We start from the raw sequence: 57,671 nt of genomic DNA, 5'->3' as shown, positions 1-57,671 counted from the left end.
TTTGTAAATGTAGAGAATAATTCATCTTTATCACTTTCAAATTCTGTAGATAATGTTTATGGTGCTAATGGCATAGCCTTTGATAATGGAAAATTATATGTTGCAACAAGCGGATTTATGGGAGCAGAAAATACAGGTTATGTCTACTCTTTTAATGCTGACGGCAGCGGTTTAGAAAAATGGAAAGATGATATAATAGGAAGCGGCGGATTAGACGGAATAGCTGTTTATAATAATAAATTATATGTCTCTGATTGGGGAGAAAATGGTACTAATGCATGCATATATGTATTTGATTTAAATACAAAAGAACAATTAGAAAAAATTGAAGGAAACTTGAAAGGTGCTGCTGATATAGATGTAAATGAAAATAATACTATATATATACCAGAATTATCTACAGGATTAATAAAAAAGGTACAATTATAAATTTTTCATAAAAAATCCTCCTATGAAAATAAATCAAAGGAGGAAAATCACAATGAAAAATTTTTTTTAATTAAGTTTTTTATTTTTTATTTAGCTAATTTCAATTTTTATAAGAATACTTATATTAGGTATTTCATATATTAAAAATATAATAAAATACTAGAATAATTTAAGAATTTTTTATAAAATAATTAAAAAAAATCATCGAATTTTATATATATGCTATTACTATTAAATTAAATAATTTTTTATTACATACATTTTAACCTAATTGAAATAATAGACTTATTTTAAAACTAAATAAATACTTATGCTGTTTTATATTTTAGTATTTTTACAATTGTGAATAAGTACATTTAAACTCATTTAATATATAGTAAGTTCTGATAATTTTACACGAACAAGCATACTAAATAGATATACAGTTAAATGAATTCATATTTATTATAGTGTTATTAAGTTTTTTAAAAAACATATTTTTAAGCTTTTTTATGTCATATTAGTAAAAGCTGAAAAGATACTAGTAATTAGATTAAAAAATTTATTTTAATCCCCACCCCATAAGTTTAACATTTAAACCTGTAATAAAAATTCTATTAATACTTGATATTTTATTTCAAAAAGCAAACCCGCCCAAGCTATTTTTTTATTTGTGAACTTTAACAGCACGCGGTAAATAGATTTAAGTTTATAGTAGGAATTATAAACTATGACTAGCTATCTTCTTATAATTAGTTTAACGCGTGTATATAAAGGACTAAATTATAAAAAATAAAATGATGCCTGCAAAAACATAAATATTAATTTAGTTTTTTAATGAATATAGTTCCATTAAAAAATATTTAACTTTATATTTATTAATTTGTTTTTATATCTTGTATTTAAGAAATTGTATAGTACAAACTAAATAAATATTTATTGACTAATAATAAAAAAATATTGATTTTTTTATTTATTATTTATAAAATATATTTAGACTTATTCATTAAAAGGAGGAAACTATAATGAAAAAGTTTATAAGTTTTTTATTTTTATTCATTTTATTATTTTCATCAATATCTTATGCCCGTATTCATGTAGTACATAAAAAACCACCTTGGTGGCCTTCTTATTCTCAGGAAGAAGAAAATCAAACTGTTCAATTATGGAAAGAATGGGGCATAATGAAATAAGAATATTAATTAATGAATAATAAAACATATAAAGGGTTATTGCAGTTTATACTGCAGTAACTCTTTTTTATGCCATTAATTTCAAAACTTTCTAATATAGCTAAATAATTATAATAAAAAAATCATTAATAATGTTTACGCTTTTTAACAAATTAACATAATATTTATTATATAAACTAAAGTAATAATGAGTGCTTATATCAATATGTTCACAGTTAATTACTTAAAGCAAATTATAATTATGAAATATTAGAATTAGTTAAAGAAAATAAGGAAACTTAAAAGGTGCTGCTGATATAGATTTGGTTAATGATGTTATTTATATTCCTGAACTTTCCACAGGCTTAATTAAAAAAGTACAGTTAGCCAATTAATAAATTATATGGACTTACAAAATATAAAAGATGTAAAAAAATATATATGAGAGCATATAAGTATTTTATAATATGAATAAAAATTAGTAATTTTTTTTAATTAAAACAAATTTCTACTTTTACATTTATTTTTTACAGCAATATTATCATTTGGTTTTATATTATATATATTTGTTAATAAATATATATTGACTTTTTATTTATTATTAATAAAATATATATTATAAATATAATTATTCATTATAAGGAGAAAAAGAATGAAAAAATTTATAATTTTCTTGTTTCTATTTGTTTTATTATTCTCATTATTCTGTTATGGTCAGGCTTCATATAATACACCAAATGAAAAAGAGTATGCTAGTGTTAAAGATATAGTAGAAGCCATAAAGGAGATTCTAAATCAATATAAGCAAGGTAGACGTGCTTATTTCTTAGAAAATAATGCCCAATTATTTGCTTCTAAAGATGATGCACTGTTTAATAATTTAAAAAACAATCCTGAATTATTCACAGTTCTTGAAAATAACCCTGAGCTATTTAATTTTATTGATAAAAATCCGCAATTATTTGTTAATATCTTATCAGATGAGCAAAAATTACAAGAATTTATTTTTAGTCCTTTTACATTCTGGAAAGATCACGAATGGGGTTATGGAGACGGAAGAGCTTCTATAAATATTAATAATGAGTCTTTATTTAATTCATCTTCTCAGAAAGAAGAAAATTACACTGTTCAATTATGGAAAGAATGGGGTATAATGAAATAAGAATATTAATTGATGAATAATAAAACATATAAAGGGTTATTGCAGTTTATACTGCAGTAACTCTTTTTTATGCCATTAATTTCAAAACTTTCTAATATAGCTAAATAATTATAATAAAAAAATCATTAATAATGTTTACGCTTTTTAATAGATTAACATAATATTTATTATATAAACTAAAGTAATAATGAGTGCTTATATCAATATGTTCACAGTTAATTACTTAAAGCAAATTATAATTATGAAATATTAGAATTAGTTAAAGAAAATAAGGAAACTTAAAAGGTACTGCTGATATAGATTTGGTTAATGATGTTATTTATATTCCTGAACTTTCCACAGGCTTAATTAAAAAAGTACAGTTAGCCAATTAATAAATTATATGGACTTACAAAATATAAAAGATGTAAAAAAATATATATGAGAGCATATAAATATTTTATAATATGAATAAAAATTACTAAATTTATTTTTTTCATTAAGTACAATTTGTATTTTTACAAACATATTATCATTTGGTTTGGTATTATATATATTTATTAATAAATATATATTGACTTTTTATTTATTATTAATAAAATATATATTATAAATATAATTATTCATTATAAGGAGAAAAAGAATGAAAAAATTTATAATTTTCTTGTTTCTATTTGTTTTATTATTCTCATTATTCTGTTATGCTCAGACTTCATATGATACACCAAATGAAAAAGAGTATTATAGTGGTAAGGATCTGGAGGATATAGTAAGAGCCCTGGAGGATATAATTAAATATGAGGAAGCTATACGTGCTTATTTCTTAGAAAATAATGCCCAATTATTTGCTTCTAAAGATGATGCACTGTTTAATAATTTAAAAAACAATCCTGAATTATTCACAGTTCTTGAAAATAACCCTGAGCTATTTAATTTTATTGATAAAAATCCGCAATTATTTGTTAATATCTTATCAGATGAGCAAAAATTACAAGAATTTATTTTTAGTCCTTTTACATTCTGGAAAGATCACGAATGGGGTTATGGAGACGGAAGAGCTTCTATAAATATTAATAATGAGTCTTTATTTAATTCATCTTCTCAGAAAGAAGAAAATTACACTGTTCAATTATGGAAAGAATGGGGTATAATGAAATAAGAATATTAATTAATGAATAATAAAACATATAAAGGGTTATTGTAGTTTATACTGCAGTAACTCTTTTTTATGCCATTAATTTCAAAACTTCCTAATTATAGCTAAATCATTATAATAAAAAATCATTAATAATGTTTACAGCTTTTCCGACAAATTCACATAATATTTTACAATATAAATGGAGATCAAAAATGAGTGCTGATATCAAAATGTTTACTGTTAATTACTTACCTAGCAATTATAATTATGAAATGTTAGGATTAGTTAAAGGTAATGTATCTTTAGCTAAACATGTTGGAAAAGATTTACTTGCAGGACTTAAAAATATTGTAGGCGGTGAAGTTGAAAGTTACACTGAAATGCTTAATGAAGCTAGAGAAATAGCAACTAAAAGAATGATAGAAGAAGCTAAAAAATTAGGTGCTAATGCTATAATAGGAATTAATTTTTCTTCATCTTCTGTACTTCCTGGAACTGTAGAAGTTGTTGCTTATGGTACTGCTATTGTATTGAAATAATTTATGAGGAGTAAAAATGGATAACGATATAAAATTATTTACAGCTGATTATTTACCCAACGGATATAATTATGAATTATTAGGTTTGGTTAAAGGAAATATAGCTCAGGCTAAACATATAGGAAAAGATTTGCTTGCAGGTCTTAAAAATATTGTAGGCGGTGAAGTTGAAGGCTACACTGAGATGATTAATGAAGCTAGAGAAGCAGCAACTAAAAGAATGATAGAAGAAGCTAAAAAATTAGGTGCTAATGCTATAATAGGAATACATTATTCATCTTCATCTGTAATGGAAGGAACTACAGAAGTTATTGCTTATGGTACTGCTGTAATAATAAAATAATAATAAAAGGCGGGAATTTTTTCATGAAAAGAGAGACTTACGAATTACAGAATTCTGATATGCCTAATGAATCTTGGCGTATATTTAGAATAATGGGAGAATTTGTAGAAGGATTTGAAACTATGTCCTACTATAAAAATGCTGTTTCTATATTTGGAAGTGCAAGAACTTCAGAAGATCACCCCCATTATAAATTAGCTTATGAAACTGCTAAATTACTAGGTGAAAATAAATACGATATAATAACAGGAGGCGGTCCAGGAATAATGGAAGCTGGAAACAGGGGAGCTTTCGATTCCAATGCAGGTTCTATAGGTTTATGTATAGAATTGCCTTTTGAACAGAAAACTAATCCTTATGTTAAAGAAGAATTAAAATTTAGATACTTCTTTGCTAGAAAAGTAATGTTCTTAAAATATGCAAAAGCTGTTATAATATTTCCCGGCGGTTTTGGTACTATGGACGAGATGTTTGAAACTCTCACTCTAATACAGACAAGAGTTCTTGATAGAATGCCTCTTATAGTTATGAATTATAGTTATTACACTGATTTAATAGAATGGATAAAAAAATATATGATAGGAGAAAATTATATAGATCTTGAGGATTTGAACTTAATAAAATATGCTGAAACTCCTCAGGAAACTTTAGATATAATTAATTCTTTTTATCAGAATAAACAAAAATGAAATATATAATAGTAATTTTATTAATCAATATAAATATAGTATTCGCCCAATTACCGGAGCTTTTTGACTTAAATGGTTATAAAGATTTAAAATTTGGAATGAGCATTGAAGAAGTTGATAATAAAATTACTAATTATAATGTAAACTTATATGCTGATTTTTTTGAATCATTTGAATTAAAAAATAATACTATTCTTAATATATATAAAAATGACACAGAAAAATTAGCATATTATCTATATTTCTACAATAATGAGCTTTACAGAATAGAAATATGCAATCATATAGGTGATATTTATAATAACCCTTCCTTTTATAATCCTGTAACTATGGCTGATATTAACAATATAAAAGAAGAGCTTACTTTCAAATATGGGCAAATAACAAAAACGGATGTAAAACATTATTCATTTTATAAAAAACCTTTTGAAGAGTATATAATATGGTGGTCATCTGAGCTTGCAAGCGTATCATTGTATATAAAACCAGATTTAGATACTTTAGACAATGTTATGAAGCATTATTCATATAGAATTTCTTTTTATGATGAGATTAAAATAAAAAAAATATATTCATCAAAATAACACTAACTCCCCACCCTTTTTTCTTTATTGATTTTATATAAAATTTTAACTTTTACTTTTTTAAAGCCTATACAGAAACTATATCCCCCACCCTAGTTTTTTATAGAAATGAATACCTGTTCAACGCACGATAAGCAAAATAAAAAATAAAGATAAATTAATAATACAATTTAAATTATATTTATAGCTAAACTAACCGTGCGTTAAATAAATTTTTAAACTAATACCAACTTGGGAGAGTGCTGAAATTTCTAATGGAGTAATAAACATAATTTAAATTATAAATACAAATTTAGCTATAAAATCTAAAGGGCGGGGTATGTAAATAAAATTTTATTATTATAAGTTTTAATAATTTATAATATATAGTATAATTTAAAAAGATTGTTATAATCATTTGGAGTATATGCAGATGCAAAAAAGAGAAAAACTAGGCAGCAGATTCGGATTTATATTAGTATCTGCCGGCTGTGCGGTTGGAATGGGTAATGTTTGGAGATTTCCATATATAACAGGACAATATGGAGGCGGTGCTTTTGTAATATTGTATATTATATCAATAATTATATTAGGTGTAGCTCCTATGGTAATGGAATTCGCTGTAGGAAGAGCCGGCGGACATGATATAGCTACATCATTTGAAAAACTTGAGAAGAAAGGTCATAATTGGCATAAAATAGGTTATATACAAATATTGGGTAATGTTATTCTTATGCTGTTTTATACAACTATATGCGGCTGGTGTTTATCTTATTTTTACTTTATGCTTTCAGGACAATTTGAAGGACTCAATGCAAATGAAGTTGGAAATTTCTTTAACGGTGTTTTGGGAAGCTCTTCTACATTAACATTATGGATGGGTATAAGTTTATTAATTGGTATAATAATATGCTCTTTCGGACTAGAGAAAGGAGTAGAAAGAGCAAGTAAATTTATGATGATTTCATTATTTGCTCTTTTAATACTTCTTATAATCAGAGCATTAACTTTAAAAGGTGCGGTAGAAGGATTAAAATTTTATTTAGTACCGGATTTAAATAAATTATTTGGAAACGGACTTACAGGATTTATAGGAATATTTTATGCAGCTATAGGTCAGGCATTCTTTTCTTTGAGTGTAGGTCAGGGAGGAATGGCTATATTCGGAAGCTATATAGATAAAAAACAATCTCTTACAGGAGAAGCATTAATAATAATAGCATTGGATACTATGGTAGCTTTGTTTGCCGGACTTGTAGTATTTCCAGCCTGCTTTGCTTTCGGTGTAAATCCGGGAGAAGGTGCCGGACTTGCATTCGTAACATTGCCAAATATATTTAATTCTATGCCATTAGGAAGATTATGGGGAGCGTTATTTTTCTTATTTTTAGCAATGGCAGCACTTACTACTATAATAGGAGTATTAGAAAATATATATTCATTTATCATGGATAAATTCAAACTTACAAGAAAAAAAACTTCTATTATACTATTTATAATATTATTCATACTTAGTTTGCCTACAACTTTAGGATTTAATGTATTATCTAATATAAAGCCGTTGGGAGAAGGCACTGTTATAATGGACTTACTTGACTTTATAGTATCAAATAATATACTTCCTTTAGGTGCTTTGGTAACTCTATTCTTCTGTACAAGAGATTTCGGATGGGGATTCGATAACTTCATAAAAGAAGCTAATACAGGAGAAGGTATAAAATTTCCTCGAAGATTAAGATTCTATATTAGTTATATACTTCCTTTTATAGTATTGGCAATATTTTTATATGAATATGTAAATAGATTTTTTTTGAAATAATTGTTTAGATTATTATGCATATATTTTATGGATTTTATAAACAATTAATGAGATGTATGCTTTATTGTTATTTATAAAAATATCTGCAGTTTTTAAACTAAACTATTTAGAAAAGTTAGCAAGTATAGTAGTGGCAAGCAATAAATATATAGCAGTACCGCTAATATCACATATAGAAGTAACAAGAGGTACGCTGCTGGTAGTAGGATCCTTCTTAAACTTAACAAATAAAAACGGCAGGCATAAACCTATCAAACTTCCTATAATAACAACTAATATCATAGAAAGTGATACAACTAATGCTATAATTAAACCTCCCCTGAAAACAGCAATTAATGATACAGCTACGCTCATAGTAAGTCCAAGAGTAGTGGAAACAAGTATCTCTTTTCCAAGCATAAAAAGCCAATCGCTTTTCTTAACATCTCCTACAGATAAACTCCTTATTATGAGAGTTGATGACTGAGCACCTGCATTTCCTGCACTGTCTATAAGTAGTGGTAAGAAAAATATCAAAGAAACATACCTGCTTATAGTCTCTTCAAACATTCCTATAACATATCCTGATACAATATTAACAAATACTAAAACAAAAAGCCAAAATATTCTTCTTTTATAAAGTACAATAGGATTAGCCTGTTTTATATTACTGTCAAAATCATCATCTATACTAATAGCACCTAATTTATGAAAATCCTCTGTATCCTCTTCTTCTGCTATATCAAATATATCATCTATAGTAACAATACCTATCAAAGCATTTTTAGAATCTACAACAGGTATATAGAGTAAATCATATTTTCTCCCTACCCTAACAGCCTCTTCCTGATCCGAATATACCGACAAATATATTATATCTGTATGCATAAGATCTTCTATTTTTTCGTTCTGAGAAGCAAATAATAAATCTTTTAATAAAATATATCCTATTAAAGTATCATCTTTTTGAACAACATATATAACTTCAAAAGTTTCAGAATCTTTACCGTATTTTCTAATATATTCTAAAGTCTGTTTAACAGTATAATCCGGCAGAACATCTATATATTCAGGCGTCATTATACGTCCTATACTGTCTTCAGGATATCCTAATAACTGCCTTGTAACATTAAGGTCTTTTTCCCCCATTAAAGAAAATATCTTTTTTGTAATGTCTGCTGGAAGTTCCTCAAAAAGTGAGGTTCTGTCATCAGGACTCATATCATGCATAAGTTCTTTAAGCTCATTATCACTCATAGAAACTATGATTTTTTCCTGTTCTTCTGTATCAAGCTCAGAAAATACATATGCTGCATTTTCTCTTGATAAAAGTCTAAAAACCATACTTCTATTTTTATCATTATCAAGTATACGTATAATATCCACTACTTCAGCAGCATGCATATTAGAAAGCAAATATTTAAGTTTATCCCATCTCTGATTTTCTATAATATTAATAATTTCTGTATATTCTTTGTTTTCTGTCATAATTTTTTTTATATTTTGTATATCAATTCTTTTATTATTATTATATAATATATAACATTATATAATATAATAAAAAAAATCCAATATATACTTGAATATTATGAAAAAATAAAGGAGTTATTGTAATATGTCTGATATAAAAAAAATTGGTGTATTAACAAGCGGAGGAGATGCCTCTGGAATGAATCCTGCTATAAGAAGTGTTGTAAGAACAGCAATAGCCAATGGTTTGGAAGTAATGGGAATTAAAGAGGGCTATCAAGGACTTATGTATAATGATGTATACCCAATGACAGCTGGAAGTGTTGGAGGCATCATTAATCATGGAGGAACTATATTATTTTCTGCAAGATCACCTGAATTTCAAACAGAAGACGGTATGAAAAAAGCCGCTGATAATATGAGATATCATGGTATGGACGCCTTAATAGTAATAGGCGGAGACGGAACTTATAAAGGGGCTTTGGATTTTTATAATCATCACCCTGATTTTCCTATAGTAGCAATACCGGGTACTATTGACAATGATATTTTTGGTACTGATTATACTATAGGTTATGATACGGCTGTTAATGTAGCAATGGACGCTATTGATAAATTAAGAGATACTGCTACAAGCCATGGAAGATGCTTTGTCGTAGAAGTTATGGGAAGACATGCAGGATATATTGCATTAGAGGTTGGAATAGCTTCAGGAGCTGAGGATATTTTAATACCTGAAACTACAACTGATATGGACAAAATAGTAGAAGAATTACAAATTGCCAAAAAAAGAGGTAAAAAATCTTCTATTATTGTAGTAGCAGAAGGCGATGAATCAGGCGGAGCTATGGAAGTAGCTAAACAAATTGAGGGTAAAACAGGTTTCGATACACGCGTTACTATATTAGGACACATGCAAAGAGGTGGTTCACCTACTTCAAGAGAGCGTTTGATGGCGGCAAGATTTGGTTATATTGCTGTTAAAGCTTTATTGGAAGGAAAGAAAAATGTTGCTGTAGGAATTTGGAAAGGTGAATATACTTACACTCCTTTAACTGATGCTGTAAAAAAAGTTCCTAAAATAGATCCTATAGACTTGGCATTATGCAGAACCCTTGCTATATAATAATAACAAATAAAGGCTATAATTTATTATGATACAGAATAAATCCATTTTAGGAATAAGAATCGACAGTTTCCAAGTTAGTCTTGAAGAAATACTTGACTACCTTAAATATGGAAAAAATATACTCATAATATCTCTGGATGTGCATAAATTACTAAAAATAAGATATAATAAAAAATTAAAAGAGATTATAAATAATTCTTCTTTAGTGATTGCTGCACATCCTTCTATAGCCAAAGCTTATAAATTTATTCATAAAGAAGAAATAAATTATATTAATGAATTCATTTTATTTTCAAAAGTACTAGATTATATAGAACAAAAAAAGATGTCTATGTTTTTATTCGGAGATGAAGAAAAATACTTCTTTACTATATCTGAAAAAATTAAAAAGATTTATCCGGGTATTTATATGCTTGGTAATTATCAAAATACTAAAGATAAAGAAGAATTGGATAAAGCATTTATCGGTTTTAAAAAGATAGAACCTGATGTATTTTTAATGTATATGGAATTCAAGAAATCTTTATATTGGTTTAATAATAATAAACAAAATTTAGATATGAAATTTTTTATTCCATTCAAAAGACCATTGGATAGTTTTGCCGGAAAAATAAAACCTCCTAGTATGGAAATATTAAATAAAAATAAATATGAATCATTCTACGCCAAAAAAAATGTATTTAGAGTATTCTTATATATTGATTATATAAGATTTTGGATATTAGTTTTCTTTGAAAAACTTACAACTAAAAAAGATAAAAAAAATACCGTTTCAAACAACTAATCTATGCAAATAATTATATCTATAATATATGATTTTATAATACTTTATAAATTCGTAAAAATAGCAAAATTGCATTTCTAATTAATAGCAAGCAAAGTTTCCTGCAAAGCCTGCATATATTCTCTTGCCCTTGAAACATTAGGATTAGCCGGATATTCTGATATAAAAGTATCCAAAACCTTATAAGAATCAGAGTATCTTCCTACTTTGAAATATGATAAGCCTATATAAAGTAAAGCCTCAGCATCTAAAGTATATACATTATTAAGTCTTACTCTATTATAATACTCTAATGCTCTGTTATAATTCTTTTCATTATAGTATGACTGAGCTATTCTAAATAAAGCTTCTTCTGCATATTCAGTTCTAGGGAATAATTCTGCTATTTTTGTATAATACATTCTTGATTTTATATAATTAGTTTCAACAAAAGTTTTATGAGCCATAGCAGGTACCTGTATCAAATATGTTCTTACAACTTCATCATAATATATACTTGTTTTATTATATTTAAGAAAATCCTCATAAGTTTCAAATGCTCTGTCATATTCATTCATATTGAAATAAACTCTTGCCCTTCCAAGTACTGCCAATTCTCCATCATTTCTTAGGAAATAGCTTAATGCCTCACCGTATTTCTTTTGAAGGAATAATTGATAACCATATTGTACATTTATTTTTGATGCTAAATTTGAATCGCCTACTTTTAAATTTTCCTGCAGTTTTGACATTATATATGGATCTGCATTATTTTCTAATCTTGCTATATCGGCATAAGCTAAAACTGCATTTGTAGAGTATTGAACAAAGTCCGGATTATTTATTATATTAGCAAGTCTTTCTTTTGCCAAAGAATATTTTTTTAATCTTTTTAAAGAATCTGCCACCATAAAATATGATTCTGCTATATTATTTATCGGTCTTGATTTACTATCTATGGATAAATATTCATTTAAATTATTAATAGCCTCCTGATAATTTTCTATCTCATAGCTTCTTTTTCCCTTTTGAAAATATCTTTCAGGAGACGATAATGCTGATACTTTGGTAATGAATACTCCGCCTAATATTGCTACTATAGTTATAACAGATGCCAAAACTGCTGCATAAGTTTTCATAAATCATATACTCCAATTATAAATCGCTTAAAACCTGATTTATCCAAAAATTAACTTCCTGACTGTTATAAGATTTTATACGATTAAAAACATCTAATGAATTTTTCTTTCTGCCCAAATACTTATAACATTTGCCAAGAAGAAGATTAATATCATAATATAAATTTCTATTTATATTTCTGCTAGATACAGGCTCCAATATAGAAGCTGCCTGTAAATAATTTTTTAATTTAAACTGTGCTAATGCTCTGTCATATTCTGTTTTATACCTGCTGTACTCATTTTGAGCAGAATTATTAATACTTCTGCTAGATGATGATGATGGTACAGAATTAGTAATATTATTTGTCAATGTAACAGTATTTGTAAAAGTAACTGTATTCGTTAATAAAATATTATTTGTAAATATAACATTGTTAGTAACAGTCACAGTATTGGTAATAATATTATTATTAATATTTGTATTGTATTTTAAATTGTTATTTAAAACATTATTTGTTGTTATTCCATTAAATGACAAAGTTAATGTATCAATATTTTCTTCAGCATTATAGAAAACTGAATCATTTATATATGAAACTACAGCATAATAGTATGTAGAAGTTATTATAGGGCTATCTGATACAATATATGTTCTTGAATCATTAGTTGCTTTTACATAATCAACTACTGTAGAATCAGAAAAAGAAGACTTACCTATTATAGGGTTTTTGCTTCTATAAACATAATATATTAAATTATTATCTGTTATTCCTTCCCACTCTATCAATACTATATTACTATTAGTATCTGAAGCAGAAATCTTTAGATTAGATACAAATCTTTCAGCATTAGGTAAATTATTTATTAAAGTTTCATCATAATAAGCAGAAGTTTGTGTATATAAAACATTTATTGATATATAAAAGAATATTATGCTTATAAACCCAAATAATAAATAAATACCATTTTTTTTATTTCTATTTTTATTCATATAATTATCCTATAAATGCTGTTTCAATTTTCGGAAATGAAATATATAAAATTTAATCAAAGCTTATGAATGATAAAATTATGAGTTAAAATAAAAAATCCGGAAAATTAACTTTCCGGCTTATAATGATATTTTATTAATTATATTTTTTCCATACCTATAGCAACCAAGAAACCGACACACATAGAAATAACTGTGGAAGTGAGCATAGGAAGACTCATAGATGTAATATTAGGCCATAAACTTAAAAATGATACTATTATAATACCAAGAACAAATCCGAATAAAGTAGATTTATATTTCTGAAGAAGTATAGTTACAAGTTTTGATATGCCGAATATTCCTATAACAACACCTAAACCTAAAAATATTAAAGGAATTAAGAGGCTGAAATTAAAAGTATCTACAAATGAGGATATAAAATATGATATATTTTCATATTCTCCTAATATAAGTAAAAGCAAAGAGCCTGATATTCCGGGTATAACCATAGCAACAGCAGCAGCTATACCGCATAAAAACAATTTAATACCATAAATTAGTGAAAAATTTCCAGCATAAGTGGTTTCACCTACAGGCTTATTTATATCGAAATATACAAACACCGCCATAATAAAAGCACCTATAAAAAATGCTATAAAGACTTTAAAATTAAATTCTTCCACTGTTTTTGTTATAAATGGAAAAGAACCTAATATAAGTCCTACAAAAAATATTCTAGTCGGTATAGGATAATAAGTAAATGTATAATTTATAAGTTTTAAAAATAATACTATAGAAATACCAGCCCCTAATACAACAGGAATCAAAACTTTTAAGCTTTCTTTTATTTCTTCCCATTTTAATTTTATTAATGCATTAGGTAAAATTGATATAGCATAAGTTAATTTTTCATATATTCCTAATACAAAAGCAATAGTACCTCCCGATACGCCCGGTATGGCATTGGCAATACCTATAGCCATTCCTTTAATAAAATATGATATATAGTTTCTCATGATTTCCTCTTTAAGATTTATTATTTATTTATAATAAGATAAGTAAAATGTTTGAATAAATATATAAAATAAAAGTTATAAAAAAATAACCATGAATATATGCATACTCATGGCTATTATTAATAATAATCAGTTTATAACAGCAATTATCTCAACTTCTACCAAAGCATCTTTAGGCAAAGCTTTTATAGCAACAGTGCTTCTTGCAGGAGGATTTTCTGGGAAATAAGTTGCATATACTTCATTAAAAGCTGCAAAATTCCCCATATCTGTTAAGAAACAAGTAGTTTTAATAATATTAGCCATAGTTAAATTTTCTGATTCTAAAAGACCTTTAATATTTTCCATAACTCTTTCAGTTTGTTTTTTTATATCATTTTCGGCCATATTGCCGCTTACAGGGTCCAAAGGTATTTGACCTGATGCAAAAATAAAATTTCCGCTTTTTACTGCTTGAGAATAAGGACCTATTGCTTGAGGTGCTTTGTGTGTTTTAATGATTTTTTTATCCATGTATCGATTCTCCTTTATATGTATTTTTTAATTTTTTTCATCTTTTTTATTATGTTAATTATAATTATTTTTTTATAAAATATCAAGTAACTTATATACTATTTTTTTTTATTTATATAATTATTAGTATTTGACAATAATAAAAATTATATTATTATCTATGATAATACTTATAAAAATAATAAGGCTTTAAATATGCAAGTAAATGCTGAAACTATACTAACAGGACTATTCGCATCACCTTCAAAGCATAGCATATCACCTATTATGCATAATGAAGGATTTAATAAACTTAATCTTAATTATATATATTTAGCTTTTGAGGTTGATAAAAACAATTTAAAAGATGCTGTAACTTCTATAAGAATGCTTAATATGAGAGGCGTTAATTTATCTATGCCTAATAAAAAAGAAGTAATAAAATATTTAGACAATATATCAGAAGCTGCAGAACTTTCACAAAGTGTAAATACTATAGTAAATAATAACGGAATACTCACAGGATACAGTACGGACGGTGAAGGATTTATAAAATCCTTAGAAGAAGAACAAGTATTTATAAAAAATAAAAATATTACTATATTGGGAACAGGAGGAGCTTCTATTGCTATAATATCTCAGGCAGCATTATATGGAGTTAAAGAAATATATGTATTTAAAAGAGATACGAATTGGAATGAGCAGAAAAAGATTATAGATAATATTGCCGGTAAAACTAACTGTTCTATAAGCCTGTATTCTTTAGAAGATAAAAATATATTAAAATCAAAGATAGAAAATAGTTATGTATTAATAAATGCCACAAGTGTCGGTATGAAAGAAGATGTTTCTCTTATAGAAGATTCATCTTTCTTCAGAAATGATTTAGTAGTAAGCGACTGCATATACCATCCTGCGAAAACTAAATTATTAAAAATAGCAGAAAAAGAAGGATGCAAAATAATAAATGGAATGGGTATGTTATTATATCAAGGTGCTTTAGCTTTTGAGCTTTGGACTAATAAGAAAATGCCTGTAGAATATATTAAAAATATTATATTTAAATAAATATTACAATTAATCTAAATACGAGTGAGGATGCGGAAATGGAGAATATAGTAAAAATAAAAAATGTTAAATTGGGAGACGGTATTCCAAAAATATGCATACCTGTAGTTGAAAAAAATGGAAAGGATATCACTAAATATATAAAAGAAATAAGCAAACTTCCTGTTGATATTATAGAATGGAGGGCTGATTTTTTCATAGATGATATATCTGAATATAATAATGATTTTGATGATATAATCTCATTTGCAAAAGAAATAAAAAAATCAAGCAGCAAACCTATACTATTTACTTTAAGGAGCAATAAAGAAGGAGGAAATATTAAATATGACAAATATGAAAGCATTATAAATTTATATGATAATATAATAAAAAATAAATGCTTTGAATTGATAGATTTAGAATTATTAAATTTAAAAGAAAATGATATAAAAAAATTAATCAAATCAGCTTCTTCAAATAACATAAAAACTATAATATCAAATCATGACTTTAATAAAACACCTTCAAAAAAAGAAATAATATCAAGAATCAATAAAATGATAAAATTAAAATGCGATATAGCAAAAGTTGCTTATATGCCTAAAAATAAAAAAGATGTTATTACATTGTTGGATGCATCAAGCGATATAAAAAATTTCCCTATAATAGCTATCTCTATGGGAAATATTGGAATTATAAGCAGAATATTCGGCTCTGTACTCACTTTTGCATCCGCAAAACGCTCATCTGCCCCGGGACAAATAGAATCTATGAAATTAAAATATATATTAGATACAGTTTACGAAAAAATTTAATTTTATTTTTTTAATGACAAAATCTGTCGCAGTTATCTCCTATTATTATAATATAAAAAATAATAGGAGAATAACAAATGGAAAATATAGACAAAAAAATAGAAGATAAATTAAATAGTATATATGATTTTTTAAAAAAGAATAATATAAATAAATATATTAATTACAGCAGAAAAAAATTATTGAATATTAAAAAGTTAGATTTAAGCTCTTTAAAATTAAATTATATTCCAAAAGAAATCAATATATTAACAAATCTTGAAACTTTGGATATATGCAATAACCTAATAGAAGAAATACCTGAAAGTATATCTGAATTAGTAAATTTAAAATATATTGATGCCAGCTTCAATAAATTAACAAAATTACCAAAAAAAATATCTTTACTTCAGAATATTGAAGAAATAGATATATCTAATAACATGTTTAAATCTTTTCCTAAAGAGATATACAATTTAAAACAATTAAAAGCTATTAATGTTTCTGGATATTATTTAAATGAAATACCAAAAGAAATTTTTAGCTTAGTAAAATTAGAAAGATTGGATTTATCTAATAATAATATAGAAAATATCCCTAATGATATTGCTAAATTAAAAAATTTAGAAAAACTTTGTTTAAATAATAATAATATAAACAAAATACCTAAAAACATAGAAAAACTTTCCAAATTAAAAATTCTGTCTTTAAAAAATAATAATTTGGAGGATATTAACGAATATATAGGAAAATTAGAAAATCTTGAGGAGTTTTATTTCAGCAGCAAACATACAATTAAAGCAGCAGAAAATTTTTATTCTCTAGCAAACTTAAAAAAACTATATATAGAGGGGGATTTTTCATATATAAAAAATAATATACATAGATTAAAAAATATTGAACATTTATATTTAGCAAATAATTATCAATAATAAACTATTAAAAAAGTGCATACTATTATAACAGATATAATAATATGCACTTTTTAATGTATAAATTTTACAGTTATTTTAAAAATATATCTTTAGCAAACCATTTCTGAGATATTTCAGTAGCTTTACCATCAGCTCTCATCTCATCTAATATTCTGTCTACCTCTGCCAAAAGTTTTTCATCACTTTTTCTAAATCCTACACCATATAATTCTTCTGTCAAAGGACTGTTATCAACAACTACAAATGGAGCTTTTTTCTCAGATATATAATACTGAGCTGCAACTTCATCTATAACAACAGCATCTATTCTTTTAGCCTGCAAATCCAAAAATGCATTTACATTAACATCATATCTTCGTATTTCTTTAGCATATTTACTTGCAGGATCAGCTGTTAATGCTTCATCATTGCTTCCAACCTGAACACCTAATACTTTTCCTGACAAATCATCTTTAGAATTAATAGTGTTGTCATCAATAGCTTTTACTATAACAAGTCTGTTATTAAGATAAGGTTTAGAAAAATTAATCTGCTGTTTTCTAGCTTCATTAATAGTAACTCCATTCCAAAGTACATCTACATCGCCTTTATTAAGACTCAATATAGAACTAGACCATTCTATAGGCTTTATTTCCAATTCTACTCCAAGTCTTGAAGCAACTTCTTTAGCTAAGTCTATATCAAAACCTACTACTTCTCCATTTTCATCTCTGAATCCCATTGGAGCAAAAGTGTCATCCAAGCCCAACACTAATTTTCCGGCATCCTTTACTTTTTGTAATGAATTATCTTCTGATGCTGCAGTATTTTCTGCTGTATTATCAGAAGCAGCTTTATCACCGCCGCCGCAGCTTACAATAAAGGCAAAAATAATAAATAATAAAATACTTGATATACGCTTCATAGTTTTTCTCCTAAATTTTATGATTTTTATAATATGATAAATTAATTTTATTAGATTTTTTATTAATGTTTGAATGTAACATGAAGTTGACATAAAAAAGAATTATTAAAGAAACAATTCAAAAAAAGACTATTCATAATAGAAACTCCCTAACACACTTTTTATTAGTACATACTATAATAATATTTACAAAAATGTCAATATAGAAATTAGATATAATAACAGTTTATTCAGCCTTATTTTATAAATAATCATTTATGAAATATTTTATTCAAAAACTCTTTAATCCTATCATTACTCTGATTATTAAAGAAATTGGAAGAAGTATCCATAGCAATAATTTTTCCGCCGTCCATAAAAGCAATATTTGTAGAGAGTTCTCTTACAAAACTTATTTCATGGCTTACAACAATCATAGTCATTTTCTCTTTAGCAAGCTCTTTTAATACCGATAAAACTTCACCTATAAGCTCCGGATCTAAGGCTGATGTAGGCTCATCGCAAAGAAGTATCTCCGGTTTCATAGCCAAAGCTCTCGCAATAGCAACTCTCTGTTTTTGTCCGCCTGATAATTCATTCGGATAACTGTCTTTTTTATGTTTAAGCCCTACACTGTCTAAAAGTTTTAACGCCTCTTCAATTGCTTCATCTTTATTCTGCTTCTTTACCACAATAGGAGCTTCTATTATATTTTCTAATGCCGTTTTATGAGGAAATAAATTAAAATGCTGAAATATCATACCTATTTTTTCCTTACGCTTCATAAAATCCGCATGCGTAATATTTAATGCCTTCTCACCTTCCCTCTTACAAAATAAAACTTCATTATCTATATAAACCTCTCCGTAATCAGGTTCTTCTATCTGTATAATATTTCTTAATAGCGAACTCTTTCCGGCTCCTGAAGGTCCTATAATAGAAAGTATATCACCTTTATTAACTGTAAATGATACTCCGTTTATAGCTGGAGTGTCTTTATAATGTTTTTTTATATTTACAACTTTCAAATTAGTTTCTGATGACATATTTCTTCTCCAATTGTCTGAATACAAGAACCAAAATAGAAGTAAAAATCAAATATATAATAGCTGCTATAAAAAATGGGAGCAATTTATAATCTCTTGTAAGTATCTGTCTTGCATGAAGCATTAAATCGCCTATACCCAATACTATAACCAAAGCAGTATCTTTTATCAAGTTAATAGCCTCATTAGAAAGCGGAGGTAGAACTCTTCTCACAGCCTGCGGAAGTATTATTCTAGTCATAATCTGTCTGTAGCTTAAATTAAGTGCAAAACCAGCCTCATACTGACCTTTCTCTATACTTTCAATACCAGCTCTGAATATCTCCATAAGATAGGCGGAATAATTAAGTATAAAAGTTACCGCAGCTGATGTAAAAGCTGGAAAAGCTATCATATTATTGGTCATAAGAGGAAGTCCGTAATAAAAGAATATAAGCTGCAGTATTAAAGGAGTGCCTCTAAATATCCAAGCATATATATCAAAAATATATCTTACAAACTTTGGAGCACTAAACTGCAATGCGGCAAAAAGCATAGATAAGGGAAGAGAAATTATAGCAGTTACAAAGTAAAGACATAAAGTAGTATATGTTCCTTTTAATAGGTACAAAGTAGTAGATATTACATAATCCATAAATAAAGCCAATAAATAATATAAAAGTTAATTGAAATACCATTATAATACTATTTGTAAAAATATCAATAATAAAAGATAATTCAGAATATATATTTTATTATTTAAATATTAAAACATTTATTTATTCATATTATTGTATATAATGTTAACTAAAAATGAATAATTAGGAGTTTTATAATGGCAAATAAAGTTTGTATAATAACAGGTGCATCAAACGGAATAGGAAAAGAAATTGCATTATTATTTGCAAAAAACAACTGCGATATAGCATTTATTGATAAGGACAATGAAAACGGATTAAAGCTATATAAACAAATAAAAGATATCGGCAGAGAATGCTTATTTATAAATGATAATATTGATAATGAAAAATCTATAAAATCATTTACAGACAAAGTAATAGAAAAATTTGAAAATATAGATTATTTAATAAACAATGCATGCTATTCAAATAAAGGACTTTTAAGTAACTGCAGTTATGATGACTTTTTAGAGATTTTTAAAATCGGTGCTGCTGCCCCTTATGAAATAACAAAAAATTTAATGAATCACTTCAATGAAAAATCCTGCATAATAAATATTGCTTCTACAAGGGCTTTTATGTCGCAAAAAGACAGTGAAAGCTACAGTGCTGCTAAAGGAGCTATTATCTCTTTAACACATGCTATGGCAGTAAGTTTATCTCATAAAGTAAGAGTTAATTCTATTAGTCCGGGTTGGATTAATACTATTGATGATGCTTCATTCAGCAAGGAAGATATACTTCAGCATCCTAGTGCCAAAGTTGGAAAAACTTCTGATATAGCTAGTACTGCTTGGTTTCTTTGTAATAATGATTTTATAAATGGAGAAAATATTATTGTAGACGGTGGTATGACAAAACTTATGATATATCATAATGATGAGGGTTGGAAATTGGAAATTTAATTAAACGCACGGTTAATTAAATTTCATATATAAATAACATGTTATTATTAATGAACCTAGATATATAATTTCATTTTTCGTGCGGTGTATTCATTCTAAATTTAAAAAACTCTTGGGTGGACATCTAAAATTACAGAAAAAATTTTTAAAATAATATATAACAAAAATAACAGATAAATTCAAAAAGCCTATAGGGTGGGAATCAAAATAGGCAAAAAATCTATTTACATACCCCGCCCTTTATTCTTTGATGCCTATTTTTTAAATTCTAATTTTAATTAACTTCATAACTTACTTTGAAAAAGCATCCCCGCCCAAGTGATATTTAAATTTAGAAATTTATTTTAGATAATTAGACAATATAAGATATGCCCCATATTCAAATCTTTCATTAGCATTTTTAAATTTTATTTTAATACTGATTTCATCTGTAGTACTAGAACCATAATAAAGATTTGAAGTTTCTATAACAACAACAGCTTTATTATAGTAATCATATAAATAATAAAAATTTATAAATCCTCCCTCATCTGATTTATCCATACCTAATTTTAATGCAGCATTCTTAATACTTCCTGCAGTTACTTTGTCAGGTATTCTCTCAATTAAATCTTCTTTAGTTTCTGAAGATAATTGATTAAAAGGCTGAATTATATCATAATCTAAAAGCTGATTTTTCCATTTTTCTATTAATTCTTTATTAACTTCCATAGGACTCAATAAAGTTATTAAAGCATTATCTTCTATATTCATTTCTTCATCATCAGCATTGTTAAATGAACCGTCCTCCATATATCTAAAAGTGCTTAATAAATTATTATCTTTATCATATACACCCCAAATAAGCTTAACAGCAAATGCTCTCATAAAAGGATTATCAAAAAATATTTCTTTCCACTCATTTAATGTCCATTTTCTGCCGTCCATTAATACTAACAGCAAACGATCAGTTTGAGTTTTAAGCATTTTATTTATTTCACTTTTTAATTTTGTTAATTCTTTTTTAGGAGTTTGAGGAAAATCTTTCGGTAATGTTTTGTATTCTTTATTTTTTATTTCATCGAATATTGATATAGTAAAATCAGGCTTCAATGTTATTTTAAATTTTTTATTATCGCTTTCTATAATTCTAATCCCATTTCTATCAAAATCGAAATCCGGTATAATCCTATCAGCAAATTCCTCTTTACTTATACCCAATTTTTTAGTTATATCCTCTATAATAAATGAACATGTATTTTTGACACTAGCCTGCTTGAATTTCCTAGAAGCTTCATATACTAATGCTAAACCTTTTTTTGTACCGCTTAAAGCAATAGCCTCAAGCATAGAGCATGCCAATTTGAATCTTCCGCTTGCAATAGATACTGCCCTTTTGTATAAATTATCAAGCTGTATATTGTTTGCAAATATGCAGTAAGGATAAAGTATTGATTTCTTTTTATTATCCTCATTCCATAATTTATATACTTTTTCAAGAGCCTCATTTAAACTTTCACTATCTAAAGAATTACCTATCATATCAGCATTTCTTAATCTGTAAGCCTCTTTTATATCTAAGTATTCTCCTAAAATATATCTTATTACCTTACTTGTAACTTTACTGCTTTTATCTTTTATAAGTACATTTGATATTATAGAATCATCTATAAATGAAGTAGTTTTATCAAATTTTTTATTATAATTTTTTTCTACTATGTTATTAATCTCTTCTAATGAAAGCACTATAATAAACCTTTAAAATATTTTCATACAAAATATACTATTTATAAAATAAAATCAATAATCAAATTTTAATCTATTATCCTCTTTGAATTTTTTTCTTGACGGATTTCCTTCTGCTATATATACTTTTTTGTTTTTTATTGAATATATTGCCGACCAAACAGTATCAAAATTGAGTTTTCTATCATATTGGCATAAAAATCCATACTCTCCTGAAATAAGTTTTTTTGCAAAATTTAAATCATAATCATAATTTTTGAATGCATCTTCCATAGTTATATATCTTTCATTAGAATAAATATCATCTTCAATATTAGTATTATATTCTTTCATAGACTTGCTTACAAAATGATTTGATATAAACACATAATCATTTTTAATTATTTCTACTTTTTTGCAATTACATTCTATTAATGCAATACTTCCTTTTCTATCTGCCAATATTATATTCTGTGCAGATGAAATTGGAATATTTTTTAAAAACTCTAAAGCCTCATCAACAGTAGAGCATTTCTCTAAAATATATCTTATTATCATTCCGGCATTGAATCCGTAATCTATTTTTGTGGGATACACAAAAGTTAATGCTGCTGCAAGTCCTTTTTCATTTATACCATCTTCAATTTCTATAAATGCTGTAGTATTGCCAATAAATAAATAAGAACTATTTATTTTATAATACATACTGTCGCAATAATTTTTTATATCTTTTAAAAAATCACTGTTTTTGACAAGTATTATATCATTATCTGTTTTGAAAGCAAAAGAGGAACATTTATTATCAAAAGTAAAAGCATATATTGTAAATAAAAATTCGCATATATTTTTATAATCTATTTTTATATTATCATTTGTATTTAGTCCGTCGGATATTCCTTTTATTTCTTCTATTATTTCAGGAAAAAATTGATTGTATATTGGCATGCATTTATTAGCAAAATATTTTCTATCATTTGATATTTTAATTTTTTCTAATGGGTTAATATTATTTTTAGAAAGCAATTTACCATATTTAAATCCAGCTTCATAATGACTGCCCTTAAATCTTGAATGATACATTTTATATCTCCAATATAATTATAATATTTATACAAAGGCTAGCATAATAAAAATTTTAAGTAAATATGAATAAAAAATTTTTTTAAGTATTAAAAAATATAGTAAGGGGGCGGGTGGGCGGGCAGAATAAAACTATAAAAATATATAGATGCTTTTTTATTTAAACAAAAAAAGAGGAAGCTATTTTTTAACTCCCTCTCTTTGTTGGTATTTTTCAATAAATAATTAGTATCTTAGTATAAACAATCTTCAATATTTGTATTTAATCAGTATTTATCAGTCATCAAATTTCTGTCCCATTAACTGTCCGTTAGCAGAGATAAATAATTCCATAAAGTTATTTAATTTTACTTTGTAATTACCCCATTCTTTTTCTACATCTATAACAGCAGCCTGAGGATAAGTGTTTCTTATAGTGCTGGCTATATTAGCAGGTAAAGCAGAGAAAGGTACAGCATTATACTCACCGTCTATGCTATGCCAATCGCCATTGTATAAGAAATCTATTTTAGCACCATTAGATAATTTTACCTCAAATTTTCCGTCATCTCTTTCTACTTTCCATATTTGTACATTTGGATAAATTTGCTGTATGAAACTTCTAGCCCTCTGAGGAAGTGAAGAAGCTGGTACTACCAAATCAGCAAAAGCACTTGAAGTAGAAATTATAGTTAAAGTTATTAATAAAGCGAATAATTTTTTAGTCATAGTAAATCTCCTTTTGTTTTTATTTTTTATTGTTTTGCTATATGTAAATTATCTTTACAATTATAAGTATAGCCTAAATCGTATATTTGTCAATATAGTTTACATATAATTTACAAAAAATTTACTTAAAATATATATTTTATAGATTTTATAATACAAATACAACATATATACTTTTATAATCTGAATAAAGTAAAAAAAATTTACTTTTATAGATAATTAAATATAATATAAGCTTTTAAAAAACATTATTTAAATAAAATATTTGAATTTTCCATTGTATAGTATATATTCTATTAATATAAAAATTAATTTATAGGTGCTTATTATGTCAAATATTACAAATAATACGGAAGAAACAAAAGAACAAATAGAATTATTATCATGTGCTTTGGAGGGAGGCTGTTCTGCCAAAATTCCGCCTGATTTACTAGAAAAAACGCTTGCTCCTTTAATGCAGATAAAAACAGATTCAAATTTGCTTTCAGATGTTGATATAGGAGATGATGCAGGAGTTTATAAAATTTCAGATGATAATGCTTTAATATTTACAGTGGATTATTTTCCCCCTGTAATAGCAGATCCTTACGGATTTGGACAAATAGCTGCATGCAACTCTATAAGCGATATTTATGCTATGGGAGGAGAACCTAAATTAGCTTTAAATATTACTATGTTTCCAAAAGATGATTCTTTAAATATATTAGCTAATATGCTTAAGGGCGGACAGGATAAAGCAACAGAAGCCGGAGTATTAGTCGTAGGCGGGCATACAATAACAGATACAACAGTAAAATATGGAATGGCTGTTATTGGTTTTGCTAATCCAAATAAAATAACTACAAATTCAGCAGCTAAAGACGGAGATATTATAATATTTACTAAACCTCTTGGAACAGGGGCTTGCTTAGCTGCTATGAGACAAGGTCTTATCAAGGAATCTTATATAGAAGATGTTTTTGATTCTATGAAGACATTAAATAAAAAAGCCTGCTCTGTTATGAATAAATATAATGTTAAATGTGCTACTGATATTACAGGATTCGGACTCATAGGACATGCATACAAAATGGCTAAAGCAAGCAATGTAACTATAGAGCTTCAATCATCAGCATTGCCTATGTTTAATAAAAGCTATGAAGTACTTGATATGGGTTGTATACCGGGAGCTGCTTTTACTAATATGCGTTATGTAGGAGACAATATAAAAGTAGATGATAATGTTGATTATAATTTAAAAATGCTTTCTTTCGATCCTCAAACATCTGGCGGGCTATTTATATGTGCTGATAAAGATAATGCAGAAAATATATTAGCTGATTTATGGCGTGAAGGAATTGACTGTGCATGCATTATAGGAAAAGTGAAAAATAAAGAAAAAGAATATATACATCTAATAAAATAATTAGAATAATATTAATTAATAATTTTCATCATGATAAAAAAATAAATTTGTTTTTATTAATTATTATAGGCACAATATACATTAATAATAAAAAATAGGGCTTAACTTTATATATAAAGCCAAGCCCTTTCAAAATTCATTTATATAAATATTTTATCTATTATTTTTTTCTTCCTGAAGTTTTCTTAGCAGGTGTTTTTTTAGCTGCAGTTTTTTTAGAAGCTGTTACTTTAGAAGCTGTTTTTTTAGCAGATGCAGTTTTACTATCTGTTTTTTTCACAGTTGTTTTTTTACTATCTGCTTTTTTAGCAGCTGGTTTCTTAGCAGCAGCTTTTTTAGCTGGTTTATAGCTTATTATTCCCTGAGCAGCAGCAAGTCTAGCTATAGGAACTCTATAAGGCGAACAGCTTACATAGTTAAGACCTATACTATAACAGAACATAACTGTAGCAGGATCTCCTCCATGTTCACCGCATATACCAACAATAAGTTTTTTATTAGCAGCTCTTCCTTTAGTAACACCAATTCTCAAAAGCTCTCCTATACCTTCCTGATCCAATGATTGGAAAGGATCTTTTTCGTATATTTCTTTATTAACATAGTCTTTTAAGAATTTACCGGCATCATCTCTTGAGAAACCGCCTCCCATTTGAGTTAAGTCATTAGTACCGAATGAGAAGAACTCTGCTTCTGTAGCTATTTTATCAGCAACTAAGGCAGCTCTAGGAACTTCTATCATAGTACCAACTTTATAATCAACTTTAGAACCTTCTTTTTCAAATACTTCATCTGCTATTTTAATGATTCTGTCTTTAATGATTTTTAATTCTTTTAAAGTACCTACAAGAGGAATCATTATTTCAGGATGAACATCTACGCCATTTTTCTTAACTTTTACAGCAGCTTCAAGAATAGCCCTAGCCTGCATATCATAGATTTCAGGATAAGTAATACCAAGACGACAGCCTCTATGTCCAAGCATAGGGTTAAATTCATGTAAAGAATCTCTTATGGCTTTAAGTTTATCAAAAGGAACATTCATTTCACTAGAAAGCTCCTGCAATTGAGAATCTTCATGAGGAATGAATTCATGCAAAGGCGGATCAAGAAGTCTTATTGTTACAGGATATCCATTCATAGCGGTAAATATTCCGATAAAGTCTTCTCTTTGCATAGGAAGAATATTATCTAAAGCCTCATCATAAAGTTTTCTAGGCTCTCTGTATAAAGGCTCAAGTTCTTCTATAGTTTTCTTATCGCCAATTTTTTCAGCAGCTTCTAATTTTTCTTTTAACTGCTTAACTTCTTCTGCAACAAGTATAAGCTGTCTTACACTCTTAATTCTGTCAGCATTGAAGAACATATGCTCAGTTCTGCAAAGTCCGATACCTTCAGCACCGAATTTTCTAGCAATTTGTGCATCATTAGGAGTATCAGCATTAGTATGAACTTCAAATTTATTTTTTATTCTTATGTCATCAGCCCATTGCATAAGTTTTTTGAAGTCCTCTGACATTTCTGAATCTTTAGTAGCAACCTGTCCTAACATAACTTCGCCTGTAGAACCATCTATAGAAATATAATCGCCTTCATTAATTATATCATCACCTACTTTCATACATTTATTAGCGTAGTCTATTTCCAAAGCACTGCAGCCTGCAACACAGCATTTACCCATACCGCGTGCAACAACAGCAGCATGTGAAGTAGAACCGCCTCTAGCAGTTAATATACCTTCAGCAGCATTCATTCCCTTAATATCTTCAGGGCTAGTTTCTATACGAACAAGTACAACCTGTTCTCCTGCTTCTTTCATAGCTTCAGCTCTGTCAGCAGCAAATACTACTTTACCAACAGCAGCACCAGGAGAAGCATTTAAGCCTTTAGCAAGAACTTTGGCACCTTTCTTAGCAGCAGGATCGAACATTGGGTGAAGCAATTGATCCAAATCAGAAGGATTTACTCTCATTATAGCTTCTTCTTTAGATATTATTTTAGCCTCAGCAAGTTCAACCGCTATTCTTACAGCAGCAGCAGCAGTTCTTTTACCATTACGAGTTTGAAGCATATAAAGCTTGCCTTCCTGAATAGTAAATTCCATATCCTGCATATCACTGTAATATTTTTCTAATTGATTTTTATAGCTTACTAATTGTTTGTATACATTAGGCATAACTTCTTCAAGAGAAGGATACTTAGATTTTCTTTCTTCTTCGCTTATTGAGTTATTTTTAGCCCATTCTAAACTGCCTTCCAATGTAATTTCCTGAGGAGTTCTAATACCTGCAACAACATCTTCACCTTGAGCATTGATTAAGAACTCACCATAGAATTTATTTTCACCTGTAGAAGGATTACGAGAGAAACATACGCCTGTAGCGGAAGTATTTCCCATATTACCAAATACCATAGCCTGTACATTTACAGCAGTACCTAAAAGACCTCTTATGTCATTTAATTTTCTGTATGCTTCAGCTCTAGGGTTATTCCAACTCCTAAATACTGCATTAATAGCATGCCATAATTGCACTTTAGGATCTTCTGGGAATTCTTCTCCTTTATCCTCTTTATACATAGCTTTATATTTTTCTACTACTACTTTTAAATCTTCAACATCTAAATCTGTATCTTTAACATCTTTTTCAGCTTTTCCAACTTTAGGTGCTATATCTCTTTTTCTCTCATCTAATATCTCTTCAAACTTATCATGATCAACACCCATAGCAACATCACCGAACATCTGTATAAATCTTCTATAAGCATCCCAAGCAAATCTAGGATTATTAGTTTTTTCTACAAGACCTTCTACTACTTTTTCATTAATACCTAGATTAAGTATAGTATCCATCATACCAGGCATAGATATAGCAGCTCCTGAGCGAACTGAAACCAAAAGCGGCTGTTTTGGATTTCCGAACTGCATACCCATTGCTTTTTCCAGCTTCTTGATGTTTTCATCAACTATTTTTTCTAAGCCTTTAGGATATGACTTATTTTTTGAATAGTAATCACAAACTTCTGTAGTAATTGTAAAACCAGCAGGTACAGGTACTTTACTTTCTGTCATTTGTGCAAGTCCTAAACCTTTTCCGCCTAAAAGAGCTTTTGTTTCTTTAGCGCCTTCAGATTTACCATTACCAAAGAAGTAAACCATCTTTTTTGATGCCATAATAAACTCTCCTCTAAAATAAAATATTCATATAAATTTTAAGTCATTACTTATTATATAGTATAATGTTATTTTTCTTATTGTCAATTTTATTGTAAAAAATTCATCAATTTTTTTATATTTAACTTATTTTTAAAATAAATTAGGCTTTGCATTTATATAATTTTTTATTTCTGCATTTTTATACGATAACAAAAAAATATTTAAATTTTTTTTATATATTGTATAATGACTTCAAGTAAAAAAGGAAAGTTAAAATATGTTAAAGAAAATAAATATACTCTTTGCAGCATTATTAATAGCTATCAATGCTTACGGAGCAATAGTAATATCAACTTATAGAAAACCAAGAGAAATAAAATATAAATATAAAATGACTGAAAGAGGAAAAGTATTAATAGTACCTAAAAATATACTGTTTCAATTTAACAGCGGAGAATTAGATTTAAAAAAATACTTAAATACTGTTAAATATGTCGGAGATGTAAGCACAAGCACTAATATTATGATGATTATTGTAGAAGGTCATACAAGCACTGATGAATATAAAAAAATTACAAATGGATATGATAAAACAGATATATTATTCCTATATAATAGAAAAAATATTGATGATTTATCATATAATAGGTCTTATAATGTATATTTAGCGGTAACAAACGGCATTTTAAATAAATTTACTAATTACGGACTTCAGGATTTACTAAGCGAATATCAAAAAATTGAAGAAAATAGAAGAGTAGAATTTATTTTAATAGAAAACAGCAATGATATGAATGTATATACCAATTATATAAATAACTTGATAATGTCAAAATAATAACATTTTTTATAGGTGTAAATTATGCATGATAATAATAATAGAGAAAAACTTTCCAGCAGATTAGGTTTTTTATTAGTTTCGGCAGGATGTGCTATAGGACTTGGTAATGTATGGAGATTTCCCTATATCACAGGAAAGTACGGAGGGGCACTTTTTGTACTGCTTTATTTAATTTCACTTGTGATATTAGGACTTCCTATACTTGTAATGGAATTCGCTGTAGGAAGAGCCGGAAAAAGAGATTTAGCCGGTTCTTATAGAGCCTTACAAAAAAAAGGATGTAAATGGCATATAGTAGGATATATACAAATATTCGGATGTGTACTTCTTATGATGTTTTATACTACTGTGGCAGGCTGGTGTTTATCATACTGCTATTTTATGGCTATGGGAAAACTTCAGGGGCTTAATCCTCAGCAGGTAGTAGATTTTTTTAATTCAGTTCTTGCTTCTCCTTCTACTTTGATATTTTGGATGACTGTAACTGTTATAATAGCAACTTTCGTATGTATGAAGGGACTTGAAAATGGTGTTGAAAAGGTTACAAAAGTCATGATGACTCTTCTTCTTCTTGTTCTTTTTGTACTTATAATAAGAGCCGTTACGCTTCCTAATGCTAAAGAAGGACTGAAATTTTATTTACTTCCTGATACAAATAAAATGTTCAGCGGAGGTATAAAAGGATTCTTCTCTGTAGCTTATGCCGCTATAGGTCAGTCATTCTTTACTTTGAGTTTAGGAATAGGAGCTATGACTATATTCGGAAGCTATATTGATAAAGATTATTCCTTAACAGGTGAATCCGTTATGGTTATGGGGCTTGATACTTTAATAGCATTTCTTTCAGGACTTGTTATATTTCCTACAACATTTTCTTTCGGAATCAATCCCGGAGAAGGTGCAGGACTAGTATTTTTAACTTTACCTAATATATTTAATTCTATGGTTTTGGGAAGATTATGGGGAGCTTTATTCTTTTTATTCTTATCTATGGCAGCATTAACAACTATTATAGCCGTATTTGAAAACCTAATTGCATTTACCATGTCTGAAACTAAAATGCCTCGTAAAAAAACTACTATAATAGTGTCAGTTACTATATTTATATTGAGTCTGCCTACAGCTTTAGGATTTAATTTATTATCATTTATAAATCCGCTTGGTGAAGGAAGCACTATAGCTGACGGGCTTGATTTTCTTGTGAGCAACAATTTTCTTCCTTTAGGCGGTATAATAATACTAATATTCTGTACTAGAAATTTCGGCTGGGGCTGGGATAATTTTATAAAAGAAGCTGATACAGGCAAAGGAATCAAATTTCCTAAATGGGCTAGATTCTATGTATCATATATTCTGCCTTTTATAGTGCTTGCTATATTTGTGATAGATTATGTAAATAGATTTTTTATTTAAAAATTAAAATACATAAAAATAGTTTACTTATTCTCACAACGCACGTGAAGCCGGCTATAATAAAAAAGTCTGTTATAAATTCTAAACTTATCAATAAATAAAATTTTATTCACCGTGCGTTAAATTAAATTCTAAAATTTAATTTAATCTTGGGCGGGTGTGCTTTTACAGTTTAGGTTTTAAATATAAATAAAATTAACATTACAAATATGATTATAAAATTAAAAGGGCGGGGAATTATAATAAGCTATTTTGTCTAAGTTTTATAACTTATTTTAAAATTTTAATATATATTTTTGATATTTTATTATTAAACATATAAAAAATTGATAATTTATCATATAAAAATACCCATCTATATATTCTTGTATACAGATGAGTATTTTTTATATTAATTTTTTGATATATTTAATATTTTTGTTTTAAGTTCATTTTCTATATTTCTTAATTCTGCTTCAGCTGCTTTTCTTTTATCTCTGCCCTCTGTTTGTATTTTCATAACTTCATCTAAAGTAGATATAAGCTGCTGATTTGTATGTTTTAAGGTTTCAATATCAACTATTCCTCTCTCTGCTTCCTTAGCAGTTTCTATTGTAGAAGTTTTAAGCATTTCAGCATTCTTTCTCAATAATTCATTTGTAGTATCAGTAACAGCTCTTTGTGCTTTTGCAGCCTCATTAGAATGATGAAGTCCTATAGCCAAAACCATTTGATTCTTCCAAAGAGGTATTGTATTTGTTATTGTAGATTGAATTTTTTCTGTCATTATAACATTATTATTCTGCACCAAACGAATTTGCGGTATTGTTTGTATAGAAATTGTTTTTGTAAGCTCTAAATCATGTATTCTTTTTTCAAATCTATTAGCTAAATCTTTTACATCTCTAGCCATTTGTGCATCTTCAGTGGAATTGCTTGCCATAGCCTTTGCTTCTAAAGCAGGTATTTCATTAGTTGTTAATTGATTGAGTTTCTGTTTTCCTGCTTCTATATATATTTCTAATTCTTTTAAGTATTCTAAATTATAATTATACATTTGATCTAAAATACTTATATCTTTTAATAGATTTCTCTGATGTGCTTCTAAAGTTTTTACTATATTATCAATATTAGTTTCTACATTAGTATATTTAGTTTTTAATTTAGTAAGATTATTTGTAGCTTTCTTAAAAAATCCAAATATACCTTTTCCTTTAGTTTCATTTTCTATATCAAAACTTTTAAGCTCTGTTATAACATCAGTAATTGCATCTCCTACCTCGCCTAAATCTTTATTCATAACATTGCTTAAAGTATTTTCAGAAAATTGTACCATCTTATTTTGTGCCGCTGAACCATAAGACATTATAGAAACAGAATCCTTCAAATTAATATTATTTGACACTTCATTTATTTTTGCTAACTCTTCAGGAGTAAATTGCTTGCTTGAAATACTGTTCATATCATTAAGAACTTGCTGTGCTGCATTCTGAGTATTATAATTTTGAGTATTAATAGTATTCTGCATATTAGTAGGCATTGTATTTTGTACTAAAGGCTGAACATTAGGCTGAGTAAAATTCTGACCTTGCTCAATAGGCTGATTATTTACTGTATTTTGTCCTTGAATATTACTAAACTGTGAATTATTTAATTGATTTTCATTATTTTCCATAAAACTTTTCCTTATTATATATATTTTTTTTACTTTTTATTATAAACCATCTTTTTCAAGCATGTTTTTTAATACATCTATATCGCTATTTATATCAATTAATTTATTCTGATTCATCTCTACAAGCATTTTCTTCAATGCTTCATTTAATTTTATTATAACATCTTCTATTTCCTGTGCCGTTTTTTGCATATTTTCATTTTTTACAGGAAAATTACAGAAATCTATATATGAATCAAGCATTTTTATGGCTGTTGGAAGATGATATTCATTTATTTTTTCTAGTTTTTTTTCACCTTCTTTATTTACCTTAGAATAATCAGCCATTTCTTTTAATATACCTATCATTTCTTTCAATGCAGGAGTAAGTTCCGGATCATCTATTTTTTGAGCGAAATTGGCGATTTTATCTATATTTCTTTGAGTTTCTAAAATTATTAAACTGTCTTCATTTGAGTAGCTATCTTTTCTATGATTATTCTGATTATAATTATTTGGGTTATAACTATTTACATCATCTTCTCTGGGAAAATTCCTCTGTATATTTTGTCTCAATCTCTGAAAAATAAAATCATCTTCATCTCTTGCCATATATATCCTCTCAAATAAACTAAATTAATAAAACTATAATATATAATATAAAGTAAAATATATTTACGACCCTTTAGTATATATTATAATGAATAAACATAATATTGCAAGATATTGATTATTTTATTTCACTATAACATAATGAAGATATTCAAATGTTTTTGAATCTGAATTATATCTTTTATTATCTGCTTTAAACCTGCTGTATTCTTTTTTAAATACTCCATATTCGCCTTTAGCAGACATTATTTTTTTTATATCTTCCAATGACAATAAACCTTCATTATTATAGCTTAAAAATATGTATTTAGCATTAGATTTATTTATTAACTCTTCAAATGCATTATAAACATCATTTTTACTGCAGTATAATGATTTTATTCTGTCATCTCTAAGTCCTGTTTTTCCTTTTATTGCAGGATTATCATATTTAGCTATAGTTTCAAGTATATGATAATTATCAGAATATTGTCTTCTATTATACGGCGGATCTAAATACAAAATATCAGTTTTAATATTTTCCATTAATTTGTTGGCGTCTTCATTATACACTTTATGTTCTGTACCGCTTACAACAAACTCTGCAGGATAATAATAAAAAGTCTTTAAAGCTGTTTTTTTTATATCTTTTAAAAATGCTCCGTAAACTGAAGCCGTATTCGCACATTTATCTATGTTTTCCAATAAACTAGCAAGAAGAAAATAATATTCATTTTCATTGATTTTTTTATTACTGAACCATACTCCTATTTTCATTCTTACAGCATCACATTTAATAGCGTTTTCATCTGAAAAGTATATCCTTTCAAACTCCTTGCCTTTAGTTCCGCCCAAAGAATAATTATTGTAAATAAAACCCTCTTCATAATTTTTATAATCTATATTATTCAAATATTCGCATACAATTAAATACTTTTCCTCGACAGATACTTCTTTTAACTCCTTTATTTCTTCTTTTAAACCATCAAAATTTAAATATTTATTATTCTCTATATAATGTTTATTTAAAACATAACTGTAATACTGAATATCATTAGCTATTACAGAAAAATTTTTTGATTTAAAATACCTTCCGACAATGCCCGTACCTGCAAACAAATCGCAAAATAAAGAACAGTTATCATCTATTATTGAAAATATGCTTTCATATAAAAAATCTAATAATGATAATTTGCTTCCTATATAGTTCATCAGTTATACCCTTATATCCATTAACAATATACAAAACTTTAACATAAAAACTGTAATTTATAAATATAAAAAAATCTTGGGTGGGCATGCTTTTTTAAAATAAATTAAGAAAATAAAAAAGTTTCAATGTTTAATAAAAGTAAAAAATATAAAGGGCGGGGCATGTAAACAATTTTTTAAACTTATTATAACTTTATTTTATACATTATAATTTTTGATAATTAAAATATAAATTTTAGTATTCTAACAATTTTAATTTTTCAATATTTATTATATAATAGTTTTAGAATATTAAATAACTGAATATAAAAATACCTATAATACTATAACATTATATAGTATTTTACTGAACAAATTTTATTATAAGTAATAATAAAAAATAATTTTAAGGAGTGATGTTTATATGAATGAAGATATCTTATTTACAAGAAGAAGCATAAGAAAATATATTAAAGGCAAACAGGTTGAAGATGAAAAAATAGAATATATGCTAAGAGCAGCTATGTATGCCCCTTCTGCTAACAATAGAAGAAATTGGGAGTTTATAGTAGTAAAAAATAGGGAAACACTAGATAAAATTATGAACTTTCACCCTTATGCTAAAATGCTTGATACAGCTACTTTAGCTATAGTTGTATGCGGGGATTTATCCGATGAATCTGGTAAACTTTATTGGCAGCAAAACTGTTCTGCAGCTTTAGAAAATCTAATGCTTGCAGCAAAGGCTAAAGATTTAGGAAGTGTATGGATAGGCATTGCACCTCGCGAAGAGAGAATGAATGAAATTATAAACCTTTTTAATCTGCCTGAACATATAAAGCCTTTAGGACTTGTTGTTATAGGATATCCAGATGGAGAGCCTCAAATGCCTGATAGATTTGAACCAAATAAAATACATTATGAAAAGTATTGATTATTAATAATTAAAAATCAATTAATATAATATGATAAAAAATAAAAAAAATTAATTATTAGGAGATTATTTATGAAAAAACTTTTTATTATATTATTTATGATTTTTACTGTATCATACATCAATGAAAATTATGCTCAGAACAATACTAAAAAAGTTAATATAAGTTTTGACTATACAAAAAGACCTGGATTTGCAAGTAATCAAATAGCTGTTTGGGCTGAAGATAATAACGGTAATTATATAGCCACAATATATATTACAGATTTTACAGGCAGAAGAGAAGGCTGGAAAAAAAGACCTTTATCATTAAATAATTGGCAAAAAAAAGCTAATGCATCAAGAATAGATAAAAAAATAGTTGATGCAGTATCTAAATCCACACCTAAACAGGGAAAAGTTAATATAGTTTGGGATTGCAAAGATAATCAAGGAAATATTGTAAAAGATGGTGCTTATAGAATAGTTGTTGAAGCTACTATATATCAGGATAATAATGTGCTTTATACTTCTGTGATTAATATAGGAAATCAAGCTAATTCACAAAAAGCATCATCAAAATATTCAAAGCCTGAAGCTAAAAATATGGATATAATAAAAAATGTGAATGTAAGTTTTATACCTTAAATACTAGTTTATTATTTTATTGACATATATGTTACTATAGTATATATTAGTTTGGTTCCAAAACTATTTATAATTACGGAGACTAGGTATATTGTATTAGATTCTTTTTCGTAGGCATCTGAAAGGACTGCATATTTACATAATAGAAATAATAAGCTATACAATATATAAAACATTATTTTATAATTGATAATTACTAAATTTTTTATATATAATCTTGTCAAAGAATTTTGAAAAAAGTCTATTATTAATTGGAGATTTATGAAAATGAAAAAAACTATTAGCAGAATAATTATACATTTTAGTTTATTAATAATATCATCTTTATTTTTATACTCTTTATACTCAGAGGAATATGATACTAATTTCTATAAAAAACTTTTTGATGCAATGTTTACAAATAAAGATGAATTAAAAGAAATGGCAAAAGACCCTAAAGAATATATGGAAAACTTGCTAAAAAAGGAAGAAGAAAAAGCATTAAAAGAGAAAATGGAACTTTATAAAAAATATAATGTTATAGAAATAGATAGTTTAGAAGATGAATATCAAAGTACTGCAGAAGGTTATGGTGATTTAGAAGATGTTAAGAAGTTTATACAAAAATATGATATAAACGGAGTATATGACGGCTATACTTTGCTTTATACTTATTCAGGATATAGGGGCGAAACTGATATAATAGAGTTCTTAATTGAAAATAATGCTGATATTTATAAAAAATCTATTAATGGTAAAACGCCTCTTTACAGTGCTGTAGACGATTATTTTTATGATGCTGCTGAAGTTATTTTGAAACATTATAAAGACAATGATGATGTAAATGATGAGTTTTTGTTAGCTGTTAATAATGAAAATGAGTTTATATTAAAAAGTCTATTAAAAAAGAAATTTTTATTCTTTGGAAATAAATTCAAAATGAATTTAGACAAAGGGCTTGAAATAGCACTTGATAAAGGCAATAAAGATATAGCGGCTGAATTAGTTTTAAGCGGTGCTAAAACTGATAATTTTTTATATTATTTTAAATTGGTATTTGGTAAATATTTAATTCTTATAGCTATTATGATTGCTTTATTTGCTTCTTTTATTTATGTATATAAAAGAAGATATATTCCTAATATTTATGAAGAGAGTACAATGTTTATAACTTTTAAAGATAAAGTAAACAATATGTATATTTACTGTTATACTTATTATTCTTTCGGACTATTATCTACAATGCTGGGTTTTTTTGGAAATATATTTATAAATAATAATAAGCTAAAAGGATATTATAATATAAACAGTAGTTTAACGGGGAATTATATTGCTATTTATGATTTGTATGATAATAAAAAAAATGATAAGGAATATTTTAGCTGGTATGATGTTGACATAGAAGCAAATGAAAAAGCTATAATAAAATTCGATTGTTCTCTTTATGATTTTATAAAGAGTGATAAAAATGAAATTGAGTATATTGCGGAAATAGCTGACTCTAAAATTATGAATGGAGTTTTTGAAGTAAATAGAAATACTAATGTTAATGTAGAATATTCTAGATTAATGTTTAAAAAGGTTTCAAAAGGTAATCGTTTTATAGGAATGCTTTCCTATTTCTTTAATCTATATCATTTCAATATAAAGAATAAAGATAAAATTAATGCATATATAAACGGAGATAATAAATCGTATTCTGATGAAAAAAATGAATTGGAGATAAATGTTGAACAGATTTTAAAGAAACATGAGAGTATGTCATTAAACGATATTAAAACTAAATATTATGATAGACTTAAAGATTTTTATAATGTTAATAATATAGTATATTTAGATGATAAGACAATATGTGTATATAAAAGATTTGCTAAAATAGAAACTAATAATAATCTTACAGTAAATAATATATCTCTCATAATTGATTTAGATAATGAAAAATTAATAAGTCCTTATTTTAAAGATTTTGTTAATAATGCTGATGAGATATTAAAAAGATATAATAGTAATTTTTCTAATAATATAGGCAATTTAATTTTTCTTATAACTGAAGCTGGTATTATATTGATGAAAGATAAAGGGCATAAAAAAATATTTATTCCTTTAGATGATATAAAAGAACATGTTAATAAAGAGCATTATTTGTCCTATTTATTTGATTAAATTTTTACAAATAAAAATATTAATAACTTATTGCTTATATTTTTTACTATTGGAAAACTAATAATGAGGAGTTATGAGTTATATGATAGAATTAATAATTATAGCTGGAGTGATATTGGCAGCTGTTGTCTTTATTGGTATACTTACAAATGATGCTAAAAATAATCCTGTTAAATTTTATAAAAATGATTTTTTTATGCTTAAAGATAAAATAAACAATATATATGTTTATATTTATGAATATAAAAAAAATGATATTGAAAGTTATAATTATTTATATAAAAATTACTCTAACAATAAAGGAAGAATATATATAAATAATAATAATGAATTTATTATAAATGAGGCTAATGTAAAATCTGAAAAAATAGAAGTTTATAATTATTATGATAGATATAACAATAATTTGATAAGCACTTTTGCTGAAATAAAATTCAAAACAAAATTAAATGATACATCAGAATCAAAAATAGAATATATTATTGAGTTTGATCCTTATACAAATGTTATAGATTCTACTGCAGATAAACTTAAAAACACTTTTAGAGAGACTGTAAAAATAGAAGGTGTTTTTGAAATCATAAGAAAGCCTGAGGCAGAAGTAATAAGTTTGTATAATTCAGAAATATCACCATTAAAGAAAGCTGAGGAAAGATTCGTTTATAATGTATTTAATTTTAATTATTTTTTTATAAATGGAAAAGAAAAAATCAATTCATTTATTAATGGAGCTGAAGAGTTTTCAGATGAGTTTGTTAAAGAAAAAATAGAAGAAAATAATAGTATAATTGGATCGTATGTAAAAGAATATTATAAAAAAGATTGGCAGTCATTATTTGATGATAGCGTCTTATCTTATATAAGTGATTATAATAATATTTATAATGAACTTAAAGAGTTTAAAAGTTTTAATATATTATACTATGATGATAAAATAATATGTATATATAAAAGATTTTCAAAATTAGAAGATATTAATCTTGCCGAAATAAATAATCTCTTTGCTATATTTGAGTTAGACAGTCAAATATTAATAAGCTCTTATCTTAAAGACTTGGTAAAAGATCCTGAAGAATTATTGAAAAAACATAATGTCAACAGTGATTTTTATTCTAATATAGATAATTTAGTTTTCGGTATAACTGATTCATTTATTATAATAATGAAAGAAAAAGGATATGGAAAAATATTTATTGATAATAAGAATATAAAAGATTATATAAAGAAAGATAATTATTTGGCTTATTTATTTAATTAATTTATAAATGAAAATTTGATTTTGTTTTAATTATTATTTATACTATTAGTAAGTAATTGTTAAGGAATAATTATGACAGTTAAAGAAGAATTAATAAATATTATAGACAGTATGCCTGAAGAAAGTTTAACAAAAATCATTGATATAATAAAAGAACAGCAGTATCTTGATGAAGCTATAGATATGGAAACTAATGGAAAAGTTATAGTTAAGACTTTAGAAGAACTTGAAGAGCTTGAAAAATGAAAATAGTTTTTAATGAAAGAGCTTGGCAGGAATATATCTTCTGGGTATCTAATGATAAAACAATTGTAAAGAAAATTAATGAACTTATTAAGGATATTATTATAGATCCATATTCTGGTATAGGTAAGCCTGAAAAATTCAAATATGATAAAAAAGATTTATATTCAAGAAGAATTAATTTAGAGCATAGATTAGTTTATCATATAGAAAATGATAACTTAATAATAACATCTTGCAAATATCATTATAGTAAAGAATAATTATTATTTAGTATGATTTAATACTATATTTTATAAAATAAATATATTTTCTAATGAAGCCTAGTAAAGAATATCGAATATTTTTATACATGAACAAATTTTTTATTGACATAATTAAAAAATGTATTTATAATCCTATACCATAGGAGGTTATATGATATGAAGGGTAGAATTTTAAAATTTTCATTCTTTTTATTAATTTCAAGTTTTTTATTAATTAATATTTCATGTTCTAAGAAAACAGAAGAAAACACAAATATCCCTGAAGACCTATATGGGCAATATTTTATGTCAGCTGATGAAACATATATGAAATCAGTTTATGTAATTGTAGGTTATGATGGGTTAGAAATTGATTATCCTAATGATGAATCTACAATAGAAGTTGTAAAAAAGTGTGCGGATGTTATACTAGAAAGCGACAGAGCTGTAAAAGGAGCTATAGGAAATGATGATTTATCAAAAGTATCAGATAATCATTATAAAACTATATCTACAAATGATGCTCATATGGAGTTTAAATTTAATAATGGAGTACTTGAAATGTCTGTTTATGAAGGCACGCAGAAGCTTAAATCAATTAATTTGCCTAAATTAGGAAAAAAATATTGAGAAATATCTTAATATGAATAAAATTATAATTAGATGCTATAAGGAGGTTATATGAAAAATCGTATTTTAAAATTTTTATTCGCTTTATTAGTTCCAAGTTTTTTAGTAATGAATTTATCCGCATATCCTAAAGAATCAGGTGTAATATCTCCTAAATGGTACGGCACTTATGTTGGAGACCCTAATAATTCTGAAGAGAAAATAAGAAAAATGATTGTAACAGTAGGTTCTGAAGGTATAAGAATTATGATAAGTGGAGAAAATTATGAAGGCGGTATGCTAAATGAAAACTTATTAAAAGTGTCAGATAATTATTATAAAACTGCAGATGAAGACGGCAATTATGCAGAATTTAAATTTACTGATACATCACTTGAACTTATTTATAATATTAGCGGAGAAGAACCCATTATAATCAATGTAATAAAACAAAAAAAATAATTTTTACAGCGATAAACGATTATATTATTAAGCAAGTTTATCGCTGGCAATAATAAAAGGCGAGCATAACAATTAACAAGCGAGCATAACAATAATAGGAGTTATTTATGGATATTGAACTTATCATAGGTATTTTAGTTTTTATTGTATTTCTGGGTCCTCTGGTATTATATCTTAATATTGGTAAAATTCTACCGTCGCTAAAGAAATGGTATTCTAAAAATAAAATATGGTTAAATGAAAAAGAATTATTTATGCTGAAAGATAAAATAAATAATATATATATTAATTGCTATAAAATTAAATATGATGAACATTATTATTCATATGGGGCATCCTGCCGTAAGCTGAGAGATGTATCTCCTTCATTAGATTTCGATTTGTGGGCACATGAATATTTTGACTCTTTTTCAGGGCAAATATTTATAAATAACAGCGATGAATTAATTATTCGTGAAACTAGTCCGTTATACATAGATCAAATTATAGTTTATTATGATTATGATGTTAAATATTTTAAAGAAATATATTTCAAACAAAATCATTCAGCTATACAAGAGAGAGATAAATTTGAGTCAAAAGAAGGAATAAGAGATAAATTGACAAGAATAACATTCAGAAAAGAATTAGATTATGAAAAAGCATCAAAAATTGAATATACTATGGATATTGAAAATAAAAGAATAGAAGGAGTTTTTGAAGTTATTAGAAAGCCTGAAATAGAAATAAAAGAATTTTTTCTTCCAATTGAACAGATAGATTCCTATGATACAGCTTGGTCTGACATGAATAACATGATAACTAATTATTTGTTTAATTTCAATTTTCCTTTTATTGAGGGAAAAGAAAGAATAAATAAGGCTATCAGCGGAGCTTATAATTATGATGAAAAATTCAAACAAGAAAAAGGAAAAGAGCTTGAAGAGAAATTGAACCATAAAGATGAGCTTTTAGAAGATAAATTCTGTCTTGATGATAAAACTTGTATTGCATATTATAATAAACTTAGTAATTTTAGATGCCTTGATATATTATACTATGATGATGAAGTAATATGCATATACAAAAGAACTGTAGAAGTAGAAGCACCTAAAGAAATTATATTAAAAAATCATTCTCTTATATTTGAATTAGAAAGCGAAAGAAGTATAAGTTCTTATTTAAGAGATTTAGTTGCTGATAGTAAGGAATTATTATCTAATTATGAACTTACTGATAATTTTTATAATAATATAGATAATGTAATATTTCTTTTAACAGATACAGGAATTATAGTAATGCCTGAATACCCAAATATGGAGCTTAATGATAGAGATATGAATTTAGAAAATACTGCAGAAAGAATATTTATAGCTACAGATCATTTAAAAAATTATCTAAATGAAAGTCATTACTTATTTAAATTTTTTAATAGGAGATAATTAATTTTTATATTTTGTATTTGCATTTTTTGCAACTTTGACGAAGTCCGCAGAGCGAAGGCGGGAAAAAGTTGAAAAAATATAAAAATTGACAAACTTAAAAATTGTCAGTATATATTAAGTAAGTTTATCGCTATGAGCATAATAATTAATAAGCTAGCCGAAGCCTTTCCCACAGGGATACAGACGTGTAACTTAATTTATTAAGTCAAACCTTTAGGCGAACCAAGTAGGCACACTTCGTGTGGGCTAACATAACAATAAAAAATAATTTTTAAAGCAATAAACGAGCAACTGACAACTTTAGTTGGCAGATCATATTAAGCTGAGGCCAACATAGCAACTAACAAGCGAGCCGAAGCCTTTGACTTAATTTATTAAGTCAAACCTTTAGGCGAAGGCGAGCATAACAATGATAGGAGTTATTTATGATATCATTTGGAATATTGGAACCATTAAGACTTTTTCTTATTAGTGACTATTTTTGGCCTATTTTGTTTGGATCGATTGCCATTTTTCTAGCTGTAATTTTTACAATTGAGAAGAAAGCAAAAAAATGGTATGCTAAAAATAAAATATTGGTATATGAAAAAAGTTTTTTTATGCTGAAAGATAGAGTAAATAATATATATATTAATTGCTATAAATATAAAGATAATAATTATGATGAATGGTACAGAAAATATCGCGGTAAAATTAAGTATGTACTTAAATCAAAATTTGATAATTTTGCACGTGAATATTTTGCTTCTTTTACAGGTCAAATGTTTATAAATAGCGAAAATAAATTAATGATTCGTGAAACTAATGAATTAAATAATAATCAAATTAATGTTTACCGTGATTATGATATGGCTTATTTTGAAAGACTAGAGGAAAAGCAATTTAAATACGATGATCCTTATAAAAATTCATGGAAAGAATCACGTAAATTTGGCGGTTGGAGTTCAAAAGAAAACAATAGAGAAATTTTATTAAAGATAAAATTCAAAAGAGAATTCGATTATGAAAGAACATCAGAAATTGAATATACTATGGATATTGAAGGAGGAAAAGTAGAAGGAGTTTTTGAGGTTATTAGAAAGCCTGAAATGGAAATAAGAGAGTTTTATATTCCAGTAGAACAGACTACTTTTACTGATGATAAATATTCAGCTTATCTTGGTATGGACGAAGTAAGAAAAATGCTTACTAATTATTTATTTAATTTCAATTATCCTTTTATTAGAGGCAAAGAAAGAATAAATACGGCTATCAGCGGGGCTTATTATTTTGATGAAAATTTTAAAGAAGAAAAAGGAAGAGAGCTTGAAGAAGAATTAAAAAATAAAGAATTTATTATAGAAAAATTCCATCACTATGACCAAAACAAAGCCTATTATGCTGATAAAATTGGTATTATATATTATAAGAAACTTAAAGACTTCAGATGCTTTGACATATTATACTATGATGATGAATTAATATGTATATACAAAAGAACTGTAAAAGCAGATGAAAGAAGCGATGAAGCTATAGTAAAAAATCATTCTTTTATATTTGAATTAAACGGAGAAAAAAGTGTAAGTTCTTATTTAAGAGATTTAGTTATTGATAGTAAAGAGTTATTATCTAATTATGTAGTTGGCGAATATTTTTATGAGAATATGGATAATTTAATATTTCTTTTAACATATACAGGAATTATAGTAATGCCTGAATACACAAATCTAATTCTTAGCGATGAAGATTATGATTTAGAAAATGCACATGAAAAAATTGCAAATAGAATATTTATTTCATCAAATGATTTAAAAAATTATCTAAATAGAAGTCATTCTTTATTTAGTTTTTTTGATAGACAATAATTGTTTTTATAATTGATTTTTATATAATGCTGAGGGTATAATTTAAAATATAAAAGTTGAATATAGAATTAAACAAGAGCAAATAGGTTATTATAGGCCGAACTAGTAGCGGACGAACATAACAATAATAGGAGACATAGCAAAAAATGAAAAATTTAATAACTAAATTTATGGATAAGGATATAATAATTTTGTTAGCAGTAGTAATTTTAGTAGCTGCTGTCATAATAATTCTTAATATACCGAAAAATAATGCTAAAAAAAATCCTGTAAGATTTTATAAAAATAATTTTTTCATGCTTAAAGATAAAATTAACAATATATATATTTATGTTTATGAATATAGAACAAATGATATTGAAAATCATAATGATTTATACTTCCCTAAAGATAATGTGTTCCCATATCTAGGAAGAGTATATATAAATAATGATAATGGCTTTATTATAAATGATGTTTACTTTTCATCCGAAAGAATAGGAGTTAAAAATTATTATGATAAAGATAATACAATTTTAATTAATAAACACTCATCAGAGGGTAATAAATCTTATGGATATGAGCCTGAAACTTTTGCTGAAATAAAATTCAAGACAAAATTAGATGATACATTAAAATCAAAAATTGACTATGTTATTGAGTTTAAGCCTTATGACAGTATTGTTGACTATGTTGGCGATAATATTAAAAAAACTTTAAGAGATCCTGTAAAAATAGAAGGAACTTTTGAAATTATAAGGGAAGATGAAGCAGAAATAATAAGACTGCATAATATAGATATATTGGGTTTGTATAATGATAAAAGTATTTTATTCAGTTCTGAGAGAATATTCTCAGGTAATGTATTTAATTTTGATTATCTTTTTATTAATGGAAAAGAAAAAATAAATTCTTCTATTAATGGAGTTAGAGAGTTTTCAGATGAGTTTTTGAAAGATAAAATAAATGAAAATAAGAATATAGTAGAATCGTATGTAAAAGAATCTAAAAAAAGACATTGGAAATCATTAATGGATGAGAGTATATTAAATTATATTGATAATTATGCTGATTATTATAATGAACTTAAAGAGTTTAAAAGTTTTAATATATTATACTATGATGATAAGACAATATCTTTATATAAAAGAGTTTCAAAGCTAGAAGATTTTAAGCTTGCTGAAATAGATAATATGTTTATGACATTTGAGATGGAAAGTCAGAAATTAATAAGCCCCTATCTTAAAGACTTGGTAAATGATCCAGAAGAATTATTAAAAAAATATAATGCCCCTAGTGATTTTTATTCAAATATAGATAATTTAGTTTTCGGGATAACTGATTCATTTATTATAATAATGAAAGAAAAAGGATACGGGAAAATATTTATTGACTATAAAAATATAAAAGAGTATGTAAATAAAGAGCATTATTTGTATTATTTATTTAATTGATTTTGATATCTAAAAATTTTTAGTTTTTCAAATTTGAATTGACTATTAAATTATAAATGTAAAATAATTTTGGAGTTAAATAAAGATTATGAAAGAATTATTATATAGTATTTTCCATAACGAATATTTTGTTTTGGTTATTTCTATTATTGTTTTAGTTATTATTTTTAAACTTTTAATGAGAAATAAATACCGTCCTTATTTTTATGTAAAAGATATAACTTTTTTTATACTTAAAGATAATATTAATAATGTATATATTTACTGCAATAGATTTGAAAATATTGATGATAGTATTCATTATTTGTATACGGGTAAAATATTTATAAATAATGCAGATTTATTTGGAATTTATGAGATTGCAGGAAACAGTAAAAAGATTGAAGTTTTTGACTATGATAGTGAAGACTTCATAACTTTAAACAGAAAAAATATTGCAGAAATAAATTTAAAAAATACTAATCTTTCAAAAATTGAATATGTTATTAATATTAATGGTAAAATAATAGAAGGTGTTTTTGAAATAATTAATCAACCTCAAATAAATATAAAAAATTTCCATATATGCGGATTTAAATATTTAAAAACTTATAGTATAGGAATAACTGTAACAATTCTTAATCATTTATTTAATTTTTATTATGCATTTATAGATAATAAAGAAAAAATAAATTTTGATATTAACGGAGAACATAGTTTTTCAGAAGATTTTAAATGTGAAAAAGAAAAAGAGCTTTCAGATGAAGTTAGTTCACTTCTCAAACAATTCTCTACTTATGAACTAAAACAATATTTTGTAAAAATTAAAGATTTATATGCTTTTAATATATTATACTTTGATGAAAAAACTATTTGTATATATAAAAGAATTACTCAAATAAAAGAAAATAAAAAACTCATAATTAATAATATTTCTCTTATTTATAATTTGAATAATCAGCAATTAATAAGTTCTTATTTTAAAGATTTAGTAAATAATACTAAAGAGTTATTAAAAAAATATGATGCACCTGACAATTTTTATAATGATGATTTATTATTTCTTATAACAGATATTGGTATTGTAGTAATGTCTGATAACGAATATAAAAAAATATTCATTAAATTAAGTGATATAAAAGACTATATAAATAAAGAGCATTATTTGGCTTATTTATTTGATTAATTTTATCTTTCTAAGATTATTCTGTTTTTTGATAAAGTTATCACTATATAGAAAATATAAACATTAATTTTTTGAAACTGCAATAAAAAATAAAAACATTTAAATATAAAAATTATATGTATATGACGAGATTCACAATAACTAAATAATTTTCATTATGTCAAATAAAGAAGTAAAAGAAACAAAAATATCTCAGCTAATTATTAATTATCAGCTGAGATACAATATTTTAAACAATTAATTTATTATTCAGCTACAACAGAAATAGTTTTCTTTCCGAATTTATTAGTATGGAACTTAACATAACCAGAAGCAGTAGCAAATATAGTATGATCGCGACCTATATCAACATTTCTTCCAGCATGGAATTGAGTACCGCGTTGTCTAACTATAATATTGCCTGATATAACTTTCTGACCGCCGTAAACTTTAACACCTAAACGTTTAGATTGACTATCGCGTCCGTTTTTAGAACTTCCGCCACCTTTTTTATGTGCCATTTTTATACTCCTCTTTATATTTTATAAAATCAGGATACTCTTTAATTAAAGATTTTATACCTATCAAATATCCATTACTAACTATTTTATACTCTATTTTTTTATTATTCTCAAGTTTATCAAAATTAACAAGTTCTAAACTCAAAAATCCATCATTTATTTTGTACTTTAAAAACTTATTTCCTACTATAGATAATAAAGCTCTATACATAGCCTGTGTTAATGTACTCAAAGCTATACAAACTTCATAACCTTCACCAGATTTTTTAATACCGGCATGCCCTTCAACTGTTATGCTTTGTATAATAGATTCTATATTATATACTACATTAACAGATGAAGCCATTAAACAGCTATATCTTCAATAGTTATTTTATGATATTTATGTCTATGACCTGTTTTTCTTCTATAGTCTTTTCTTCTTTTATGTTTACCAATAACTACTTTATCGCCTTTCATCATTTCTACTATTTTAGAACTTACTTTAACGCCGTCAACATAAGGTGTACCTACTAAAACACTTTCATCATCTTTTTTAAGAAGAAGAGTTTTAATTTCAGGAGCTTCTTTAGCATCATCGCCTAGATATTCCACTAAAATATCCTGACCTTTTTCCACCTTGTATTGCTTACCTTTTACTTCTACGATTGCATACATTATTGCTTATCTCCAATTTATATATATTTTTATTTTATACAATACTATGAGTACTATATATTACTATATTAAATTAATTTTGTCAAGCATAAAAATAAAAAACTATCAATGAGTAAAAAATAAATTAATGTTTTAAATAAATAGATTTTTTTATAAAAATATTGTAATATATAGCTCAATGAATAAAAAAATTTTAGAAAAAATTAAAGAACTGCATAATCAGGATAAGCATCAGAAAATTATAGAAATTATTTATTCTATAGAAGAAGATAAAAGAGATTATGAAATAATTCTATTATTTGCCAGAGCTTTAAATAATGTGCAGAATTATGATGAAGCATTGGATAATCTTATGTATATAAGAGAAGAAGGATTATTTGATCCTGTATGGTATTACAGAACAGGGTATGCTTATTATCATAAAAATGAGAAAGATACTGCCAAGCAATATTTCAGCAAGGCTATAGAATTATTTGAAAATTATGACAAAAAAAATATAGAAAATTTTGAAGATATATCAAAGAATATAAAAAATTTATATTCTTTATGCTTTGAAGATGACGGATTAAGTTTTGCTCAAAGAGTAAAATCATTTTGGAAATGGTTTGAAGATAATGAAGCAGAAATTGATAATATAATCAAAAATAAAAACAAAGATATAGTTCATTTTCTATCTAATGGCGTAAAGATAATATCTGATAATTTAGCTTTCAATATAGGCAGGAATTATAATTTCACTTTTAATATAGACGGAAAAAATTATCTGTTTTATCTAACTCCAAGAATAATATCTGATATGCCGGAAAAGTTAAAAGAAAAATGGACTTTTATGCCTTTTATACCTAGTTCTAATGGTGTAAACTTTAGTATTGAAATACATAATAAAAGAATAGAAACGCAGGATGTTTTTGTCAAAATAGAATTCGATGATGAAAATGATAAATTTGATTTAGTATTCTATAATAAAGATTTAAATGATTTTGATAAAGAAGAAGCATATAATATATTTTTCCTCATTATGGAAAATTCTATAGGAGAAGGTTTGTCAAGGGTATATATAAGATATGCTGATATAAGTAATAGAAAATTAAATAATATGCTTTCTCTTGTAGAATTAGAAAAATACATAAAAAAAACATTATCTTTCCATAGAAAAAAAATCATTACTAATCCAATAAATCAATACCTAGCATACACTTCAGAACCTAGACAATCCAATGCATTAAGATACGATATAATAGCAGGAACTACATCATATTATGAAACAGTAAATGATTATTACAATGAAAATACAGATGATATAATAGAAATTTCTAAATGCGGAGCTAGGGCAATATTTTTATATTATACTTATGATTACAGAAATGATGATGAGGAATCAAGAAAAGAAATATTAAATGAAAGATATGAAATACAGGAAAGATTGGAAAAGGAAGTTCTTGCCAGCGGGGATAAAGAAGCTGATATAGGAATTGTACTTGGCGGAGCTATGGGAGTATATAATATTTATATAGATTTGATTGTTTATGATGAAAATGAATTTATAAAGAGGGCTAAAATACTTCTTGCCGAATATGAAAGAAATTTCTATATATCAAAATTAAGAAAAAATTCAGATATAAAAAACATATTTGATTTATAAATTATTTGGATGCTGCAGTACTCATCATTCTGTCATTAAATTTCTTTTTTATCCTATCAAATTTTTCTCTCGTTCTTATTATAGAAGAACCCATTTTATTAATAGCTCTTTGATTTGCTGCATACAATGCTAATGATTTTCTAGCATATTGCACCATCTCATTTTTTTTATCAGGATATAAATTTATTAATTTTATTATTGTATTATAATATCCCTCATTTGCAGCTATCATTCTATAATGCTTCATTTCAATATCATTAATTTTATTTTCACCTTCTTCTACATTCACTAATGAAGAAAAATTATCGTTATTATTATTATTTTTATATGGTATATTTTCCATAGCAGACATCAAATTTTCTATAGTATACATATAATCCTCTCTTGATGCCTCCTCTCCCCTATTCAAAAATACTATAGGATCACTGTCAGAACTTTGACTTACAACTTTAGATTTATCATCTATTGTATTTACATAAGCCTTCTTAGGATTGAGAACTTCTTTATCATTGTCAGTAACAACATCAATAGCACCTTCATCAAGAACAACTATAGTAGAACCATCTTCTGCAAAAGCAACCTCGAAACTTGTACCCCTTACCACAGAACTAGTAGTTGCCGTATGTACTTCAACTAAAGCTCCGGCATTTTTATTTATATTAACTTTAATATAACCTTCCAGAAGAGACAAAGAAACCCTATTATCATCTTTTGAAATAGGTTTATTAACAAGAATTATTGTATTTTGAGGAACTACAATAGAACCTATTTTATCTCCCCTTCTGCTTAAAGTAAGCTCAACTTGAGTATCAGCTGATGTTCTCAATCTATATTCACTATGTACTTCACTTCCTCTGAAAGCCCTCAATGATTTATTTATATCTGGTTTTTCTATGAAGGCTATGCCGGATATACCTGTAACTTTAAAAGAGATATCCTGTGATAATAAAATATTGCCTAATGAAAAAGCAAATAATATTGCTAATATAAATATTCTATTAAGCATAAATATACTCCTTAGTTTTAATAAATAACATCACTAAGTACTATAAGTGTATAATTTAGAATAAAAAAAGTCAATAGTCATAAAATTCAAAATTACATATTTATATTAATATTTGGCAATGTAGGATAAGCAAATAACATATTTAAATTAAAATCCTGAATATTCAAATCAACATCATTTTTTGTATCAAAACATACACTTATTATATATGAGTCATCAAGTATAAAAGAAGCAAAAAATAAATTATCAGCATTTCTCACTTCTCTCTCAAGCAAATCTACCTCTATAGAATTTTTTATATCAAAAATAGTTTTTCCAAGCATTTTTACATACGCTTCTTTAATTGTCCATATAGTAAAAAAATCTATCTCTAATTTATGTGTATTTTTAAGATATTCAATTTCACTTTTATAAAAATATTCTTCTGCAATAGCAAAATAATCCCTATCCCTTATATTTTCGGCATCTATCCCAACATTATATTCATTACTCATAACAGCGGCAAATAAATCCGAAGTATGAGTACCATTAAAATACAGACTATTTTCATTTTTAAAATAAGGTTTTTTGTTTTCTTCTCTTTCTATAACTAAATTATTTTTATTATAATGATTTTCAGACATAGAAAGAATCAAATTTTCTAATGTTTTTCTTGCCTCTGCCCTATTTTTATTATCATTGAAACTGTACTCTAAATAAGTCATAAATTAACCTTTTTATGAATTAATCAATGAAGCTGCCTATCAATGTATGGCTTTTTATCTCTGTAACTTCAGCATTAAAAATATCGCCCATATTAAGTTCTTTATCTTTTTTTACAAGTATTATCCTGTTTTCTTTACTTCGGCATAAATAGTGCATATTATCTTTTGCTATATCATCTATCATCACAGATGTTTTTTTACCAACCTGATTAGCCAATAATTTCTGAGCCAATTCTCTTTGATAATTTACAAGATTAGTAAGTCTTCTAGCACCTGCTGCTTTATCATACTGTACATTTTTTTTATAGGCAATAGAACCTTCCCTTTCTGAATATTTATACAGGTAAGCCTCCTCAAAACCTATACTTTCAAGTAAATTTAATGTTTCTTGATACTCATCTTCTGTCTCATCGGCATAACCTACTATTACATCAGTAGAAATAGGAAAATCTTCTGCATAATCTCTCAAATATGATACTTTTTTTACATATTCTTCTTTTGTATATTTTCTATTCATAAGATTTAATATTCTGTCCGAGCCGCTTTGAAAAGGAAGATGTATATGTTTGCATAAACTATTTAGATTCCATATAGCATCAGCCAAATCTTTATCAAAATCTTTAGGGTGAGAAGTTAAAAATCTTATCCAAACTTTATCTTTAGCTTTTTCATCAATAATTTTGTCTAATTTGTATAATAATTCTGTAAAATTAATCTCATTATCAATATCAAGCCCATAAGAATTAACATTCTGCCCTAAAAGAGTTATCTCTTTAGCTCCGTCATCTATTAATCTTTTCAATTCTTCTGCAATTTCACCTGACTTTCTGCTTACCATTTTACCCCTTGTATGCGGAACTATACAGTAAGTACACCAATTATTGCAGCCATGCGATATAGGTATAAATGCTTTATGCGGCTTATCTTCATCTACATAAGATTTATTAAATATATAATTATCATTAAATTTTCTTACAAAAACTTCTTCATCTTTAAGATAATCTATAATATTAACCTCATTGTATACATCAAATATCTTATCAGCACCAAGATTTTCAAGATGCTCTTTTGAAGTTTGAGCCATACATCCCATAATTATTATTTTACTGTCTTTTTTATTTTTCTTTCTATTTGCATTGAATAGTTTAACTCTTGAAAATACTCTTTCTTCAGCATGTGCTCTCACACTGCATGTATTTATTATAATATTATCAGCATTTTCATAATTTTCTGTCTGTACAAAGCCTTCCTGCATAAGCGAATTTATTAAACTATTTGAATCCGCCTTATTCATTTGGCATCCGTAATTTTCTAGGTAAAAATTCTTCATGTTCTAATCTTTTTATTATTTTTTTATGAATTTGGATCTTATATCTTCAACTAGTATTTCCGGCACTAATCCGTCTATAGGTCCATTAAATTTAAGTATTTCCTTTATTAAAGAAGAACTTACATAAGCATAATGTTCTGATGTATGTAAAAATATAGTATCCATCTCTGGATATAATAATTTATTCATTCTGGACATTCTTAATTCATAGTATAAATCTTCACTGTCTCTGATACCTCTAGCCAATACTTTTATATCATTCTGCTTCATATATTCGGTAACAAGCCCAGATACAGATACAATTTCTATAGTATCATTATCCCCTATTACCTTTTTAATCATATTTTTCCTTTCTTCTATGGTAAAAGTAGGAGATTTTTCCAAATTAAGTGCTACAGATATATAAACTTTGTTAAATATATCAGCAAGTCTGTAAAGAACATCGAGATGTCCTAATGTAAAAGGGTCAAAAGTACCCGGAAATATTACTTTTCCATTTTTCATAATGATAAAGTATATACAAAATTAATATAATATCAATATAAAAAATAACATTTATTTCAATACTTCAAAAATTTAATATATACAAACATAATGTTTTTCTGTTTTAAATAAAAAATATAAAAAAAATAAATATTTTTTATATTATATGTTATAATTTAAAGAATAAATATTCATTAGGAGTTATTTATGGCTCATGTTAATAAAACAGAAATAAGAGTGATATATGCAGATACTGATCAAATGGGTGTGGTTTACCATTCAAATTATTTAAGATATTTTGAGATAGGAAGAACGGAGCTTTTAAGAGAGTTAGGCATTTCATATAAAGATATGGAAGAAAAATATGATATAATGCTTCCTGTAAAAGAGGCTTTTGTAGATTATAAAATTTCTATAAGATATGATGAAGTTATAGTAGTTTATACTAGTGTTGAAAAGCTGAAAAATGTATCATTAAAACTAAAATATGAGATAAGAAGCAAAGAAAATGAAAAAATATTATATAGTACAGGTTATACGCTTCACCCTTTTGTTAATAGAAAAGGACAAATAGTAAAACCAGATGAATATCTATACAGTATAATGTCCAAAGGTAAATAATATATGAGTTGGCTTAATGTTATATTAACTGTTTTATCTTCTGCTAATATGGTTGGGGATTTGGTAAAAACAACAACTATGGAAAGCAGAACAAAAAAACTATATAATAAATTAGATGAAAAAGAAAAGGAAATAATAGAAAAAGTAGAATCTAAAACTAGAAAAGAATTTCAATATATATATTCAGAAATAAATTCTTTAAAAATAGTTGTAAGATTTTTATTCTTTATTTCACTAATACTATTAATTTTATTTATAATTTCATTGATATTTATAATTTTTGTTTTAAAATATAAAAATATAATTTAATTTTGAGGGTTTTATATGGCTACTGCAGCAAAAAAAAATAAAAAGGCTTTAACTTGCTCTGTAATTACTAGAATCGGACCTATATTGAGATCCATAAAAATAGATCATGTAGAGATACCTTCGCATGACGGATATGTTTCAATACATTTAGATCATTGTCCGTATATAGTAAGAATAGGTTACGGCGAACTCAAAATATATAACGAAGATAATAAACTTATAAATATGTATGTAGAAGATGGTATAGCTGAAGTTACAAACAATGTTATAGGAATATTAGTAGAAACTGCTTTATATCCGAAAGATATAGATGCTGCTATATTGAAAGATGAAATAAATAAATTATCTAGTCAAATGGTTATAAATCCTGAAGAAGCAAGAAGAAACAATGAAAAAATAGCCAAACTTAATAAACAAATAGAAATTTCTTCTAAATAATATGCTATTGTAATTTTAGTATTATCCGATAATTTAGTTGACATATTTTTATAGCTTAATTATAATATAATATGTTAACTAAAAAATTTATATTAGATGATTGAATATGCCTAAAATAGAAGATTTAGAAAGATTAGGAAGTATTGCTTTTTTAATAGGAAATAAAGCATTACCAAAAGAAATATCAAAAAGCGACTATGACAGTTTTAAGTCAGTTTTTACAGACGAACATATGGCTAGTTCTATGCCGTTAGAGGATAATGGTTTGCCTTCTATTGATGATTTAGATAATTTAGATCTTCCTGAAGACTTAGATAATGATGATAAAGTATCCGCTGACATAGATGATTTAAAATTGCCTGAAGATTTAGATGATGATAAAGTATCTGCTGATATAGATGATTTAAAATTGCCTGAAGATTTAGACAATGATGATAAAGTATCCGCTGACATAGATGATTTAAAATTGCCTGAAGACTTAGATAATGATGATAAAGTATCTGCTGATATAGATGATTTAAAATTGCCTGAAGATTTAGACAATGATGATAAAGTATCTGCTGATATAGATAATTTAGATCTTCCTGAAGATTTAGACAATGATGATAAAGTATCTGCTGATATAGATAATTTAGATCTTCCTGAAGACTTAGATAATGATGATAAAGTATCTGCTGATATAGATAATTTAGATCTTCCTGAAGACTTAGATAATGATGATAAAGTATCTGCTGATATAGATAATTTAGATCTTCCTGAAGATTTAGGCGATGATAAAGTATCTGCTGATATAGATAATTTAGATCTTCCTGAAGATTTAGACAATGATGATAAAGTATCTGATGACATAGACGATTTAGGATTACCTGAAGATTTAGGCGATGATAAAGTATCTGATGATATAGATGATTTAGGATTACCTGAAGATTTAGATAATGATAAAGTAACTGATGATATTGACGGCTTGGATCTTCCTGAAGATAAAGAATTGGAAGATAAAATAGCAATGGATATTAGCAATGATAATTCAGAAAAAAGTGATATTCATTCAGAAAAATTGCCTGTATTAGATGATTTGCCTTTGCCTGATAGTCTGCCTAGTATAGATGAAGCTAAAGAAGATGAATACAATGAATTAAATAATGCAGAACCTGATGATAATCAAAAATCAAATATAAATGATTTAGACATTGATAATATATCTGATAGCTTAGATGATATATTAGAAAATGAAGATCCAAATTTAGATGATATTTTATCTGATGATAAATTAGATGAGGAAAATAAAGAAGAAGAGCCTCAAGACAATACAGATTTGGATGATTTATCTTTAGACAGCCTAACTCAAGATGATGATGAAGAACCTAAAGATGAGGCTAAAGAAGATACTAAAGATGAAAAAACTGAAGAAGAGCCTAAAGACGATACAGATTTGGACGATTTATCTTTAGACAGCCTAACTCAAGATGTTGATGAAGAACCTAAAGATGAGGTTAAAGAAGACACTAAAGATGAAAAAACTGAAGAAGAGCCTAAAGACGATACAGATTTGGACGATTTATCTTTAGACAGCCTTACTCAAGATGTTGATGAAGAACCTAAAGATGAGGCTAAAGAAGACACTAAAGATGAAAAAACTGAAGAAGAGCCTAAAGACGATACAGATTTGGACGATTTATCTTTAGACAGCCTTACTCAAGATGTTGATGAAGAACCTAAAGATGAGGCTAAAGAAGACACTAAAGATGAAAAAACTGAAGAAGAGCCTAAAGACAATACAGATTTGGACGATTTATCTTTAGACAGCCTAACTCAAGATGATGATGAAGAACCTAAAGATGAGGTTAAAGAAGACACTAAAGATGAAAAAACTGAAGAAGAGCCTAAAGACGATACAGATTTGGACGATTTATCTTTAGACAGCCTTACTCAAGATGATGATGAAGAACCTAAAGATGAGGTTAAAGATGACACTAAAGAAGAGCCTCAAGATGATATAGATTTGGACGATTTATCTTTAGATGATGCTATGGAAGAATATGAACAATCACCTAAAGATGAAGTTAAAGATGATCTTGATCTGGACGATAACATAGATATAGACGACGATAAAGAAGAAAATAAAAGTATTTCTAATAATATAATAGCAGGAGGCACTACTCTTCCATCTCCTGATACAGTGAATAATCTTCCAGCTTCTAAATATGAAGATGTAGATAAAGATGTTGATACTGATAAAGTTATTAATGCAATAAAACATCTTTCTCCTATTACGCAATATCATGTTTTAGATGCTATACTTAATGAGAAATTAGACAGAATCTCTATGGAATCCTTACTTAATGCCTTAGAAAGAGGAGAGTCTAATGAAAACATTACAGAATTATTAAATAAAAAATTAGGTTTAAGTCTTAAAGAAGAAGGTAATAAAAATGTATTAGAACTTATACCTATACCTAATTCATTAAAAGACTATGCTAAAATAATAAGAGTTGCAGCTGTATTTTTAATATTATTTGTAGCTTTAGTGATTTTATCTTTCCAATTTATTTATAAACCTGTAATGGCAAATAAATACTATAATCAAGGTTTATTAAGCATATCAAACGGAGCTTATGATGATGCTGAGAGAAACTTTGCTGAAGGTGAAAGATTAAAACCAAAACAGATAAAATGGTATAATAAATATGCAAGAGCTTATATTGACAGAGAAACTTTCAATGATGCTCTTAAAAAAATACAGGGTGCTTTAGATATTAAGCCTAGAGATTTTGAAACTAGAATAACTTTTGGCTACTATTATAGAAAGAAAGGCGAAAAAGAATTATCATTAGAAGACTACACATTAGGC

57 protein-coding genes and 2 pseudogenes (2 of these 59 only partly in view) are annotated in these 57,671 nt (G+C 26.3%); 37 read left to right on the top strand and 22 right to left on the bottom strand.

Going from position 1 to position 57,671, the window contains the following annotated elements; all coding sequences use genetic code 11:
- The 11 genes and pseudogenes from BHAMNSH16_RS10680 to BHAMNSH16_RS10645 form a co-directional block, all read left to right on the top strand.
- On the top strand, nt 1-429 hold the end of the coding sequence (locus tag BHAMNSH16_RS10680) for an NHL repeat-containing protein (protein ID WP_008728104.1). 495 nt of this gene lie to the left of the window's left edge; 429 of the gene's 924 nt are visible here — the last part of the coding sequence; its start codon lies off the left edge, out of view; it ends in the stop codon at nt 427-429.
- 1,004 nt (nt 430-1,433) lie between these two features.
- On the top strand, nt 1,434-1,601 hold the full coding sequence (locus BHAMNSH16_RS14340) for a hypothetical protein (RefSeq protein ID WP_164071392.1): 168 nt from the start codon (nt 1,434-1,436) through the stop codon (nt 1,599-1,601).
- A gap of 272 nt (nt 1,602-1,873) precedes the next feature.
- Nucleotides 1,874-1,975 (top strand): annotated as a pseudogene (locus tag BHAMNSH16_RS14810) (ATP-binding protein); the annotation flags it as partial.
- 257 nt (nt 1,976-2,232) lie between these two features.
- Nucleotides 2,233-2,742 carry a hypothetical protein gene (locus tag BHAMNSH16_RS10675; protein WP_008730846.1) on the top strand — a complete coding sequence of 170 codons (510 nt, stop codon included), beginning with the start codon at nt 2,233-2,235 and terminating at the stop codon, nt 2,740-2,742.
- A gap of 272 nt (nt 2,743-3,014) precedes the next feature.
- Nucleotides 3,015-3,116, top strand: a pseudogene (locus BHAMNSH16_RS14805) (ATP-binding protein); the annotation flags it as partial.
- Nucleotides 3,117-3,364: 248 nt separating this feature from the next.
- Nucleotides 3,365-3,880 (top strand): hypothetical protein, encoded by a 516-nt coding sequence (locus BHAMNSH16_RS10670; RefSeq protein ID WP_088859750.1) that lies wholly within the window; start codon nt 3,365-3,367, stop codon nt 3,878-3,880.
- Nucleotides 3,881-4,071: 191 nt separating this feature from the next.
- On the top strand, nt 4,072-4,398 hold the full coding sequence (locus BHAMNSH16_RS10665) for a YbjQ family protein (RefSeq protein WP_008728128.1): 327 nt from the start codon (nt 4,072-4,074) through the stop codon (nt 4,396-4,398).
- A gap of 16 nt (nt 4,399-4,414) precedes the next feature.
- Entirely contained in the window at nt 4,415-4,741 is a 327-nt protein-coding gene (locus BHAMNSH16_RS10660; RefSeq protein WP_008728127.1) for a YbjQ family protein, read from the top strand.
- Between the two features lie 23 nt (nt 4,742-4,764).
- A complete protein-coding gene (locus BHAMNSH16_RS10655; protein ID WP_008728126.1) occupies nt 4,765-5,430 on the top strand; it encodes an LOG family protein in 666 nt (221 codons plus the stop codon).
- Entirely contained in the window at nt 5,427-6,014 is a 588-nt protein-coding gene (locus tag BHAMNSH16_RS10650) for a hypothetical protein (RefSeq protein WP_069732019.1), read from the top strand. The genes BHAMNSH16_RS10655 and BHAMNSH16_RS10650 overlap by 4 nt, the downstream gene beginning before the upstream one ends.
- A gap of 412 nt (nt 6,015-6,426) precedes the next feature.
- Nucleotides 6,427-7,812 carry a sodium-dependent transporter gene (locus BHAMNSH16_RS10645; protein WP_008730457.1) on the top strand — a complete coding sequence of 462 codons (1,386 nt, stop codon included), beginning with the start codon at nt 6,427-6,429 and terminating at the stop codon, nt 7,810-7,812.
- Between the two features lie 102 nt (nt 7,813-7,914).
- Here BHAMNSH16_RS10645 and mgtE read toward each other — a convergent pair whose 3' ends face one another.
- Nucleotides 7,915-9,279, bottom strand: coding sequence for a magnesium transporter (mgtE, locus tag BHAMNSH16_RS10640; RefSeq protein ID WP_008730456.1), 1,365 nt, complete (start codon nt 9,277-9,279; stop codon nt 7,915-7,917).
- Between the two features lie 127 nt (nt 9,280-9,406).
- On the opposite strand from mgtE, the gene pfkA reads away from it, so the two are divergent.
- Nucleotides 9,407-10,387, top strand: coding sequence for a 6-phosphofructokinase (pfkA, locus tag BHAMNSH16_RS10635; protein WP_008730455.1), 981 nt, complete (start codon nt 9,407-9,409; stop codon nt 10,385-10,387).
- 28 nt (nt 10,388-10,415) lie between these two features.
- Complete coding sequence (locus BHAMNSH16_RS10630) at nt 10,416-11,174, top strand: WecB/TagA/CpsF family glycosyltransferase (protein WP_069732020.1); 759 nt, start codon at nt 10,416-10,418, stop codon at nt 11,172-11,174.
- 77 nt (nt 11,175-11,251) lie between these two features.
- Here BHAMNSH16_RS10630 and BHAMNSH16_RS10625 read toward each other — a convergent pair whose 3' ends face one another.
- The 4 genes from BHAMNSH16_RS10625 to BHAMNSH16_RS10610 form a co-directional block, all read right to left on the bottom strand.
- Complete coding sequence (locus BHAMNSH16_RS10625) at nt 11,252-12,292, bottom strand: tetratricopeptide repeat protein (protein WP_008727642.1); 1,041 nt, start codon at nt 12,290-12,292, stop codon at nt 11,252-11,254.
- A gap of 16 nt (nt 12,293-12,308) precedes the next feature.
- Nucleotides 12,309-13,265, bottom strand: coding sequence for a hypothetical protein (locus tag BHAMNSH16_RS10620; RefSeq protein ID WP_069732021.1), 957 nt, complete (start codon nt 13,263-13,265; stop codon nt 12,309-12,311).
- A 140-nt stretch (nt 13,266-13,405) separates the two neighbouring features.
- Nucleotides 13,406-14,263: a DUF368 domain-containing protein gene (locus tag BHAMNSH16_RS10615; RefSeq protein ID WP_008729805.1), complete on the bottom strand. Its 858-nt coding sequence runs from the start codon at nt 14,261-14,263 to the stop codon at nt 13,406-13,408.
- A gap of 129 nt (nt 14,264-14,392) precedes the next feature.
- The gene (locus BHAMNSH16_RS10610; protein ID WP_008729803.1) at nt 14,393-14,776 is read right to left on the bottom strand and encodes a RidA family protein; all 384 of its coding nucleotides are present in this window, start codon (nt 14,774-14,776) and stop codon (nt 14,393-14,395) included.
- A gap of 195 nt (nt 14,777-14,971) precedes the next feature.
- Between BHAMNSH16_RS10610 and aroE the strand changes: the two genes are divergently transcribed.
- The 3 genes from aroE to BHAMNSH16_RS10595 all read left to right on the top strand — a co-directional run bounded on the left by aroE (nt 14,972) and on the right by BHAMNSH16_RS10595 (nt 17,531).
- Nucleotides 14,972-15,823, top strand: coding sequence for a shikimate dehydrogenase (aroE, locus tag BHAMNSH16_RS10605; RefSeq protein WP_069732022.1), 852 nt, complete (start codon nt 14,972-14,974; stop codon nt 15,821-15,823).
- Between the two features lie 38 nt (nt 15,824-15,861).
- On the top strand, nt 15,862-16,620 hold the full coding sequence (aroD, locus tag BHAMNSH16_RS10600; protein ID WP_069732023.1) for a type I 3-dehydroquinate dehydratase: 759 nt from the start codon (nt 15,862-15,864) through the stop codon (nt 16,618-16,620).
- Between the two features lie 77 nt (nt 16,621-16,697).
- Complete coding sequence (locus BHAMNSH16_RS10595) at nt 16,698-17,531, top strand: leucine-rich repeat domain-containing protein (RefSeq protein ID WP_069732024.1); 834 nt, start codon at nt 16,698-16,700, stop codon at nt 17,529-17,531.
- A 73-nt stretch (nt 17,532-17,604) separates the two neighbouring features.
- Here the strand turns inward: BHAMNSH16_RS10595 and BHAMNSH16_RS10590 are convergent, their stop codons facing one another.
- From BHAMNSH16_RS10590 to BHAMNSH16_RS10580, 3 genes are all read right to left on the bottom strand, one after another.
- The gene (locus BHAMNSH16_RS10590; RefSeq protein ID WP_008727689.1) at nt 17,605-18,438 is read right to left on the bottom strand and encodes an amino acid ABC transporter substrate-binding protein; all 834 of its coding nucleotides are present in this window, start codon (nt 18,436-18,438) and stop codon (nt 17,605-17,607) included.
- A 251-nt stretch (nt 18,439-18,689) separates the two neighbouring features.
- Nucleotides 18,690-19,463 carry an amino acid ABC transporter ATP-binding protein gene (locus tag BHAMNSH16_RS10585; protein WP_008727688.1) on the bottom strand — a complete coding sequence of 258 codons (774 nt, stop codon included), beginning with the start codon at nt 19,461-19,463 and terminating at the stop codon, nt 18,690-18,692.
- Nucleotides 19,447-20,097: an amino acid ABC transporter permease gene (locus BHAMNSH16_RS10580; protein ID WP_008727687.1), complete on the bottom strand. Its 651-nt coding sequence runs from the start codon at nt 20,095-20,097 to the stop codon at nt 19,447-19,449. Before BHAMNSH16_RS10580 ends, BHAMNSH16_RS10585 begins: the two co-directional genes overlap by 17 nt.
- 180 nt (nt 20,098-20,277) lie before the next feature.
- Here BHAMNSH16_RS10580 and BHAMNSH16_RS10575 point away from each other — a divergent pair, with 180 nt between their 5' ends.
- A complete protein-coding gene (locus BHAMNSH16_RS10575; RefSeq protein WP_008727686.1) occupies nt 20,278-21,027 on the top strand; it encodes an SDR family oxidoreductase in 750 nt (249 codons plus the stop codon).
- A gap of 339 nt (nt 21,028-21,366) precedes the next feature.
- On the opposite strand, the gene BHAMNSH16_RS10570 is transcribed toward BHAMNSH16_RS10575, so the two are convergent.
- The 3 genes from BHAMNSH16_RS10570 to BHAMNSH16_RS10560 all read right to left on the bottom strand — a co-directional run bounded on the left by BHAMNSH16_RS10570 (nt 21,367) and on the right by BHAMNSH16_RS10560 (nt 24,519).
- Nucleotides 21,367-22,758, bottom strand: a complete 1,392-nt coding sequence (locus BHAMNSH16_RS10570) for a DUF4132 domain-containing protein (RefSeq protein ID WP_039954057.1) — start codon at nt 22,756-22,758, stop codon at nt 21,367-21,369.
- Nucleotides 22,759-22,806: 48 nt separating this feature from the next.
- Nucleotides 22,807-23,811 carry a C45 family autoproteolytic acyltransferase/hydrolase gene (locus tag BHAMNSH16_RS10565; RefSeq protein ID WP_069732025.1) on the bottom strand — a complete coding sequence of 335 codons (1,005 nt, stop codon included), beginning with the start codon at nt 23,809-23,811 and terminating at the stop codon, nt 22,807-22,809.
- Between the two features lie 276 nt (nt 23,812-24,087).
- A complete protein-coding gene (locus BHAMNSH16_RS10560) occupies nt 24,088-24,519 on the bottom strand; it encodes a PepSY-like domain-containing protein (protein ID WP_008730691.1) in 432 nt (143 codons plus the stop codon).
- Between the two features lie 328 nt (nt 24,520-24,847).
- Between BHAMNSH16_RS10560 and selD the strand changes: the two genes are divergently transcribed.
- Complete coding sequence (selD, locus tag BHAMNSH16_RS10555) at nt 24,848-25,924, top strand: selenide, water dikinase SelD (protein WP_008730689.1); 1,077 nt, start codon at nt 24,848-24,850, stop codon at nt 25,922-25,924.
- Nucleotides 25,925-26,084: 160 nt separating this feature from the next.
- Here the strand turns inward: selD and ppdK are convergent, their stop codons facing one another.
- Entirely contained in the window at nt 26,085-29,093 is a 3,009-nt protein-coding gene (ppdK, locus tag BHAMNSH16_RS10550; protein WP_008730688.1) for a pyruvate, phosphate dikinase, read from the bottom strand.
- 259 nt (nt 29,094-29,352) lie between these two features.
- On the opposite strand from ppdK, the gene BHAMNSH16_RS10545 reads away from it, so the two are divergent.
- Both BHAMNSH16_RS10545 and BHAMNSH16_RS10540 read left to right on the top strand, forming a co-directional pair.
- Entirely contained in the window at nt 29,353-29,913 is a 561-nt protein-coding gene (locus tag BHAMNSH16_RS10545; protein WP_008730687.1) for an OmpA family protein, read from the top strand.
- 24 nt (nt 29,914-29,937) lie between these two features.
- The gene (locus tag BHAMNSH16_RS10540; protein ID WP_008730686.1) at nt 29,938-31,329 is read left to right on the top strand and encodes a sodium-dependent transporter; all 1,392 of its coding nucleotides are present in this window, start codon (nt 29,938-29,940) and stop codon (nt 31,327-31,329) included.
- Between the two features lie 391 nt (nt 31,330-31,720).
- On the opposite strand, the gene BHAMNSH16_RS10535 is transcribed toward BHAMNSH16_RS10540, so the two are convergent.
- From BHAMNSH16_RS10535 to BHAMNSH16_RS10525, 3 genes are all read right to left on the bottom strand, one after another.
- The gene (locus BHAMNSH16_RS10535; protein ID WP_008730685.1) at nt 31,721-32,983 is read right to left on the bottom strand and encodes a toxic anion resistance protein; all 1,263 of its coding nucleotides are present in this window, start codon (nt 32,981-32,983) and stop codon (nt 31,721-31,723) included.
- Between the two features lie 39 nt (nt 32,984-33,022).
- Nucleotides 33,023-33,574: a 5-bromo-4-chloroindolyl phosphate hydrolysis family protein gene (locus BHAMNSH16_RS10530; protein ID WP_069731867.1), complete on the bottom strand. Its 552-nt coding sequence runs from the start codon at nt 33,572-33,574 to the stop codon at nt 33,023-33,025.
- A gap of 123 nt (nt 33,575-33,697) precedes the next feature.
- Nucleotides 33,698-34,765: a DNA adenine methylase gene (locus BHAMNSH16_RS10525; protein WP_069731866.1), complete on the bottom strand. Its 1,068-nt coding sequence runs from the start codon at nt 34,763-34,765 to the stop codon at nt 33,698-33,700.
- Between the two features lie 403 nt (nt 34,766-35,168).
- Between BHAMNSH16_RS10525 and BHAMNSH16_RS10520 the strand changes: the two genes are divergently transcribed.
- The 12 genes from BHAMNSH16_RS10520 (at nt 35,169) to BHAMNSH16_RS10470 (ending at nt 47,130) form a co-directional block, all read left to right on the top strand.
- The gene (locus BHAMNSH16_RS10520) at nt 35,169-35,678 is read left to right on the top strand and encodes a nitroreductase family protein (RefSeq protein WP_008728028.1); all 510 of its coding nucleotides are present in this window, start codon (nt 35,169-35,171) and stop codon (nt 35,676-35,678) included.
- A 72-nt stretch (nt 35,679-35,750) separates the two neighbouring features.
- Complete coding sequence (locus BHAMNSH16_RS10515) at nt 35,751-36,305, top strand: DUF2271 domain-containing protein (RefSeq protein ID WP_069731865.1); 555 nt, start codon at nt 35,751-35,753, stop codon at nt 36,303-36,305.
- Nucleotides 36,306-36,572: 267 nt separating this feature from the next.
- Nucleotides 36,573-38,447 (top strand): ankyrin repeat domain-containing protein, encoded by a 1,875-nt coding sequence (locus BHAMNSH16_RS10510; protein ID WP_083250064.1) that lies wholly within the window; start codon nt 36,573-36,575, stop codon nt 38,445-38,447.
- Between the two features lie 82 nt (nt 38,448-38,529).
- A complete protein-coding gene (locus tag BHAMNSH16_RS10505) occupies nt 38,530-39,705 on the top strand; it encodes a hypothetical protein (protein ID WP_069731863.1) in 1,176 nt (391 codons plus the stop codon).
- Nucleotides 39,706-39,777: 72 nt separating this feature from the next.
- On the top strand, nt 39,778-39,951 hold the full coding sequence (locus BHAMNSH16_RS14335) for a hypothetical protein (protein WP_008729269.1): 174 nt from the start codon (nt 39,778-39,780) through the stop codon (nt 39,949-39,951).
- Entirely contained in the window at nt 39,948-40,211 is a 264-nt protein-coding gene (locus BHAMNSH16_RS10500; RefSeq protein ID WP_008729268.1) for a Txe/YoeB family addiction module toxin, read from the top strand. Before BHAMNSH16_RS14335 ends, BHAMNSH16_RS10500 begins: the two co-directional genes overlap by 4 nt.
- Before the next feature lie 159 nt (nt 40,212-40,370).
- The gene (locus tag BHAMNSH16_RS10495; RefSeq protein ID WP_008729267.1) at nt 40,371-40,823 is read left to right on the top strand and encodes a hypothetical protein; all 453 of its coding nucleotides are present in this window, start codon (nt 40,371-40,373) and stop codon (nt 40,821-40,823) included.
- Between the two features lie 51 nt (nt 40,824-40,874).
- The gene (locus BHAMNSH16_RS10490) at nt 40,875-41,264 is read left to right on the top strand and encodes a hypothetical protein (RefSeq protein WP_008729266.1); all 390 of its coding nucleotides are present in this window, start codon (nt 40,875-40,877) and stop codon (nt 41,262-41,264) included.
- 107 nt (nt 41,265-41,371) lie between these two features.
- Entirely contained in the window at nt 41,372-42,685 is a 1,314-nt protein-coding gene (locus BHAMNSH16_RS10485) for a hypothetical protein (protein WP_008729264.1), read from the top strand.
- 428 nt (nt 42,686-43,113) lie between these two features.
- Nucleotides 43,114-44,532, top strand: coding sequence for a hypothetical protein (locus BHAMNSH16_RS10480; protein ID WP_069731862.1), 1,419 nt, complete (start codon nt 43,114-43,116; stop codon nt 44,530-44,532).
- A gap of 146 nt (nt 44,533-44,678) precedes the next feature.
- Nucleotides 44,679-45,965 (top strand): hypothetical protein, encoded by a 1,287-nt coding sequence (locus BHAMNSH16_RS10475; protein WP_069731861.1) that lies wholly within the window; start codon nt 44,679-44,681, stop codon nt 45,963-45,965.
- An 88-nt stretch (nt 45,966-46,053) separates the two neighbouring features.
- Complete coding sequence (locus BHAMNSH16_RS10470; protein ID WP_069731860.1) at nt 46,054-47,130, top strand: hypothetical protein; 1,077 nt, start codon at nt 46,054-46,056, stop codon at nt 47,128-47,130.
- A gap of 245 nt (nt 47,131-47,375) precedes the next feature.
- Here BHAMNSH16_RS10470 and rpmA read toward each other — a convergent pair whose 3' ends face one another.
- Genes rpmA through rplU form a run of 3 tightly spaced genes read right to left on the bottom strand, consistent with a single transcriptional unit; the run spans nt 47,376 to nt 48,287 of the window.
- A complete protein-coding gene (gene rpmA / locus BHAMNSH16_RS10465; RefSeq protein ID WP_008722752.1) occupies nt 47,376-47,630 on the bottom strand; it encodes a 50S ribosomal protein L27 in 255 nt (84 codons plus the stop codon).
- On the bottom strand, nt 47,620-47,976 hold the full coding sequence (locus BHAMNSH16_RS10460) for a ribosomal-processing cysteine protease Prp (RefSeq protein WP_008732719.1): 357 nt from the start codon (nt 47,974-47,976) through the stop codon (nt 47,620-47,622). Before BHAMNSH16_RS10460 ends, rpmA begins: the two co-directional genes overlap by 11 nt.
- Nucleotides 47,976-48,287 (bottom strand): 50S ribosomal protein L21, encoded by a 312-nt coding sequence (gene rplU, locus BHAMNSH16_RS10455; RefSeq protein ID WP_008722750.1) that lies wholly within the window; start codon nt 48,285-48,287, stop codon nt 47,976-47,978. The genes BHAMNSH16_RS10460 and rplU overlap by 1 nt, the downstream gene beginning before the upstream one ends.
- A 178-nt stretch (nt 48,288-48,465) precedes the next feature.
- On the opposite strand from rplU, the gene BHAMNSH16_RS10450 reads away from it, so the two are divergent.
- A complete protein-coding gene (locus BHAMNSH16_RS10450) occupies nt 48,466-49,929 on the top strand; it encodes a tetratricopeptide repeat protein (protein WP_069731859.1) in 1,464 nt (487 codons plus the stop codon).
- Nucleotide 49,930: 1 nt separating this feature from the next.
- On the opposite strand, the gene BHAMNSH16_RS10445 is transcribed toward BHAMNSH16_RS10450, so the two are convergent.
- From BHAMNSH16_RS10445 to coaD, 4 genes are all read right to left on the bottom strand, one after another.
- Entirely contained in the window at nt 49,931-50,935 is a 1,005-nt protein-coding gene (locus tag BHAMNSH16_RS10445) for a FecR family protein (protein WP_008727764.1), read from the bottom strand.
- A gap of 92 nt (nt 50,936-51,027) precedes the next feature.
- Nucleotides 51,028-51,639: a 4'-phosphopantetheinyl transferase family protein gene (locus BHAMNSH16_RS10440; RefSeq protein ID WP_069731858.1), complete on the bottom strand. Its 612-nt coding sequence runs from the start codon at nt 51,637-51,639 to the stop codon at nt 51,028-51,030.
- A gap of 19 nt (nt 51,640-51,658) precedes the next feature.
- The gene (miaB, locus tag BHAMNSH16_RS10435) at nt 51,659-52,969 is read right to left on the bottom strand and encodes a tRNA (N6-isopentenyl adenosine(37)-C2)-methylthiotransferase MiaB (protein ID WP_039954111.1); all 1,311 of its coding nucleotides are present in this window, start codon (nt 52,967-52,969) and stop codon (nt 51,659-51,661) included.
- A gap of 15 nt (nt 52,970-52,984) precedes the next feature.
- Nucleotides 52,985-53,473 carry a pantetheine-phosphate adenylyltransferase gene (coaD, locus tag BHAMNSH16_RS10430; protein WP_008727762.1) on the bottom strand — a complete coding sequence of 163 codons (489 nt, stop codon included), beginning with the start codon at nt 53,471-53,473 and terminating at the stop codon, nt 52,985-52,987.
- Nucleotides 53,474-53,659: 186 nt separating this feature from the next.
- Here coaD and BHAMNSH16_RS10425 point away from each other — a divergent pair, with 186 nt between their 5' ends.
- The 4 genes from BHAMNSH16_RS10425 to flcA form a co-directional block, all read left to right on the top strand.
- Nucleotides 53,660-54,073, top strand: coding sequence for an acyl-CoA thioesterase (locus BHAMNSH16_RS10425; protein WP_069731857.1), 414 nt, complete (start codon nt 53,660-53,662; stop codon nt 54,071-54,073).
- 3 nt (nt 54,074-54,076) lie between these two features.
- Entirely contained in the window at nt 54,077-54,382 is a 306-nt protein-coding gene (locus BHAMNSH16_RS10420) for a hypothetical protein (RefSeq protein WP_069731856.1), read from the top strand.
- A 15-nt stretch (nt 54,383-54,397) separates the two neighbouring features.
- A complete protein-coding gene (locus tag BHAMNSH16_RS10415; protein ID WP_069725663.1) occupies nt 54,398-54,820 on the top strand; it encodes a F0F1 ATP synthase subunit delta/epsilon in 423 nt (140 codons plus the stop codon).
- Nucleotides 54,821-54,926: 106 nt separating this feature from the next.
- A protein-coding gene (flcA, locus tag BHAMNSH16_RS10410; protein ID WP_088859749.1) for a periplasmic flagellar collar protein FlcA crosses the window boundary here: on the top strand, nt 54,927-57,671 show its 5' portion. Its footprint extends 1,284 nt past the window's final position; only the first 2,745 of its 4,029 coding nucleotides appear in the window; its start codon is at nt 54,927-54,929; its stop codon lies off the right edge, out of view.

This window comes from Brachyspira hampsonii (assembly GCF_002214805.1).
In the GTDB taxonomy this organism is placed as follows: Bacteria; Spirochaetota; Brachyspiria; order Brachyspirales; family Brachyspiraceae; genus Brachyspira; species Brachyspira hampsonii.
The sequence above is the reverse complement of the archived record's forward strand: the minus strand, read 5'-3'. Positions and strand labels throughout refer to the sequence as shown.

Excerpts from the sequence above, each read along its gene's own strand:
- BHAMNSH16_RS14340 (WP_164071392.1), top strand. The coding sequence starts at position 1,434 with ATGAAAAAGTTTATAAGTTTTTTATTTTTATTCATTTTATTATTTTCA.
- BHAMNSH16_RS10675 (WP_008730846.1), top strand. The coding sequence starts at position 2,233 with ATGAAAAAATTTATAATTTTCTTGTTTCTATTTGTTTTATTATTCTCA.
- BHAMNSH16_RS10670 (WP_088859750.1), top strand. The coding sequence starts at position 3,365 with ATGAAAAAATTTATAATTTTCTTGTTTCTATTTGTTTTATTATTCTCA.
- BHAMNSH16_RS10665 (WP_008728128.1), top strand. The coding sequence starts at position 4,072 with ATGAGTGCTGATATCAAAATGTTTACTGTTAATTACTTACCTAGCAAT.
- BHAMNSH16_RS10660 (WP_008728127.1), top strand. The coding sequence starts at position 4,415 with ATGGATAACGATATAAAATTATTTACAGCTGATTATTTACCCAACGGA.
- BHAMNSH16_RS10655 (WP_008728126.1), top strand. The coding sequence starts at position 4,765 with ATGAAAAGAGAGACTTACGAATTACAGAATTCTGATATGCCTAATGAA.
- BHAMNSH16_RS10650 (WP_069732019.1), top strand. The coding sequence starts at position 5,427 with ATGAAATATATAATAGTAATTTTATTAATCAATATAAATATAGTATTC.
- BHAMNSH16_RS10645 (WP_008730457.1), top strand. The coding sequence starts at position 6,427 with ATGCAAAAAAGAGAAAAACTAGGCAGCAGATTCGGATTTATATTAGTA.
- mgtE (WP_008730456.1), bottom strand. The coding sequence starts at position 9,279 with ATGACAGAAAACAAAGAATATACAGAAATTATTAATATTATAGAAAAT.
- pfkA (WP_008730455.1), top strand. The coding sequence starts at position 9,407 with ATGTCTGATATAAAAAAAATTGGTGTATTAACAAGCGGAGGAGATGCC.
- BHAMNSH16_RS10630 (WP_069732020.1), top strand. The coding sequence starts at position 10,416 with ATGATACAGAATAAATCCATTTTAGGAATAAGAATCGACAGTTTCCAA.
- BHAMNSH16_RS10625 (WP_008727642.1), bottom strand. The coding sequence starts at position 12,292 with ATGAAAACTTATGCAGCAGTTTTGGCATCTGTTATAACTATAGTAGCA.
- BHAMNSH16_RS10620 (WP_069732021.1), bottom strand. The coding sequence starts at position 13,265 with ATGAATAAAAATAGAAATAAAAAAAATGGTATTTATTTATTATTTGGG.
- BHAMNSH16_RS10615 (WP_008729805.1), bottom strand. The coding sequence starts at position 14,263 with ATGAGAAACTATATATCATATTTTATTAAAGGAATGGCTATAGGTATT.
- BHAMNSH16_RS10610 (WP_008729803.1), bottom strand. The coding sequence starts at position 14,776 with ATGGATAAAAAAATCATTAAAACACACAAAGCACCTCAAGCAATAGGT.
- aroE (WP_069732022.1), top strand. The coding sequence starts at position 14,972 with ATGCAAGTAAATGCTGAAACTATACTAACAGGACTATTCGCATCACCT.
- aroD (WP_069732023.1), top strand. The coding sequence starts at position 15,862 with ATGGAGAATATAGTAAAAATAAAAAATGTTAAATTGGGAGACGGTATT.
- BHAMNSH16_RS10595 (WP_069732024.1), top strand. The coding sequence starts at position 16,698 with ATGGAAAATATAGACAAAAAAATAGAAGATAAATTAAATAGTATATAT.
- BHAMNSH16_RS10590 (WP_008727689.1), bottom strand. The coding sequence starts at position 18,438 with ATGAAGCGTATATCAAGTATTTTATTATTTATTATTTTTGCCTTTATT.
- BHAMNSH16_RS10585 (WP_008727688.1), bottom strand. The coding sequence starts at position 19,463 with ATGTCATCAGAAACTAATTTGAAAGTTGTAAATATAAAAAAACATTAT.
- BHAMNSH16_RS10580 (WP_008727687.1), bottom strand. The coding sequence starts at position 20,097 with ATGGATTATGTAATATCTACTACTTTGTACCTATTAAAAGGAACATAT.
- BHAMNSH16_RS10575 (WP_008727686.1), top strand. The coding sequence starts at position 20,278 with ATGGCAAATAAAGTTTGTATAATAACAGGTGCATCAAACGGAATAGGA.
- BHAMNSH16_RS10565 (WP_069732025.1), bottom strand. The coding sequence starts at position 23,811 with ATGTATCATTCAAGATTTAAGGGCAGTCATTATGAAGCTGGATTTAAA.
- BHAMNSH16_RS10560 (WP_008730691.1), bottom strand. The coding sequence starts at position 24,519 with ATGACTAAAAAATTATTCGCTTTATTAATAACTTTAACTATAATTTCT.
- selD (WP_008730689.1), top strand. The coding sequence starts at position 24,848 with ATGTCAAATATTACAAATAATACGGAAGAAACAAAAGAACAAATAGAA.
- ppdK (WP_008730688.1), bottom strand. The coding sequence starts at position 29,093 with ATGGCATCAAAAAAGATGGTTTACTTCTTTGGTAATGGTAAATCTGAA.
- BHAMNSH16_RS10545 (WP_008730687.1), top strand. The coding sequence starts at position 29,353 with ATGTTAAAGAAAATAAATATACTCTTTGCAGCATTATTAATAGCTATC.
- BHAMNSH16_RS10540 (WP_008730686.1), top strand. The coding sequence starts at position 29,938 with ATGCATGATAATAATAATAGAGAAAAACTTTCCAGCAGATTAGGTTTT.
- BHAMNSH16_RS10535 (WP_008730685.1), bottom strand. The coding sequence starts at position 32,983 with ATGGAAAATAATGAAAATCAATTAAATAATTCACAGTTTAGTAATATT.
- BHAMNSH16_RS10530 (WP_069731867.1), bottom strand. The coding sequence starts at position 33,574 with ATGGCAAGAGATGAAGATGATTTTATTTTTCAGAGATTGAGACAAAAT.
- BHAMNSH16_RS10525 (WP_069731866.1), bottom strand. The coding sequence starts at position 34,765 with ATGAACTATATAGGAAGCAAATTATCATTATTAGATTTTTTATATGAA.
- BHAMNSH16_RS10520 (WP_008728028.1), top strand. The coding sequence starts at position 35,169 with ATGAATGAAGATATCTTATTTACAAGAAGAAGCATAAGAAAATATATT.
- BHAMNSH16_RS10515 (WP_069731865.1), top strand. The coding sequence starts at position 35,751 with ATGAAAAAACTTTTTATTATATTATTTATGATTTTTACTGTATCATAC.
- BHAMNSH16_RS10510 (WP_083250064.1), top strand. The coding sequence starts at position 36,573 with ATGAAAAAAACTATTAGCAGAATAATTATACATTTTAGTTTATTAATA.
- BHAMNSH16_RS10505 (WP_069731863.1), top strand. The coding sequence starts at position 38,530 with ATGATAGAATTAATAATTATAGCTGGAGTGATATTGGCAGCTGTTGTC.
- BHAMNSH16_RS14335 (WP_008729269.1), top strand. The coding sequence starts at position 39,778 with ATGACAGTTAAAGAAGAATTAATAAATATTATAGACAGTATGCCTGAA.
- BHAMNSH16_RS10500 (WP_008729268.1), top strand. The coding sequence starts at position 39,948 with ATGAAAATAGTTTTTAATGAAAGAGCTTGGCAGGAATATATCTTCTGG.
- BHAMNSH16_RS10495 (WP_008729267.1), top strand. The coding sequence starts at position 40,371 with ATGAAGGGTAGAATTTTAAAATTTTCATTCTTTTTATTAATTTCAAGT.
- BHAMNSH16_RS10490 (WP_008729266.1), top strand. The coding sequence starts at position 40,875 with ATGAAAAATCGTATTTTAAAATTTTTATTCGCTTTATTAGTTCCAAGT.
- BHAMNSH16_RS10485 (WP_008729264.1), top strand. The coding sequence starts at position 41,372 with ATGGATATTGAACTTATCATAGGTATTTTAGTTTTTATTGTATTTCTG.
- BHAMNSH16_RS10480 (WP_069731862.1), top strand. The coding sequence starts at position 43,114 with ATGATATCATTTGGAATATTGGAACCATTAAGACTTTTTCTTATTAGT.
- BHAMNSH16_RS10475 (WP_069731861.1), top strand. The coding sequence starts at position 44,679 with ATGAAAAATTTAATAACTAAATTTATGGATAAGGATATAATAATTTTG.
- BHAMNSH16_RS10470 (WP_069731860.1), top strand. The coding sequence starts at position 46,054 with ATGAAAGAATTATTATATAGTATTTTCCATAACGAATATTTTGTTTTG.
- rpmA (WP_008722752.1), bottom strand. The coding sequence starts at position 47,630 with ATGGCACATAAAAAAGGTGGCGGAAGTTCTAAAAACGGACGCGATAGT.
- BHAMNSH16_RS10460 (WP_008732719.1), bottom strand. The coding sequence starts at position 47,976 with ATGGCTTCATCTGTTAATGTAGTATATAATATAGAATCTATTATACAA.
- rplU (WP_008722750.1), bottom strand. The coding sequence starts at position 48,287 with ATGTATGCAATCGTAGAAGTAAAAGGTAAGCAATACAAGGTGGAAAAA.
- BHAMNSH16_RS10450 (WP_069731859.1), top strand. The coding sequence starts at position 48,466 with ATGAATAAAAAAATTTTAGAAAAAATTAAAGAACTGCATAATCAGGAT.
- BHAMNSH16_RS10445 (WP_008727764.1), bottom strand. The coding sequence starts at position 50,935 with ATGCTTAATAGAATATTTATATTAGCAATATTATTTGCTTTTTCATTA.
- BHAMNSH16_RS10440 (WP_069731858.1), bottom strand. The coding sequence starts at position 51,639 with ATGACTTATTTAGAGTACAGTTTCAATGATAATAAAAATAGGGCAGAG.
- miaB (WP_039954111.1), bottom strand. The coding sequence starts at position 52,969 with ATGAAGAATTTTTACCTAGAAAATTACGGATGCCAAATGAATAAGGCG.
- coaD (WP_008727762.1), bottom strand. The coding sequence starts at position 53,473 with ATGAAAAATGGAAAAGTAATATTTCCGGGTACTTTTGACCCTTTTACA.
- BHAMNSH16_RS10425 (WP_069731857.1), top strand. The coding sequence starts at position 53,660 with ATGGCTCATGTTAATAAAACAGAAATAAGAGTGATATATGCAGATACT.
- BHAMNSH16_RS10420 (WP_069731856.1), top strand. The coding sequence starts at position 54,077 with ATGAGTTGGCTTAATGTTATATTAACTGTTTTATCTTCTGCTAATATG.
- BHAMNSH16_RS10415 (WP_069725663.1), top strand. The coding sequence starts at position 54,398 with ATGGCTACTGCAGCAAAAAAAAATAAAAAGGCTTTAACTTGCTCTGTA.